Source organism: Rhizobium sp. KNZ14-9A, assembly GCF_056755015.1.
Genome location: NZ_JBPGXB010000001.1, coordinates 1,117,597 through 1,168,362 on the forward strand (window position 1 = coordinate 1,117,597; position 50,766 = coordinate 1,168,362).

General features: G+C 58.9%; 51 protein-coding genes and 3 pseudogenes (1 of these 54 only partly in view). 16 read left to right on the forward strand and 38 right to left on the reverse strand.

Annotation, left to right across the window (positions count from 1 at the left end; all coding sequences use genetic code 11):
* From ACR9ZQ_RS05820 to ACR9ZQ_RS05885, 14 genes and pseudogenes are all read right to left on the reverse strand, one after another.
* Positions 1 to 794, reverse strand: the beginning of a protein-coding gene (locus tag ACR9ZQ_RS05820) for an ABC transporter ATP-binding protein (protein ID WP_481427207.1). 973 nt of this gene lie to the left of the window's left edge; only the first 794 of its 1,767 coding nucleotides appear in the window; it begins with the start codon at positions 792 to 794; its stop codon lies beyond the left edge, outside the window.
* Positions 791 to 1,651, reverse strand: a complete 861-nt coding sequence (locus tag ACR9ZQ_RS05825; RefSeq protein WP_481427208.1) for an ABC transporter permease — start codon at positions 1,649 to 1,651, stop codon at positions 791 to 793. Before ACR9ZQ_RS05825 ends, ACR9ZQ_RS05820 begins: the two co-directional genes overlap by 4 nt.
* On the reverse strand, positions 1,648 to 2,646 hold the full coding sequence (locus ACR9ZQ_RS05830; RefSeq protein WP_481427209.1) for an ABC transporter permease: 999 nt from the start codon (positions 2,644 to 2,646) through the stop codon (positions 1,648 to 1,650). The genes ACR9ZQ_RS05825 and ACR9ZQ_RS05830 overlap by 4 nt, the downstream gene beginning before the upstream one ends.
* Entirely contained in the window at positions 2,643 to 4,181 is a 1,539-nt protein-coding gene (locus ACR9ZQ_RS05835; RefSeq protein WP_481427210.1) for an ABC transporter substrate-binding protein, read from the reverse strand. Before ACR9ZQ_RS05835 ends, ACR9ZQ_RS05830 begins: the two co-directional genes overlap by 4 nt.
* A 35-nt stretch (positions 4,182 to 4,216) precedes the next feature.
* Entirely contained in the window at positions 4,217 to 5,308 is a 1,092-nt protein-coding gene (locus ACR9ZQ_RS05840) for an arginase family protein (protein ID WP_481427211.1), read from the reverse strand.
* 32 nt (positions 5,309 to 5,340) lie between these two features.
* Complete coding sequence (locus tag ACR9ZQ_RS05845) at positions 5,341 to 5,529, reverse strand: glutathione S-transferase N-terminal domain-containing protein (protein WP_481427212.1); 189 nt, start codon at positions 5,527 to 5,529, stop codon at positions 5,341 to 5,343.
* Positions 5,526 to 5,792: a hypothetical protein gene (locus ACR9ZQ_RS05850; protein WP_481427213.1), complete on the reverse strand. Its 267-nt coding sequence runs from the start codon at positions 5,790 to 5,792 to the stop codon at positions 5,526 to 5,528. The genes ACR9ZQ_RS05845 and ACR9ZQ_RS05850 overlap by 4 nt, the downstream gene beginning before the upstream one ends.
* 240 nt (positions 5,793 to 6,032) lie before the next feature.
* Complete coding sequence (locus ACR9ZQ_RS05855; protein WP_481427214.1) at positions 6,033 to 6,746, reverse strand: IS6 family transposase; 714 nt, start codon at positions 6,744 to 6,746, stop codon at positions 6,033 to 6,035.
* Positions 6,747 to 7,090: 344 nt separating this feature from the next.
* Positions 7,091 to 8,098: a serine hydrolase domain-containing protein gene (locus ACR9ZQ_RS05860; RefSeq protein ID WP_481427215.1), complete on the reverse strand. Its 1,008-nt coding sequence runs from the start codon at positions 8,096 to 8,098 to the stop codon at positions 7,091 to 7,093.
* Between the two features lie 181 nt (positions 8,099 to 8,279).
* Positions 8,280 to 8,507 carry a hypothetical protein gene (locus ACR9ZQ_RS05865; RefSeq protein WP_481427216.1) on the reverse strand — a complete coding sequence of 76 codons (228 nt, stop codon included), beginning with the start codon at positions 8,505 to 8,507 and terminating at the stop codon, positions 8,280 to 8,282.
* 141 nt (positions 8,508 to 8,648) lie between these two features.
* Complete coding sequence (locus tag ACR9ZQ_RS05870; protein ID WP_481427217.1) at positions 8,649 to 10,181, reverse strand: SulP family inorganic anion transporter; 1,533 nt, start codon at positions 10,179 to 10,181, stop codon at positions 8,649 to 8,651.
* A 4-nt stretch (positions 10,182 to 10,185) separates the two neighbouring features.
* Positions 10,186 to 10,886, reverse strand: a pseudogene (locus ACR9ZQ_RS05875) (carbonic anhydrase).
* Positions 10,887 to 11,627: 741 nt separating this feature from the next.
* Positions 11,628 to 11,765, reverse strand: a complete 138-nt coding sequence (locus ACR9ZQ_RS05880) for a hypothetical protein (protein ID WP_481427218.1) — start codon at positions 11,763 to 11,765, stop codon at positions 11,628 to 11,630.
* 219 nt (positions 11,766 to 11,984) lie between these two features.
* On the reverse strand, positions 11,985 to 12,266 hold the full coding sequence (locus ACR9ZQ_RS05885) for a winged helix-turn-helix transcriptional regulator (RefSeq protein ID WP_481427219.1): 282 nt from the start codon (positions 12,264 to 12,266) through the stop codon (positions 11,985 to 11,987).
* A gap of 312 nt (positions 12,267 to 12,578) precedes the next feature.
* Between ACR9ZQ_RS05885 and ACR9ZQ_RS05890 the strand changes: the two genes are divergently transcribed.
* The 6 genes from ACR9ZQ_RS05890 to ACR9ZQ_RS05915 all read left to right on the forward strand — a co-directional run bounded on the left by ACR9ZQ_RS05890 (position 12,579) and on the right by ACR9ZQ_RS05915 (position 21,011).
* Positions 12,579 to 12,785 carry a hypothetical protein gene (locus tag ACR9ZQ_RS05890; RefSeq protein WP_481427220.1) on the forward strand — a complete coding sequence of 69 codons (207 nt, stop codon included), beginning with the start codon at positions 12,579 to 12,581 and terminating at the stop codon, positions 12,783 to 12,785.
* Between the two features lie 286 nt (positions 12,786 to 13,071).
* The gene (locus ACR9ZQ_RS05895) at positions 13,072 to 14,205 is read left to right on the forward strand and encodes an efflux RND transporter periplasmic adaptor subunit (RefSeq protein ID WP_481427221.1); all 1,134 of its coding nucleotides are present in this window, start codon (positions 13,072 to 13,074) and stop codon (positions 14,203 to 14,205) included.
* 9 nt (positions 14,206 to 14,214) lie between these two features.
* Positions 14,215 to 17,361, forward strand: a complete 3,147-nt coding sequence (locus ACR9ZQ_RS05900; RefSeq protein ID WP_481427222.1) for an efflux RND transporter permease subunit — start codon at positions 14,215 to 14,217, stop codon at positions 17,359 to 17,361.
* Between the two features lie 208 nt (positions 17,362 to 17,569).
* The gene (locus ACR9ZQ_RS05905; protein WP_481427223.1) at positions 17,570 to 18,232 is read left to right on the forward strand and encodes a nucleotidyltransferase family protein; all 663 of its coding nucleotides are present in this window, start codon (positions 17,570 to 17,572) and stop codon (positions 18,230 to 18,232) included.
* A 548-nt stretch (positions 18,233 to 18,780) separates the two neighbouring features.
* A complete protein-coding gene (locus tag ACR9ZQ_RS05910; protein ID WP_481427224.1) occupies positions 18,781 to 19,500 on the forward strand; it encodes a response regulator in 720 nt (239 codons plus the stop codon).
* A complete protein-coding gene (locus ACR9ZQ_RS05915) occupies positions 19,497 to 21,011 on the forward strand; it encodes an ATP-binding protein (RefSeq protein ID WP_481427225.1) in 1,515 nt (504 codons plus the stop codon). The genes ACR9ZQ_RS05910 and ACR9ZQ_RS05915 overlap by 4 nt, the downstream gene beginning before the upstream one ends.
* A 274-nt stretch (positions 21,012 to 21,285) precedes the next feature.
* Here ACR9ZQ_RS05915 and ACR9ZQ_RS05920 read toward each other — a convergent pair whose 3' ends face one another.
* The 3 genes from ACR9ZQ_RS05920 to ACR9ZQ_RS05930 all read right to left on the reverse strand — a co-directional run bounded on the left by ACR9ZQ_RS05920 (position 21,286) and on the right by ACR9ZQ_RS05930 (position 23,631).
* On the reverse strand, positions 21,286 to 22,095 hold the full coding sequence (locus tag ACR9ZQ_RS05920) for an NAD-dependent epimerase/dehydratase family protein (protein WP_481427226.1): 810 nt from the start codon (positions 22,093 to 22,095) through the stop codon (positions 21,286 to 21,288).
* A gap of 4 nt (positions 22,096 to 22,099) precedes the next feature.
* Positions 22,100 to 22,549 carry a MarR family winged helix-turn-helix transcriptional regulator gene (locus tag ACR9ZQ_RS05925; protein WP_481427227.1) on the reverse strand — a complete coding sequence of 150 codons (450 nt, stop codon included), beginning with the start codon at positions 22,547 to 22,549 and terminating at the stop codon, positions 22,100 to 22,102.
* Between the two features lie 191 nt (positions 22,550 to 22,740).
* Positions 22,741 to 23,631, reverse strand: coding sequence for a LysR family transcriptional regulator (locus ACR9ZQ_RS05930; RefSeq protein WP_481427228.1), 891 nt, complete (start codon positions 23,629 to 23,631; stop codon positions 22,741 to 22,743).
* A 95-nt stretch (positions 23,632 to 23,726) separates the two neighbouring features.
* Between ACR9ZQ_RS05930 and ACR9ZQ_RS05935 the strand changes: the two genes are divergently transcribed.
* The 3 genes from ACR9ZQ_RS05935 (at position 23,727) to ACR9ZQ_RS05945 (ending at position 25,869) form a co-directional block, all read left to right on the forward strand.
* Positions 23,727 to 24,785 (forward strand): aldo/keto reductase, encoded by a 1,059-nt coding sequence (locus ACR9ZQ_RS05935; RefSeq protein WP_481427229.1) that lies wholly within the window; start codon positions 23,727 to 23,729, stop codon positions 24,783 to 24,785.
* Positions 24,786 to 24,882: 97 nt separating this feature from the next.
* A complete protein-coding gene (locus ACR9ZQ_RS05940) occupies positions 24,883 to 25,437 on the forward strand; it encodes a nuclear transport factor 2 family protein (protein ID WP_131622108.1) in 555 nt (184 codons plus the stop codon).
* A gap of 102 nt (positions 25,438 to 25,539) precedes the next feature.
* Positions 25,540 to 25,869 carry an Atu4866 domain-containing protein gene (locus ACR9ZQ_RS05945; protein ID WP_113322633.1) on the forward strand — a complete coding sequence of 110 codons (330 nt, stop codon included), beginning with the start codon at positions 25,540 to 25,542 and terminating at the stop codon, positions 25,867 to 25,869.
* A gap of 102 nt (positions 25,870 to 25,971) precedes the next feature.
* On the opposite strand, the gene ACR9ZQ_RS05950 is transcribed toward ACR9ZQ_RS05945, so the two are convergent.
* The gene (locus ACR9ZQ_RS05950) at positions 25,972 to 26,871 is read right to left on the reverse strand and encodes a LysR family transcriptional regulator (protein WP_481426691.1); all 900 of its coding nucleotides are present in this window, start codon (positions 26,869 to 26,871) and stop codon (positions 25,972 to 25,974) included.
* 95 nt (positions 26,872 to 26,966) lie between these two features.
* Here ACR9ZQ_RS05950 and ACR9ZQ_RS05955 point away from each other — a divergent pair, with 95 nt between their 5' ends.
* Positions 26,967 to 27,764 carry an SDR family oxidoreductase gene (locus ACR9ZQ_RS05955; RefSeq protein WP_481426692.1) on the forward strand — a complete coding sequence of 266 codons (798 nt, stop codon included), beginning with the start codon at positions 26,967 to 26,969 and terminating at the stop codon, positions 27,762 to 27,764.
* 35 nt (positions 27,765 to 27,799) lie between these two features.
* A complete protein-coding gene (locus ACR9ZQ_RS05960) occupies positions 27,800 to 28,348 on the forward strand; it encodes a lipocalin-like domain-containing protein (RefSeq protein ID WP_481427230.1) in 549 nt (182 codons plus the stop codon).
* Positions 28,349 to 28,447: 99 nt separating this feature from the next.
* Here ACR9ZQ_RS05960 and ACR9ZQ_RS05965 read toward each other — a convergent pair whose 3' ends face one another.
* Positions 28,448 to 29,362, reverse strand: coding sequence for a LysR family transcriptional regulator (locus ACR9ZQ_RS05965; RefSeq protein ID WP_481427231.1), 915 nt, complete (start codon positions 29,360 to 29,362; stop codon positions 28,448 to 28,450).
* A 167-nt stretch (positions 29,363 to 29,529) separates the two neighbouring features.
* Between ACR9ZQ_RS05965 and ACR9ZQ_RS05970 the strand changes: the two genes are divergently transcribed.
* Genes ACR9ZQ_RS05970 through ACR9ZQ_RS05980 form a run of 3 tightly spaced genes read left to right on the forward strand, consistent with a single transcriptional unit; the run spans position 29,530 to position 32,268 of the window.
* Positions 29,530 to 30,522 (forward strand): MBL fold metallo-hydrolase, encoded by a 993-nt coding sequence (locus tag ACR9ZQ_RS05970; protein WP_481427232.1) that lies wholly within the window; start codon positions 29,530 to 29,532, stop codon positions 30,520 to 30,522.
* Positions 30,523 to 30,547: 25 nt separating this feature from the next.
* Positions 30,548 to 31,630 (forward strand): aldo/keto reductase, encoded by a 1,083-nt coding sequence (locus tag ACR9ZQ_RS05975; RefSeq protein WP_481427233.1) that lies wholly within the window; start codon positions 30,548 to 30,550, stop codon positions 31,628 to 31,630.
* 53 nt (positions 31,631 to 31,683) lie between these two features.
* The gene (locus ACR9ZQ_RS05980) at positions 31,684 to 32,268 is read left to right on the forward strand and encodes a dioxygenase family protein (protein ID WP_481427234.1); all 585 of its coding nucleotides are present in this window, start codon (positions 31,684 to 31,686) and stop codon (positions 32,266 to 32,268) included.
* A 149-nt stretch (positions 32,269 to 32,417) separates the two neighbouring features.
* Here ACR9ZQ_RS05980 and ACR9ZQ_RS05985 read toward each other — a convergent pair whose 3' ends face one another.
* The 9 genes and pseudogenes from ACR9ZQ_RS05985 to ACR9ZQ_RS06025 all read right to left on the reverse strand — a co-directional run bounded on the left by ACR9ZQ_RS05985 (position 32,418) and on the right by ACR9ZQ_RS06025 (position 38,700).
* Complete coding sequence (locus tag ACR9ZQ_RS05985; RefSeq protein WP_481427235.1) at positions 32,418 to 32,741, reverse strand: hypothetical protein; 324 nt, start codon at positions 32,739 to 32,741, stop codon at positions 32,418 to 32,420.
* Positions 32,742 to 33,055: 314 nt separating this feature from the next.
* The gene (locus ACR9ZQ_RS05990) at positions 33,056 to 33,523 is read right to left on the reverse strand and encodes a quinone oxidoreductase family protein (RefSeq protein WP_481427236.1); all 468 of its coding nucleotides are present in this window, start codon (positions 33,521 to 33,523) and stop codon (positions 33,056 to 33,058) included.
* A complete protein-coding gene (locus ACR9ZQ_RS05995) occupies positions 33,520 to 33,879 on the reverse strand; it encodes an alcohol dehydrogenase catalytic domain-containing protein (RefSeq protein ID WP_481427237.1) in 360 nt (119 codons plus the stop codon). Before ACR9ZQ_RS05995 ends, ACR9ZQ_RS05990 begins: the two co-directional genes overlap by 4 nt.
* 105 nt (positions 33,880 to 33,984) lie before the next feature.
* Positions 33,985 to 35,124 (reverse strand): epoxide hydrolase family protein, encoded by a 1,140-nt coding sequence (locus tag ACR9ZQ_RS06000; RefSeq protein WP_481427238.1) that lies wholly within the window; start codon positions 35,122 to 35,124, stop codon positions 33,985 to 33,987.
* Between the two features lie 227 nt (positions 35,125 to 35,351).
* A complete protein-coding gene (locus tag ACR9ZQ_RS06005; RefSeq protein ID WP_481427239.1) occupies positions 35,352 to 35,741 on the reverse strand; it encodes a limonene-1,2-epoxide hydrolase family protein in 390 nt (129 codons plus the stop codon).
* Between the two features lie 20 nt (positions 35,742 to 35,761).
* A pseudogene (locus ACR9ZQ_RS06010) lies at positions 35,762 to 35,848 on the reverse strand (NADP oxidoreductase); the annotation flags it as partial.
* Positions 35,849 to 35,888: 40 nt separating this feature from the next.
* Complete coding sequence (locus ACR9ZQ_RS06015; protein ID WP_481427240.1) at positions 35,889 to 36,854, reverse strand: AraC family transcriptional regulator; 966 nt, start codon at positions 36,852 to 36,854, stop codon at positions 35,889 to 35,891.
* A 41-nt stretch (positions 36,855 to 36,895) separates the two neighbouring features.
* Complete coding sequence (locus ACR9ZQ_RS06020) at positions 36,896 to 37,474, reverse strand: acyltransferase (protein ID WP_481427241.1); 579 nt, start codon at positions 37,472 to 37,474, stop codon at positions 36,896 to 36,898.
* A gap of 486 nt (positions 37,475 to 37,960) precedes the next feature.
* Positions 37,961 to 38,700: pseudogene (locus ACR9ZQ_RS06025) on the reverse strand (SDR family NAD(P)-dependent oxidoreductase).
* Positions 38,701 to 38,780: 80 nt separating this feature from the next.
* Here ACR9ZQ_RS06025 and ACR9ZQ_RS06030 point away from each other — a divergent pair.
* Positions 38,781 to 39,434, forward strand: coding sequence for a TetR/AcrR family transcriptional regulator (locus tag ACR9ZQ_RS06030; RefSeq protein WP_481427242.1), 654 nt, complete (start codon positions 38,781 to 38,783; stop codon positions 39,432 to 39,434).
* A gap of 76 nt (positions 39,435 to 39,510) precedes the next feature.
* On the opposite strand, the gene ACR9ZQ_RS06035 is transcribed toward ACR9ZQ_RS06030, so the two are convergent.
* Positions 39,511 to 40,446 carry a cupin domain-containing protein gene (locus tag ACR9ZQ_RS06035; protein ID WP_481427243.1) on the reverse strand — a complete coding sequence of 312 codons (936 nt, stop codon included), beginning with the start codon at positions 40,444 to 40,446 and terminating at the stop codon, positions 39,511 to 39,513.
* A 115-nt stretch (positions 40,447 to 40,561) separates the two neighbouring features.
* Between ACR9ZQ_RS06035 and ACR9ZQ_RS06040 the strand changes: the two genes are divergently transcribed.
* Complete coding sequence (locus ACR9ZQ_RS06040; RefSeq protein WP_481427244.1) at positions 40,562 to 40,927, forward strand: DUF1330 domain-containing protein; 366 nt, start codon at positions 40,562 to 40,564, stop codon at positions 40,925 to 40,927.
* Between the two features lie 126 nt (positions 40,928 to 41,053).
* Here ACR9ZQ_RS06040 and ACR9ZQ_RS06045 read toward each other — a convergent pair whose 3' ends face one another.
* The 9 genes from ACR9ZQ_RS06045 to ACR9ZQ_RS06085 form a co-directional block, all read right to left on the reverse strand.
* A complete protein-coding gene (locus ACR9ZQ_RS06045) occupies positions 41,054 to 43,234 on the reverse strand; it encodes a xanthine dehydrogenase family protein molybdopterin-binding subunit (RefSeq protein WP_481427245.1) in 2,181 nt (726 codons plus the stop codon).
* On the reverse strand, positions 43,231 to 44,232 hold the full coding sequence (locus tag ACR9ZQ_RS06050; protein WP_481427246.1) for an FAD binding domain-containing protein: 1,002 nt from the start codon (positions 44,230 to 44,232) through the stop codon (positions 43,231 to 43,233). Before ACR9ZQ_RS06050 ends, ACR9ZQ_RS06045 begins: the two co-directional genes overlap by 4 nt.
* Before the next feature lie 3 nt (positions 44,233 to 44,235).
* Positions 44,236 to 44,853, reverse strand: a complete 618-nt coding sequence (locus tag ACR9ZQ_RS06055) for a (2Fe-2S)-binding protein (protein WP_481427247.1) — start codon at positions 44,851 to 44,853, stop codon at positions 44,236 to 44,238.
* Positions 44,854 to 45,050: 197 nt separating this feature from the next.
* The gene (locus tag ACR9ZQ_RS06060; RefSeq protein WP_481427248.1) at positions 45,051 to 47,207 is read right to left on the reverse strand and encodes a xanthine dehydrogenase family protein molybdopterin-binding subunit; all 2,157 of its coding nucleotides are present in this window, start codon (positions 47,205 to 47,207) and stop codon (positions 45,051 to 45,053) included.
* Positions 47,208 to 47,285: 78 nt separating this feature from the next.
* Positions 47,286 to 47,978 (reverse strand): Isoquinoline 1-oxidoreductase subunit, encoded by a 693-nt coding sequence (locus ACR9ZQ_RS06065; protein ID WP_481427249.1) that lies wholly within the window; start codon positions 47,976 to 47,978, stop codon positions 47,286 to 47,288.
* On the reverse strand, positions 47,975 to 48,442 hold the full coding sequence (locus ACR9ZQ_RS06070; protein WP_481427250.1) for a (2Fe-2S)-binding protein: 468 nt from the start codon (positions 48,440 to 48,442) through the stop codon (positions 47,975 to 47,977). Before ACR9ZQ_RS06070 ends, ACR9ZQ_RS06065 begins: the two co-directional genes overlap by 4 nt.
* Positions 48,443 to 48,532: 90 nt before the next feature.
* Positions 48,533 to 49,291, reverse strand: coding sequence for a DUF2306 domain-containing protein (locus ACR9ZQ_RS06075; RefSeq protein ID WP_481427292.1), 759 nt, complete (start codon positions 49,289 to 49,291; stop codon positions 48,533 to 48,535).
* A gap of 65 nt (positions 49,292 to 49,356) precedes the next feature.
* Positions 49,357 to 49,830: a DUF2147 domain-containing protein gene (locus ACR9ZQ_RS06080; RefSeq protein WP_481427251.1), complete on the reverse strand. Its 474-nt coding sequence runs from the start codon at positions 49,828 to 49,830 to the stop codon at positions 49,357 to 49,359.
* A 196-nt stretch (positions 49,831 to 50,026) separates the two neighbouring features.
* A complete protein-coding gene (locus ACR9ZQ_RS06085; RefSeq protein ID WP_481427252.1) occupies positions 50,027 to 50,590 on the reverse strand; it encodes a methyltransferase domain-containing protein in 564 nt (187 codons plus the stop codon).
* Positions 50,591 to 50,766 lie beyond the last annotated feature (176 nt).

The following is a 50,766-nucleotide window of genomic DNA, read 5'->3' on the forward strand; positions in this document are numbered from 1 at the left end:
AGCTGCTTACGCTCGAGGGTCGTCGGCACGGCCCTGAGCAGTGCGCGGCTGTAGGGGTGCGCCGGAGCTCTTAGCACTCGGTCCGAGTTGCCATATTCCATTACCCGGCCCGCATAGAGCACCATGACCTGGTCCGCCACGGCGGAAATGACACCCAAGTCATGGGATACATAGACGCTGCACAGATGCATTTCCTTCGAAAGCTCGGACACGAGCTTCAGGACCTCGTTACGGGTGGCGACGTCGAGCGCGGTCGTCGGCTCGTCAAGGACGAGAAGTCGCGGCCTGCCGACGACGGCAATTGCAAGCCCGATGCGCTGTAATTGACCTCCTGAGAGTTCGCTCGGGTATCTCGCGAGGAAATCCCGGCTCGTGGGAAGTCGCACGGCATCCAGAACGCTCACGATCCGTCCAGCGGCCTCGGCACGGCTCTCTGCGTGACGACCGGAAATCAGGCGTTCGATGAGCTGCGTTCCGATAGAAAGTCCCGGATTGAGTGACATCCCGGCATCCTGGGGCACGTAGCTCACGACTCGTCCCCGTCGGTCCCGCCGTTCGACCTCACTCAGTGCCAGGATATCCTGGCCGTCGACGATAACCTTTCCCGAGGCGATCTTCGCTCCGGGCCCGGCATAGCCCAGCAAAGCCTTGGCGATCGTGCTCTTTCCCGAACCACTCTCGCCGACGAGACCGAGGACCTTGCCGGGTTCGATCTCGAAGGAGACTTCGTCAACGATCTTGATGCCATTCCGCAGCGAGACCCCGAGAGACTTGACCCTGACACCCTGCATCATTTCGAACCTTCTGTAAGACCGATGGCCCTGGACATCCCTTCGGCGAACATGTTGCCGCCGATCGATAGCGCGGCGATCGCTAAGATCGGTGCGAGGACAGCCCACGGCTGGACTGTGAGAGCGTTGCGGCTCTCGTTGACCATGAGACCCCAGTCGGCGTTGGGAGGCTGAATTCCGTATCCGAGGAAGCTCAGTCCGGCTAGCAGCGAAATGGACCACATAAGCCGCAGGCCCAGTTCCACGAGCAGCGGCGACGTAATGTTGGGAAGGATCTCCGACACCAGAATGTTGCGGCTCGGAAGGCCCACGGCCCGAGCCCATTGAATGTAGTCGCGTTCCACGACGGCCAAGGCGGCTCCTCGAGTAATGCGCGCGACGCTCGGTGCCTGCGATACTCCAACGAGGACGACGAGCAGTGCAGGGCTGGGACCGAGCATGGTCACGAAGAGGAGTGCGAACACGACGCTCGGGAAAGCGAGTTGAATATCGACCAGGCGCATGAGGATTTCGTCGGCCATCCCTTTGAAATAGGCCGACACCATTCCGGTAGCGGTGCCGATCGACAATCCGAGGAGCGTCGCCGCGATGGCCATCCACACGAGATTGCGGCCGCCATACAGAAATCTGCTCAGCACGTCACGCCCAAGGCTATCCGTGCCCAGCAGCGCGTCCGCGCCCGGAACATCGTAAGGGACGCCAATCAGCTCGGACGGTGTGTGCGGGGCGAATACCGGACCGAGTATCGCCACCGCGACAACGCCGCCGATCAAGCCAAGCCCGAGCAGCGATCTCGAACTCTTAAGTCCTCGGATCAGGGTCGATTGGGATCCGGTTGTTTTGGACACGGAAGAACTCAATTCCTTCCTCCTCTTCCCGGTGGTGTGAGCATGAAGGACAGCACATCGGTAATGATGTTGACGACAAAGAACGTGACGGAGATAGCGAGCACTGCCGCCTGGACGACCGGAATATCTCGCATTCCGACAGCATCGGCCAATGCAGTGCCCAGTCCAGGAAATCCGAACACGTACTCGATCACGACAACGCCCCCGACCGAGAACGCAAAGATGGTCCCCGCCGCCTGGATTGCCGGAACCAAGGCATTCGGCAGCACGTGGCGAAACAGTATCCGCGACCGCGACAGGCCCTTGAGAGCCGCGAACTGAACGTATTCAGTATGCAGCACGTCAATGACGGTCCCCCTTACCAGCCGGTATAGATAGGTGACTTGGAGGAGGACGAGGGTGATAATCGGCATTGCGAGGCGTTCGGTCTGTTCCCAAATTGGTTCGCTCGGCGACAGGAGCGACACTGCAGGAAAGAAGTGGAATACGCTGGTGCTCAAAAGTAGCACAAGGAATATTCCGAGGACGAACTCGGGAAGGGCATTCACCATGATCGAAACTGCCATGACGGATCTGTCGGTAATTCCGTCCTTGCGCGTAGCGGTCAATACGCCTAGCGCCAGCGAAATCGGGACGGCGATCAGCATCGAAACCGTCACGATGAAAAACGAGTTCACGACGCGCGGCAAGAGGAGCTCGGTCACCGAAACTCTCGAAACGATCGACGTTCCGAAATCTCCATGAAGCAATGCTGTAAGCCATCGGAGATATTGGACCGCAACAGGTTGATCGAGATTGAGCTGCTGGCGAACGATCTGCACTTGGTCGGCGGATGCTTCCTTGCCAAGGACGACAAGGGCCACATCACCCGGTAATGCCTGGGTGGCGCAGAAAATGAGCACCGACACGATGAGGAGCATGAGGATAGCCAGTGCGGATCGCCGCACCAGCCAACCGCCGAGCTTGCTCTTCCGGGCGGTCGAACTCGCGGACGACAAACCCGTCATGCGAGAGATACCTTACGGAGATGGTAGAACGGGGAATCGACAACATATGGCACGATCCCAGTGAGGCCCGCCTTGTGGGCGTTCAGGGTGTTGGCAAAGCCCCAAATGATATTGCCGCCACGTTCGTATTCGACCGCCTGCATTTCGTGAATCACGTCGCACCGGTCATTGGCGCTCGAGATGCCGACGGCTTTCTTATACAGATCGTTGAACTCGGCATCGTCCCAGTGCGACGTATTGAACGTACCGCCGGGCAGAAGGCTCCTTGTCACCACCGGGAGGTAGGCATCGCTCAGGAAATCGACACCGAACGTCCAGTTTCCATAGTTTGCCAGATAGGCCGCTTCTTCGGTGACCTTGACGTTGACAGTCACGCCGGCCGCCTTCGCCTGCTCGGCGAATACCTGGGCGCACTCGACCATGCCCGCAGTGCCGTTGACTGTCACGAGATCGACAGACAGGCCGGATTTCCCGGCTTCTTCTAAAAGCTTCTTGGCCGCATCGATGTCCTGCGTGCGTTGCTCGACAGGCGTCGGACCGCAAGGGGCGATTGATCTTCCCTGCATATCGTTGCCGACCGCGCCGTATCCAGCGAGCGCGACCTTCACCATCTGCTCGCGATTCGCTATCAGACGGAAGGCCTGGCGAATGCGAACGTCGTTGAAAGGCTCCACGTCGGTCCGCATGTACATCGGGATCGACATTGCAGAAGGATTGTTCAGCAACTTCATGCTGGCATCGGCTTGGACAATGCGCGCCTCTGCGAACGGAATCTTGTAGGCCATGTCCACCTGTCCGCCGCGCAACGCGTTGATGGATGCAGCGGCATCGGAGATGTTCACGATGAGAAGCTTCTTTAGCTTCGCCTTGTCACGGAAATATTCGTCGAACTTCTCGAAGACTGACTCCCGCCCCGGGGTGAACGAGACGTATTTGAAGGCACCTGTGCCAACAGGCTTGGCAGGATCGAAGCCCTTGGGCACCATCCGAAGATAGCGGTTGGCCCATAGGTCCTGGAAGGGACCGTAGGGGTCTTTCAATTTGAATAGGACAGTCGTGTCGTCGACCTTCAATACGTTGGCCGGATCGACGAAGCTGATGAGCGCCGAGCCCTTGGTCGGATTCGCGCTGTCGAGAATGCGCTTGATGGTGAAGATCACATCGTCGGCGCCGAAGTTCTTGCCGTCGTGCGTCTTCACGCCGCCTTTCAACTTCACGGTCCACTCGGTTGAGTCTGCATTGGGAGTAAAGCTCTCGGCCAGCGACAATCCGACGCTTGCGTCCGGATTGTATTCGCTTAGGCCGTCGTAGAGGTTCGTGAAGCGGATAATGTCTGTGATCTGGCCCTGCGTCCTGTGCGGATCGAGGGAATCGGCGTTGCTTCCGGGCGCGGCCACGCGCAACGTCCCTTCGTCGTCGGCAGCAAAGGCCAGTGAGCCGGGAAGAGCGCCCAGCGACAATGCGGCGCCCGTCGCTCCCATAAGAAAGCCGCGGCGGGACGTCTTCAGGCAATCGATTATTCCGTTATCAGACATATTGATCCCCATGTTCTCTTGTTTGGACTTTGGCTTCAGTTCCGTGCCCGCTTACTTCGAGCAGCCTCTGTTGCGGCCTTGGTCATCAGCGGAACCAGGACGGACGGTCCACGCTCATCTTCGTCCGGGTCGAAAGACGAGAAGCTGACGGCCAGAATATCGAAGCGATCCGCGATGAGTTCGAAGCCCCGCGAGACCTGAGTGTCGGTCAGGCCGCCTTCTGCGCAATGGCGATTGGCGCGAAGAACCGTGGGGTCGAGCACGTCGGTGTCGACGTGAACATAGACCTGGTCGCATTTGGCGCTGAGCAGGTCCAACGCCGCGCCAAGCGCACGCTCGAAGCCAAGCTTGGCAATGACCGGAGTATTTACGACGGTGCCGATGGCGATGCTGGCATGCGCGCGTGCATTCTTGGAAAAGGCTTCGTGAATGCTGACAGAAATGATGCGTTCGTCGGGGATGACACGGAACCCGGGAATTTGCTCGCGGTATTTTGGCCAGCAATGACCGGCGATCGTCGTTGTCAGCATGCCTTCGATGAAGCCGTTTGCCGAGGTCTCAGGGGTGAGAGCGTCGCCGTGGGCGTCGAACCAGATCAGACCTATGTCGCCCTGAGCATCTCCGATGCCGCCGACCATGCCAAGCGAGGACGAGCAAGTGCCAGCCGAGACGATTGGGATTCTTCCAGCCGCACGGGCTTCCCGCACTGCGGCAGCAAGATGGATGTTCTGAACGAGAATCCGCCCCATCTGGTCACCCGCGGGGATTAGCCTGAAATCTCCGCCCGTTTCCTTGTCGGTCGCGCGGTCGGCCTGATCGAGAAAAACCACTTCGACATCGCTGAACACCTCTCCAAATGCGGTAGGCGCGTTTTGCCCGGCCAGCAGGACCTCGGGTCCTATTGCCATTGCGTTCCCGACGACACGTCCGCGTGTCCCGCAATGGTATGGCAGCCCAATGAGGGTCACGGGTGCAGCATTCTTAGCTTCTGGCATTCTCTCGTTCCCATCGGTTTGTTGAAGACCAACAATAACAGTTAGTTTCCGACGGGATATCCACAGCATTGCTGAGGTCAGCACCGGGGGGAATAGCGTAATCGTGCTGCGCGAAGTTGGTGCATCGTGCAATGACAATCATCATTCGGTCTTTGACAAACCGATTACTGCTCTATGATCGCCGGAATGCGGCCATTGGGGCAGATCTTGAGGTAGGCAGCTTCTGTTTGCTGCTTGGCCGCAAGGTCGATCGCGACAACTTCGTACGGAACTGAGAGCTCTTCAAGCATCACTGATGCCTTCCACCCATTCGGCGTGGACACGGTATAAAGCAGAATATCGGGCTTGCTCATCTCATCGCTCCCGTTTTTCCGACTATCGGGCCGCCGCATTTACTGTGCACCGAGGTCACCTGTTTCTCTGCTCCATCAACTTCGTCGCGGTCGACTCCGACGCTGACATCAGCAGGCTGGTCCAGCCAGTGCGAGGGAGATGACACCGATGGAGCGGACGATGTCCCGGATGTTCTCTTGACGATGACCGAGGCGCTCGCGCGGCCGATGCCGGCCGTAGATCCCGTCACGATGGCCTTGCGGTCGGTCAAGTTGATTTTCATTGGTTCATCCTTTCCAAATCGTGTTCCGAGCTCACATCCGCTGGTTCGAAGATCAATCAGGCCGGAACGCCGGTACGCAGCCGGCGCAACACCGGCAACAGAGCCGATCAGGTTCGGGTCGCGGACTGCATGAGTTCGATGCCTGGGCCTCCTGCTTCGGCGATACGACCACCGAATTCGAAATCCGGTGGCGTCGCCTTAACGGTTTCGAGCGCGCGGTGAGGACGTGTTTCGCGTACTTCAGGCAGCGATTGAGCCAGCGATTTCACGCCACATGGAGATGGCGTGAGTGCGAAGCTGGCGATGGTCCGCGGCGGACAACCATTTCCGGTGAAGAAGAAAAAGATTGGCGATCGGGCCGTGAGTTGAGACGAAACGCTGACATTGTCGCGCGGACTTGAAGCGCATCATGCGTCGCTCTTGCCGTCGCACAACAAGATGAGAGTTCTCAGCTCGGTTGTTCAATCCCTTATGCGAGCGATGTTCGACGCGCGGCATCAACTGGGATTTTGCGGCCGAATAGGAAGGCAGCTTGTCGGTCACCATCACGCGCGGGGCGGTCCCCTGGTGCTTGAGCAGCTTTCTCATCAGCTTTAAGGCGGCCGCCTTGTTCCGTCGGCTTTGCAGCAGGGCGTCGAGCACGTAACCGTTCGCGTCGACGGCGCGCCACAACCAATATTTCTTTCCCTTGATCGTCACCACCATCTCGTCGAGCTGCCACTTGTCGGAAAAGTGGCCTCGTGAACGGTGCCGGAGCAGATGAGCAAATTTCAAGCCGAATTTCGCCGCCCATTCCGAGACGGTCTGGAATGAGACGTTGATGCCGCGCTCAGCGAGCAGATCTTCGATGTCACGGAAGCTGAGCGGGAACCGATAATAGAGCCATACGGCATGGGCAATGATCTCAGCGGGAAATCGGTGGCGTCTGAAGTGGGCGAGAGGGGCTTCGGTCACGAAAACCCGATATCAAGTCATTTCGAACAGGCAGTTAAGGCGACGCCACCGTCAGGATTTCCCAGTGTGGACGGCCACAAATCGGTTCCCTAATGTCGGTTGGACCCCGTTCTGCGTCTGGAGCTTTCAACGCGGGAGGAAGCAATTCGCCCAAGATCAAAGCCCTGCTGCTTCGAGAGATTCACAATCTCCAACTGAATGCTTTCCTCTTGGGGTGGGGGCAAATGCACTGGAACCAGCAAGAGCCATACAAGGGCGCAAAGGCCGAGGTGCAGAAAGGCGGATGCAGCAAAGCTCCGTCTATCAAACTGATCCTCCGCCCCTGCCTACTGCATCAGCACGTGTCATGGCGCGGCGGCGGAGAGCTGCTGCAACAGCTTGACGAAATGGCTCGTCCTGACACCCTTCGCGTTTTGGGCCGGGTCTACGGTCTGCACGACAACCAGGCGCTTTGAGGGGACGATGGCAATCGCCTGACCGCCATAACCTGATGCCAGCGCTGCACCGGGACCGAATACATCGGGATTCAACGTCCACCAGAGATAGCCGTATCCCATGCTGCCGCGATCGGTCGCGGAATAGGCGGTGGTGGATGCCTTCACCCATGACGCCGGAATGACCTGCAGGCCGCTCCACCGTCCTCCGTCAAGGTAGAGCTGGCCGAACCGGGCCGCATCTCTGGCGCTGAGGCGAAACGGATAGGCGGGGTGAAGGGAATGCTGCTCGGATACATACGTGCCATCCCGCGCTGAGAAATCCTGCATGCCGATTGGCTGAGCGATCCGCTTCGCGAAGCTCTGGAATATATCCTCGCCGGTCTGCTGCCGATAGATCGTGCCCAGCGTGTTGAAATCCCAATTGTTGTAGAACCACAACGTGCCCGGGGCATGGCTTCCCCGCTCCGGCCTGTTTCGCTGCATGTCGCTGGTTTCGTAGGCGGCTGGGTGATAGATGCCGGATCTCGCCATGAGCAGATCGCGCACCTTCGCCCGTTTTTCCGCTCCTGTCAGCGGCGGAGGCTTATCGTCAATGCCGAGATCGGCGAGAGTGGTGCCGAGATCGATGCGACCTTCTGAAACCGAGATGCCATAAAGCGCGCTGGGCAGGCTTTTGCGGACAGAAGCGACATTCACCTTGCGAGATACGTCGCCCCAACTGGCGATCACCTTCCCGTTATGCACCACCATGACCGCCGTGGGCTTCAGGCTGGCAGCATAGTCCTGAATTGCCTTCAACTCCTCGACGGCCCAGCCGGCCGACGCAGGATCGAATCTTTGCGAAGGCTGCGCGCTCGCGCTGACCGCAAAAGCCATCATGAAAATGGAGAAGAAAGCAAAACCGATTGGGCGCATAAATGACCTTAGGCAGAACAATGAGAGCTTTTACCTATCATCACGGCACAAGGAAGGCCTCAGCGTCATCGCGACACTCCAATTACTGCGCCGCAACCACGGCGTCACCAGTGCCGACCAACGCCCCCTCTACTTTGAAATCGAGGATGTCCTGTCTAAGGCTTCCCGCCAGATATAGTGATTACCTCATCGCCAAGTTCATGCGCTTCGTATTATGGGCGGCGATAATCGGGCTGGCCGGTTCGTGGTTCGCAACCTTGTGCTCAAGCAGGCAATCAGGATTTACAGGGCCATTGCTGATAGCTATCTCGGCCATGCCCAATAGCGACTTCCCGCGGCCCCGGGCGATCGCGATCCTCGTGTCGGACCATTTGGAGACCTTCGTGAGTACCTGAACGTTCAGGATCATGGGCGTCTCAATCCCGGCAACGCCGCGCGACTTATTAGGAAGTAGCGGCTCGATCAGCCGCCACTCCTTTCACTCAATCATATAGACCCGTCCCAAAGCTCCTGTTGAGAGTTTCAGCGGATCAACGTTTCATGAGGACGACTAGGCCGCGTCACGCGCTTCATCTTGATAGCGTCGGAACATTGAGATGATCCGCGGATGCGTCCCATCGCGCACACTTCCGACGATCTCAACGAGGCGCCCTGTCCGACTTTCACGCTTTACCCAGTCGCTGATTGTTTCAGCGCAGGTATGGTCGAGATAGCCCAAATCTCGGCCAGCAAGCCGGATGTTGCGGTTTGCCGGTAGGCCTTCTAAAGTAGAAAGGAGGGCGGGGACATCCTTGCACGTGGCCGAACCGCTAAGCTTAACGGAAATAGTCTCGCCTTCGTCAGCTCTCTCGATCCGGAGCCGTTCGCGCAGATAGGGCAACACTTCCACCAAGGAGAGCACAAAGCCGAGCCCGACACCAATTAGCAGGTCCTGAGTCACAACCATGGCTACGGTTACTAGCCAGATTCCTACAGGAACCCAACCGTGATGGTCGAAGAGATGTCGCACGTGGTGCAAGCTGACCAGACGCCAGCCGGTGACCAGCAACACCGCTGCAAGCGCGGTTAACGGCACCAGACCCAAAAGCTGGGGCAACAGCGCAACAAGCGCCAGCACCCAGACGCCATGCATGATCGCCGACGTCCGGGTCTTTGCTCCCGCCTGGATATTGGCCGAGGAACGGACGATGACGCCGGTGATTGGCAAAGCACCGAGCATTCCGCAAATGCCGTTGCCCACGCCCTGCGCGAACAATTCCTTGTTGAAGCGCGTTCGCGGCCCGTCATGCATCCGGTCAACTGCGGCAGCAGACAAAAGCGTCTCAGCGCTGGCGATAATTGCGATGACCAACACGGTTGCCAAAATGCCCGGCTCCGCCAACCGCTGAAAATCATCGACAGCTGGCATGGAAATTCCTTCAGCAAGCGATGCCGGAAGTACGACGCGAGCAATCGGCAAATCCAGTGCAACAGTGACAATCGTTCCGAAGGCGACGCCAATCAGAGCTGCGGGAAGAAGTCGGAGCGAAGCTGGCCGAAACCTTTCCCAACTGATCATCGCTACGAGCGATGCAAGTCCAACCATCAAGGCCAGCGCCTCATTGGTGATGCCGTTGCTCCAAAGGTTACCAACACTGTCGGTGATCGCTACGACATTTTCGATCCCTCCCGCAGCTGGTCTGGCATCCATAAGCACGTGCGTCTGACCAAGGATGATCAAGATGCCGATGCCTGCCAGCATGCCGTGAACCACGGCGGGAGAGATTGCGCGGAACCATGAGCCGATCTTGAGGAAGCCCGCAAGAACTTGCAAAGTTCCGGCAGCGACAAGAACAGGCCCCAGCGCTGACACGCCATATTGTTCCACAAAGCCAAAGACGATCACGGCCAAGCCCGCGGCGGGTCCGGAAACCTGCAACGGGGAGCCGGCTAGAGAGCCGACGACGATCCCACCAACGATGCCTGAGACAAGACCCATAGCAACCGGGACGCCGGAGGCAATCGCGATGCCAAGGCAGAGCGGGATGGCGACGAGAAACACGACGATAGAAGCAGCGATGTCATTAAAAGATATCGGTTTCATTGGTCTACTCCGCTGCGATTGTGCTGAAGGCTGGAATAACCTGAGTCACTCCGCGACCAGAGACAGCAACGGGCAGCGGTTGCCCATCTTCGATTTCGGTAAAGCGGCTTGCGGCACCGTCATAGACGAGGACACTTCCGGTCTCGATGTCAAAGAACCAGCCGTGCAGGCTGACCTCATTGGTGGCAAGCTTTGCTGCGACCGAGGGATGGGTGCGCAGGTGATCGAGCTGCACCACGACATTTTCCATTGCAACAGCGCGGATGCGATCTTTCTCGCCGAGGTCCGTTGGATAGGCTTCGCAGACGATGGAATATGCCGCGTGGCTATGTTTGAGCCAGGCCGCGACGTTCGGCATTGGTCCAAGCAGCTCCGGATGGCAAAGTCCCTTCATTGCCCCGCAGTCTGAATGGCCGCAAACGATGACATCGCTGATGCCCAGCGCCACAACGGCATATTCAATGGCAGAGGAAACGCCTCCATTGGCTGTCTGGAATGGCGGCACAATGTTGCCGGCATTCCGGCAAACGAAGAGTTCCCCGGACCCGACTGCGTGATTGTCTCGGGCATAACGCGGCTGTCGGCACAGGAAATCATAAGGGCCTGTGGCTGCTGCCCCTCACGTGCCAGTTTGCGATAGAGTGCGGAGTGCTCCGGGAAAACCGAGCCTCGAAAATGCGAGATTCCTTTAGATAGATCACCCATTTTGAATCCTCATTTGTGCCGGCTGTTGACGACGTCACACCGGCTCACTGGTGGATGCGAGTATTTCGCACATGCGAGATGACCAACGATGGATGAGGAAAATAAGGCGCTGAAACATGTTTCTTCGAATTGGTTATCACAATCTTGAGAGGTATCTGTCCGATCGTGATGGCTCAGCTTGGCCTTCTGGAGTCTATCGCTCCGATAGCCTCATTTATCCGTATAACTAGTTGACATAAATATATTATGTGGATCCGATCAAACCGGTTTTTGACGCGGAAAATCCCGCGCGGTGAAGGACCCCGGCGCAGGACACAGTAAATACAGATCTATAGAATACAATTGTGACACGTATTGCTGCGCCGCAGCATCATGAGGCTCTTGTGCCTGTTCACTTTGAAGGGGCCATCCGAGCTTCCCGGTATCGGCCGCCCAATCTGAGGACGAAATCCTCCCGACTTAATCTACTTAGTCATCCATGTCCTCTTCAATCAGTAGAGCTTGAAAAGTCAGTCGGGTGCTTGCCAGATACCCTTTGGCGAACACGAGCATGTCTCTTGTGCAGGTGAAGCGACATGCCTGAAAATGGAAAGAACTTGCTTAATCCTGCGAGAAATGAATGCGGGATCCTTGCAGACCGGCTTCGGCCAAATGTCTTCAATAAAGCCATGACAAGCGGTACGGCTGATGAAGTTTCCACGCCTGCTTCGGAATGCCAGTGTATGAGTGTTCGTGTTAGGATCAGGCCACCATGGAGTTCAGCGTCAGGCCGACGCCAACGACCACCACCACGAGCAAGACGTCGACGAGCAAAGCCCGGGCAAAGCCGTGAGGTGGGGAATGCAGACGGTTTACATAATCGTCTTTGAAATTTTCCATAACTGATTTCTCCTTTTCACGAGCCATGGCGATCTGCCGCTGGCTTCATTTCGGTCAGGAGAAACTACAGTGAGGGTGTCGCGAGAATTTCGCAGCGCGGGTCTAAATTGTAATCAAATGTAACGAGACGGTTCGGTTAGACGAAGCTTCAATTCTGCACCAGTGTCCAACCCTTACCGTCGCCAGGAGAGTTTCAGCTATCGGGCGACTCGCTCCGCGCTAGCGAGGACCCGCGTCGTCATCAAATGAAAGGCGTGCGAGCTCCACGGCCGACTGGTTCTCGGTCGCCCACTCGGCGAGGGTACTAACCGGCTTGAGCAAGAAGCGGCCGAGCTCGGTGAGGGCATAGTCGACCGGCGGCCGGATGCTGGGGGTCACTGCCCTCTCGATCAGGCCGTCCCGTTCCAACCCGCGAACCGTAAGCGTCAACATTCGCTGGATGCCCCGCACGTCGCGCTTCGTTGAAGCGGCGCGGCCCTTGGCCGAGCGCGCCGATGACAAGGATGCTCCACTTGCTGCCCACACGGGCAAGTACGCCGCTAACGAGCATGCAATTTCCGGGATCATGTTCGAAGTGGAACAGCAAACTGGCTGATAGGCCCACAAGCGCGGGCAATTACTTTATAGCTGGAACTGATGCTGGCAGCTTTATCCGGTGCTCGTAACCGACGCCTCGCGCCGCATGAACCGAAGCGGCAGCAGATCCGACACGATCGGGTGCCGGCGTTGCGACATCAATTGTTACATCTTTGGCAAAACCAGGCGACATCGGGCTGCCACCATGGCGTCAGTTCAGAAATTCGGAGAACGAACATGACCCTTGGGCTTTGGGATATCCGCGAGATCAAACAAGCGCTCATCATTTTCTGCGAGGAGAACGACCTGGAGTTCAATGATCAGAGCGCGCTTACGGCCGCGCAGCAGTTGATGCGTTTTGCACAACAACAGTCGGCCACCTCTGAGCAGCTGCTTCGTCAACTACGCTCTCATAATGTCGATCTATCTCAACGGGCTTCTTAGGACCCGCTGGTGGGCAGCTGGAGGCGTGAGCCCCGATGACGCAGCGACAATTTGATACAATTTCAGGAACCCGCGGCACATCCCGGCGACAAGGTCCGGTTACGCTGCGAGGCGTCTCGCAGAATGCGCCACCGCCAACAATTTTCAATAAGGGGTTTCAAAAATGATCCGACGTTCCGCGGCGACCTTCGTCCAAACGGCTTTTCTCGTGTGCTGCAGCTTGGCCTTGCACGGTTGCAATGGAGAGGTCGCGGCACAACAGCCGGCCGCGGCCCAGGATCCGGAAGTGAGCGTTCAGGAATTGCAACAAAGAACCGTTGCGCTCACGCGCGAGCTTCCGGGGCGGACGAGTGCCCATCTGGTCTCTGAAGTTCGCCCCCGGGTGACCGGCACCATCCAGAGGCGAGTCTTCGAAGAAGGAAGTCAGGTCGAAGCCGGCGACGTCCTTTACGAGTTGGACCCGACGCCCTTTGAGGCTGCATACCGAAATGCCCAAGCTACCTTGCAGCGGGCCGAGAGTGCCGTTCCAAGCGCCCGGGCCAGGTTCGAGCGCTACGAGCGACTGAGCGTCAACAATGCTGTTAGTCAGCAGGAACTGGACATTGCCCGGACTCAGTTGCTCCAGGCAGAAGCAGATGTTGCAGCGGCGACGGCGGCACTGGAAACGACCCGCATCGAACTTGACTACACGAAAATAGTCGCTCCGATCGGCGGGCGGGTGGATGGCTCAAACGTCACTCAGGGGGCTTTGGTTACGCGGGATCAGCCGCAGCCGCTGACCGTCATCCGTCAACACGATATCATCAATGTGGATCTTGTCAGGTCGAGCTCTAGCCTCTTGGCCCTCAACAAGGCACTGACTTCCAACAGCATCCGATCAAACGGAGAATATGTCACAATCGAGCTGAAGCTTGAGGACGGCTCGCGCTACCCTCATCCTGGTAAGCTTCAATTCCTTGGATCAGCAGTCTCGCAGTCGACAGGAATGGTGTCGTTGCGTGCCGTCTTCCCCAACCCAGATGGAATGCTGATGCCTGGCATGTATGTGCGTGCCCTTATCGAAGAGGGATTTATCGAAAACAGCTTCCTTATCCCGCAGCGGGCTATATCTCGCAATCCCCGCGGACAAGCCGTCGCCCGGTTTGTGACCGATGAAGCGAAAGTAGAAGAGCGCGTGCTGACCGTCGATCGGTCTATCGGGAACAGCTGGCTCGTTACCGATGGTGTGGCCGAGGGCGATCGCGTCGTGGTGGAGGGATCCCAGCGAGCACGGGCGGGACAGAACGTCCGGATCAAGATGGTCGTCGTCGAGGATGAGACAGGGGAGGTGCGAGGCGTGGAGGAAGCCTCTGCGTCGTCGCACCGGCCCGGTCGGGACACCAGAACTCTTGTGGGCTCGCGCGCCTTATCGCTTCAATAGGATAATATCATGTCCCGTTTTTTCATCGAACGACCCATCTTCGCCATCGTCCTTGCCGTAGCGATCATGATGGCAGGGGCTCTGTCGATCCCCGCGTTGTCTATCTCCCAATATCCACAAATCGCGCCGACTGCTGTTCGGATCACTGCGAATTATCCGGGAGCCGATGCGAAGACCGTCGAAGACTCGGTCACAAAGGTGATTGAGCAAGGCATGACCGGGATCGACAATGTCGACTACATTTCATCGAACTCTACGGCGACCGGAGAGTCGTCAATAACACTGACGTTCACCAGCGGGGCGGATCCCGACGTGGCGCAGATGCAGGTTCAAAACAACCTTCAACTTGTTGAAGCACGCTTGCCGCAGGCAGTGCTCGATAGTGGGTTGACCGTTTCAAAATCGACGGCAAGCTTTTTCTTGATTGCCGCTCTCGCATCGTCCGATGGAAGCCTCAACGGGAACGATATCGCCGACTTCATCGACACCTCGCTTATGGATACGTTACGACGCGTACCCGGCGTCGGGGAAGCGCGTCTTCTTGGATCGGATCGCTATGCGATGCGTATCTGGATCGATCCGGATAAGCTTGCTCAGCATGGGTTGATGGTGAGCGATATCACGCAGGCCGTGCGGGCGCAAAATACGCAGGTCTCCGCCGGCCAGCTCGGCGCCGTACCGCAGCGGCGGGGACAGCAACTCAATGCCACAGTCACGGCAGGGAGTCGTCTGCAAACTGTACAGCAGTTCGAGGCGATCATTCTCGACAGCCATGCAGATGGATCCGTCGTCCGCCTGAACGACGTTGCGAAGGTGGAGCTGGGTGCGGAGAGCTACACCCTCTCAAGTACCTACAGTGGTGCGCCAGCGGCTGGGGTCGGTTTTCGATTGGCGTCCGGAGCCAATGCACTGGACACAGCTGAAGCCATCCAGACCGAGATTGAGCGGCAGAGGCCGAATTTTCCGGCCAGCGTCGATGTACATTATCCGTTCGACACCTCGCCTTTCGTCCGATTGTCGATTGAGGGAGTGGTGGTGACGCTGATCGAGGCCGTCGTTCTTGTCTTCATCGTCATGTACGTGTTCCTGCAAAATATCCGAGCTACAATTATCCCGACGATGGCCATTCCAGTCGTGCTCCTGGGGACGTTTGCCGTTCTGGAGCTATTCGGCTACTCCATCAACACGCTCACGATGTTCGGAATGGTGCTGGCGATCGGCCTCTTGGTCGACGATGCCATCGTCGTCGTCGAGAATGTCGAACGGGTCATGGAGGAAGAAGATCTCGGGGCCCGCGAGGCGACAATCAAGTCGATGGGTGAAATCAGCAGCGCTCTCATCGGCATCACAACTGTCCTGGCCGCGGTGTTTATTCCGATGGCATTCTTCTCCGGCTCCGTCGGCATAATCTATCGGCAGTTTTCTGTTACCATTGTCACGGCCATGGTCCTGTCTGTCCTTGTCGCGCTGGTGCTGACGCCCGCTCTTTGCGCATGGCTTCTAAAGAGACCGGTCCACGGAGCGGCAAAGGCTGCGCCGTTTCGATGGTTCAATGCAGGATTCGCGCGCTTCACAAACGGGTATCAAAAAGCCACTCAGGTTCTGCTTCGCCGCATCGCCATTGGCGTCCTCATATGCGTAGCAATCGCTGTTGGAGTAGGTTTCCTGTTTGCCAGGCTACCTTCTGCCTTTCTTCCCGAAGAGGATCAGGGACGCCTTGTGACCGCTGTCCAGTTGCCGCCAGGCGCGACGGCTGACCGGACGCGGAGAGTTCTGGATCAGGTTATAGAACACTACCTGACGAACGAGCGTGATTACGTCGAGGGTATATTCGGATCTGTCGGCTTCAGTTTTGGCGGGCAGGGGCAGAATGTTGCTACCGTATTCGTCGCGCTGAAGGATTTCGAGGAAAGGCGGACTCCTGAGGCGTCGGCCGCCGCGATTGTCCAGCGGGCAATGGCGGCTTTCACGAAGATATCCGACGGACGTGTCGTCGCGCTAAATCCTCCTGCGATCCCAGGCTTTGGTAACAACAGCGGGTTCGATTTCTTCCTTCGCGACACCGGCAACGCCGGACACGAGGCTCTCATGGCTGCCCGCAACCAGCTGCTGGGCGCGGCAGCGCAAAACGACCGGCTGACAGGTACACGCCCCAACGGACAAGACGACACGCCGCAATACTCAATTGCCATAGATCGCGATCGCGCGAGTGCGTTGGGCATCGACTTATCAGATATTGACGCGACTCTGTCCACGGCCTGGGGAGGCACATACGTGAACGATTTCCTCGACCGTGGCCGCGTGAAGCGGGTGTATGTCCAGTCCGACGCCGAGTTTCGTATGCAACCCGAGGACTTCGAGCGCTGGCATGTCCGCAATAATCTCGGTGAAATGGTCCCTCTGTCATCCTTCTCGACCGGGAACTGGAGCTATGGATCACCGAGACTGGAGCGATATAACGGCGTCTCTGCGGTGCAACTGCAGGGATCGCCCGCGGCTGGAGTAAGTTCTGGACAGGCGATGGAGGAAATCGATCGCATGGTCGACGACCTTCCAGAGGGCTTTTCCCACCAATGGACCGGCCTGTCCGCGGAGGAGCGACTTGCAGGCGATCAGGCACTCCGACTGTACGTCATCTCCGTCATTGTTGTCTTTCTGGCGCTGGCTGCACTTTACGAAAGCTGGACGGTGCCCTTTTCTGTCATGCTCTCGGTACCGGTGGGTATTCTAGGAGCACTGATCGCGGCAAGCCAATTCGGACAGCTAAATGATGTTTACTTCAAGGTCGGGCTGCTGACGACCATTGGACTAACGGCAAAGAACGCAATTCTGATTGTCGAGTTCGCAACAGCGGAGGAATTGAAGGGCAAGGGCCTTATCGAGGCGACGATTGAGGCGTCGCGTCAACGCCTTCGACCTATCCTCATGACCTCCTTCGCCTTTATCTTGGGCGTCTTGCCCCTCGCAACCGCCTCAGGTGCGGGAGCTGGAAGTCAAAATTCCATCGGTATCGGCGTGATGGGTGGAATGATCGCCGCGACAGTCTTTGGAATATTCCTAATCCCGGTCCTGTACGTTGTGACCCGTAAATTGGCTGGCATCAGAAGGTCGAGCTCGTCTCGTGTCCAGTCGATTGCGAACGCACCGGCAGAATAGGATCTAATCCTGAGATAAGTTCAGTGCAAACTGCGGTCTCGAACCTCCCGTAGCAAAGGGGAAGATGGTATCGATGGCGAACTGAAGTCCCGTGGCCGCCGGCTTTGCGCCCGATGGAAATGTTCTTGATAGGGTTCTGGACAGCGTCCTGGCCAGCGAGAAGCCGAATGAGTATGATCTGACCAGCGTGGCTTTCGGGGGGCTGCTGATGGAAATCGAGACACGGCCGAGTCCACGAGACAGCGGTAAACATCGACACCGACGAGAGAGGGTTGCGGCGGTCATCCTGGCTGCGGGGAAAGCTAGCCGGATGGGCGAGGGTGGCGCACACAAGCTGCTGGCGCAATTCGACGGCAAAGCGCTGGTTCGCCGCGTTGCTGAAACCGCACTCGCTGCCGATGCAACATCCGTCGTCGTCGTGACAGGTCACCGGCGCAGCGAGATCGAGGCCGCACTCTCAGGGCTGGGCGTGACCGCCATGGAGAACCCGGATTATGCGTCCGGTATGGCGAGCTCGCTTATCATGGGATTTTCAGCCCTAGCGGTGCGTGATGCGGATGGCGTTCTTGTCATGCTTGCGGATATGCCCGGCGTGAACGCTGTCCACCTCGATGCCCTGATCGAGGCCTTCCGCAGAGCTTCCGGGCGAGCCATCGTCCGTGCCGTCTCTCGCGGCAAGCGTGGCAACCCGGTCATCCTCCCGCGATCGCTCGGTGATGCAGTCGTGAAGCTTGAAGGAGACGTGGGAGCGCGGCATATCATTGAGCGATCGGGTCTGCCGGTCATCGACGTCGATATCGGCGACGCGGCGCATCTGGACGTAGACACGCCCGAGACCGTTTTGGCGGCCGGTGGCATCTTGAGGGGATAGGATGCAAATGATGACTGGAATCAGACCAGCAGCTGATTGCGTTCGCCGCTGATGCCGGCCGCGCGGATAAGTCTTCTACGGATAATACGCACGGGATCGGCTAATTCGGCTTCAGAATGCGCGAGGCTACTCCGGAGGTCTAAAAAGAGCGGGTAACGTTTGCGCCTGCCGGATCGTCCGGGTCCAGGAATGAACTGGCGTAGTTGAGGGGGCACCGATGGCCGCCAAGGCCATCGGTGCAGTCGCCGCTTCGAGACTTGGGGTCCGGGTCGATCGCGACCCATCGACAGTAGCGTTCAATTGTCGGCAATTTGTGCCAAGATTGTCGCAAACGTCACAGATTGGCTCTACACATTCGTGGCAGACGCCGCCTGTTCCACTTCGATGTCCGAAGATGCGCAAGCCCTAAAAAGTGCCATTTTAGAGGCTCACGAATTCGCGGTGCCTTGCCACCCTGCCACCCCGCCGCTGTGAAACTTTGATACACTTTTTCGGCTGCGAAGACCCGACGGTTTGTTGTATTCTCCACGGTAAACAAGGACATGACAATGGATACGGCCGCACATATAGTTGTCGTTGATGATCACGGCGATATCCGGGATCTCGTTCAACGATATCTTGAACAACAGGGTTACAGGGTTACAGCCGTTGATAGCGGTATGGCGCTCCGACGCCTATTGGAGAAACAAGCGGCCGACCTGATCGTTCTCGATGTGATGATGCCAGGCGAGGACGGACTTTCAGTATGCCGTCAGTTGCGTGCATCCACCGGGATCCCGGTGATTTTCCTCACCGCTATGGCCGATGAGACCGATCGGATTATCGGCTTGGAACTTGGTGCCGACGACTACCTGGTCAAGCCGTTCAATCCGAGAGAGCTTCTGGCTCGCATTCGAGCAGTACTGCGCAGATCCGCCAACCCCGGTATGTCCATCGCCGCAGCGAACCCAAAAAATGTCCGCGTTGGACCTTGGCGTGTCAATATCGGTCGCCAGGAGATTTCGGGCGATGACGGGGTTGGAATTCCCTTAAGTTCAGCGGAGTTCCGCCTTTTGAAAGTCTTCATCGATCGACCTGGGCATGTTTTGAGCCGAGAGCAGCTTCTCGATCTAACCGTCGGACGAACTGCAGACGTTTTTGATCGTACTATTGATAATCAGGTCAGCCGGCTGAGGAAGAAAATCGAAGACAATCCAAAAAACCCATCGATTATCAAAACGCACTGGGGCGGCGGCTATAGCCTCTCGGTGGAAGTGGCTCCGGAATGATAAAAAACTGGACAAGAACTCTCGCGGCGCAATTCATCGGCTTTACCCTCGCGGCCTTGCTCATCGCGCAAGCCATTACATTCGTGATATCCTGGAACGAGCATTCGAAGGCGTTGGATGCGGCCGCCAAGAGCGAGTTCTTCAGCCGCACGCGAACGATAACCCGCCTTGTCAACGACGCCGTGCCGAGCTCCAGGCAACAGGTCCTTACCGCCAGTGAAACGGGAGACTCGCGTTTCTGGATAAGCGATCGTGATCCGGCGAGCGCGGAGAAGTGGAGGTTGCAGGCGGTTGACCAATTCAGCCGACCGCTGGAAAATTACGTTGACCTCGTGCGCTTTTTTGAAGGGGGAACGGCCACGCCGCAGATACCAACGGCAAAGAACGTGGCGTCCTCAAACCGTGGCGAGGACTGGAAGGCACCATTCCAGGAGCTGTGGGCGCTTCCGCAACCGGTCAAGTATCTCTATTTTGATGGAGCTCGCGGATATGGCATGGCCGTCATGCTGGACGACGGCAATTATCTAAACGCTGCCTTCTACACGAGACAAGGTAGCTGGTGGACCTCTACCTCATTGAGGTCTCTTGTTCTGACTGCTGTTGTGCTCGCCTTCATCGGTGTTCTCGTCGGCAATCGCATCGCCAGACCACTTAAAAGTCTAGCCGTTGCCGCCGAGGCGCTTGGCCGTGGCGAGAATTTGCCTCCATTGGAGGAAAGCGGGCCAGAGGAAGTTCGGCGAACTGCGTCCGCGTTTAACAGAATGCAAGCGCGCCTGCATCGGTTCATAGACGACAGAACGAAGATGCTCGCGGCGATCGGTCATGATCTGCGCACACCACTCACCTCTCTTCGCTTGAGGGCCGAGTTCGTGCAGGATGAGGAGATCCAGCGAAAAATGCTCGCGACAATCGAGGAACTGCAGAGCATGACAGAAGCGGCAATCGCGTTCGCGCGCGGCGAATCGACAGAGGAAGAGACCCGGCCTATCCAACTTGAGGCTTTGATCGGCAGCATCTGTGATGATCAGGAAGATCTGGGCCGTCCGGTGACCTTGGTTAGCGCTGACAAGATAACATATCGCTGTCGGCCGGACGGGCTTAGACGAGCGGTTCGCAATATTGTCGAAAACGCGGTTCGATATGGAGGGGAGGCAAAGGTACTCATTCTTCAAACAGTCGGAACGGTCGATATCGTTGTCGAGGACCGCGGACCAGGCATCCCAGAGGAAATGAGGGAAAAGGTCTTCGCTCCATTTTTTAGGCTGGAAGGATCTCGTAATAAGCAAACCGGTGGTATCGGGCTCGGTTTGGCGATTGCGCGAGCAGTTGCCCGTCAGCATGGCGGCGATATTATATTCGTCACCAAAGAGAATGGAATGCGGACAATTATTTCCTTGCCACGTCACGACGACGGTGAAGCGGGCCGAACCGCCAACCCAAAACGATGGAAGGTTGGTGCAGCGATAATATCCTCGCGCCGGAGACGACAGGTCAGCCCGGCTTCGTCTTGATCGATTTTTTAGGTTGTCTCTTACGATGTCTGCGACACAACTTGCGCCGAGAGGGGGACACGGCGGGCCTCAGCGTGGAATTTTCTTGGGCAAGGGTTGCACTGAGCCGGCGCGGCGATATTCCAATCGCGTCTCGCTCAGCGAGCGTCGCTCCATTGTATAGTCCCCGAATGTGACATCGCCGGCATTGATACCCGCTGTTTGCGGTTTGGTCGGTTTTTGCCTGGCTAAATGCTAGGCCAGCGAGCCGCCCGGGCTTGCCCACGGTACGACTTTACAAAAGTCCCTCATGCCAAGCTTGGTGCACCGTACGTATACTCGGGCGAAAACCCAGGCTGCGGGCGAGGGACGTATCGACATGCAGGTACCAGGGATTTGAGAGAGGCTCGCAACTTGAGTCCAACCGCTTCCCCACCATGCCCGCGAGTTCGTAGATCGAGGAGGGCGCCTCGTCGGCCAAGTTCACGATGCGCCGATCGAAATCACCTTTGAGCGCCAGCGTTATTGCTTGTGCGATGTCACGATGGTGGATCGTGCTCATGCGTTGCGCCGGATGCCAGGCGCTGACGTGCTTGGGAAGAGATTGGAGATGTCCGTCACCGTCGCCGTAGACGAAGGGAAAGCGAAGGATGGACCAGTTCAACCCGCTTTCGCGCAGTTCTTTCTCCGCGGCAACCTTGCTTGCGGGATAGGCGTGCTCGGGATCGACCGGGTCGTCTTCCCTTCCTGGATGCGGATTATCCTTGTTGTAGACGTGGCTGGTGCTCGACATGATGAACCGCGCGTCGGGAGCGTGGCTCTTCACCGCAGCGATCAAGTTGCGTGTCCCATCGAGGTTACTTTTCCAGATGAAATCGGTGTCTTGTGTGCGAAACACAGCGGCAAGATGCACGATTGCGGAAACCCCTTGGACGGCGTTCGCCAGGGTTGAAGGGTCGAGAATATCGCCCGTCACGGCATCAATTTCTTCAGGGCAGCTCTTGCCCGGCCGGAGCAGGGCTCGGCAAGCGTAGCCGGTGTCCACCAACCGCGGCAGAAGTCGCTCGCCAACGAGCCCGGTGGCTCCGGTGATCAATACGGACATTTGCTCAATCCTTTCTCAACAGGGTCTGCAGTCGTTCGGTCGCTGATTTGAGGACACGGATGGTCGTGGCCAGATCGGCCTCGTCGATCCCGCCGAAGGCAGCATCGTGAATGAAAGAAAGATCAGGGATCCGGCGCCACAGCGCCTCGCCGCCAGCTGTCAATGTCAGCAGACGTTGACGCTGATCGCCTCCGTCCGCCGTCTGCGCAATCAGATCCTTGCGGACGAGCGTGGCGATGATTCCGCTTAAGGTGGCGCGTTCCAATTCGAGTGCGTGACCAAGATCACGCTGGACGGACGGGCCGTTGTTGACGAGATACCAGAGGACATACCATTGCGTGGATCCGAGATCGAATGGCCGCAGGCGCTCGTCCATGAGGGCCCGGCCCGCGAAGTAACATCGCTTCGTCCATGCTCCCACGGAAAGGTCTTTGGTGTCCGCCTGATCATGCATGAAACGGCCTGTTTATTCGTTCGCTACCATACGATAATCGCAAGGTAGCGAACGAATGTCAAGGCTCGATGCTGTCGGATCGGATGAAGCGATCTCAAGGGGACGGGCCAGAAAGCTGGACAGCCGTCTTAGACGTAAGCGACGCGATCAGGTCGGCAATGACTGTGATGACGACGACGTCGCTGGTGGCGTTATCGCCACCGCTTCACATGATCGACGAGCGCCCGAAGCTTGGGAGCGAGATTGCGCCGGCTGGGGTAATAAAGAAAGAAGCCGGCAAACGGCGGGCAATAGTCCTGAAGCAGAGGGACCAGTTGACAGGATTCGACATAGGGTTTGAACGTGTCTTCCATACCGAAGGTAATGCCGCCGCCGGCACAGGCCGTGCGGATCATAAGCCACATGTCGTTGGTGGTTATCTGCGGGTCGACAGCCACGTCGAATTCGCGCCCGTTTTCGCCGAATTCCCAGCGATAGGGTGCGCTATGTGGCGCTGGTCGCCAGCCGATGCACCGATGCGCGGCGAGCTCCGAAGGATGCTCAGGCTTGCCGAAGCGTTCGATGTAGGATGGGGCGGCGAAGGCGCCCTGACGCTGATCGCCCGATACGGGCACGGCAATCATATCCTGATCAATGACTTCGCCCAGGCGCACCCCCGCGTCAAAGCCTTCCGCGACAATGTCGAATTCCTCGTCCGTGACAGTCACGTCGACCTGAACAGCGGGAAAGGTGTCCGCAAATCGCGCCAGAAGCGGCCCGGAGATGAACTGCTCGGCGATGGATGACACCGCCAGCCTCAACAGTCCGCTCGGTGCGCTGTCGCGGTCCGCCGTCGCGTCGAGCGCCAGTCCGACTTCGGAAATGGCCGGCGCCACTCGCTGATACAGTTGTTCGCCGGCCTCCGTGAGACTGACGCTGCGTGTCGTGCGCTGCACGAGCGCCACACCTAGCCGATCTTCGAGACGCCGGATCGTCTGGCTGACCGCTGGCCGTGTGACGCCCAGATTCTCCGCGGCCACGCGAAAGCTCCGCGCTTCGGCGACTGCCAGGAAAACAGAGATGCCATTCAGATCGATCGCCATTGGTTAGAATTAGTTACCATAGTGGTCATCATTGGGCAAATTGTTCGCTCTCCTTGGCGCGTCTATCTTGGATCTCGCAACCAGGAGACAGCGATATGACGCTTGATCAATATAAACTTCTTGGACGCTCGGGCTTGCGCGTTTCGCCGTTGAGCCTTGGAACGATGACCTTCGGTTCGGACTGGGGATGGGGCGCGGACGGCAATGAGGCCCGCCGCATCTTCGATCTTTATGTCGAGCGGGGCGGCAACTTCATCGACACGGCGGTCAACTACACCGACGGCGGCGCCGAGCGCCTGCTCGGGACATTCATCGGCGACAAGCGCGAGCGGGTCGTCCTTGCAACGAAGTTCACAATGGCTCGGGAACCGGGTAATCCGAACTCAGGCGGCAATCACCGCCTGAACTTGGTGCGCTCCCTCGAGCAGAGCCTCACGCAGCTCGGCACGGATCGCATCGACCTCCTTTATCTGCATGCGTGGGACATGACGACCCGTCCTGACGAGGTCATGCGAGCGCTCGACGACCTCGTCAGGACGGGAAAAATCCTCTATCTCGGCATCTGCAATACGCCTGCATGGCGCGTTGCACAGATGCAGACGCTCGCCGACATCAGAGACTGGTCTCCGTTCGTGGCGCTGCAGATCGAATACAGCCTGGTAGAGAGGACCGTCGAGCATGAGCTTCTGCCGGCAGCTACGGCTTTGGGGCTCGGGGTGCTTCCGTGGTCGCCGCTCGGCGGTGGCGTGCTCACCGGCAAATACTCCCTCGCCGACGTTGAAGATTTACAAGAAGCGACCGTGTCCGCCAGCCGCAAGGGCGTCATCGCCTCGTCGGGGCATCTGAACCAACGTGCGATCGAGATTGCGGACGAGGTTCGAGCCGTCGCCGAAGAGGCCAACTCCACGCCATCGCGGGTGGCGCTTGCCTGGACGCTGACCAATCCGACCGTCGTCTCCCCCATCATCGGCGCCCGGACGCTCGCCCAGGCCGAGGACAATCTTGGAGCGCTGGATCTGGTACTTGCACCGGAACAACTGGATCGCCTGAACCGGATCAGCGCACCGAGCCCCGTCTTTCCCGGTCGCTTCACGCAACGTCCCCTCGTCCAACAACTGATTTTCGGCGGTGCCGCCGTCGAACGCCGCGACTGACCGCGGAAACGACGTGAGGCCTGTCGACGGTGCACTCAGCTTCAGTGTCGGTCGACAGGTCCCATCAAGCCCTCAGCAACAGGAAAGGACCGATACCATGACCATTCTCCCGACATACAACCGGATTGCCGGCGCAAGCCGAACGGCTCTGATCACACTGGCATTGCTGTCGCCCGCCCTGCCGGGCCCAGCCATTGCCAACACCGCAGCAACGCAGATGCAGGCTCCGCACAGTGCCGCAATGGAGCAACGGAACAAGGCTATCGTCGAAGCCGCCTTCGAAAAATGGCGCGGGGGTACCTATGTCTTCGCGGAACTTCTCGCTCCCGACGTCGTCTGGACGATCCACGGCTCCGGACCGGTTGCCGGCACCTATCGCAACCAGAAGGATTTTATCGAACAGGCATCGCGCCCTCTGACCAGTCGCCTTGCGTCGCCGGTCGTGCCCGAGGTGCACGACATCTTTGCCGACGGCGACACCATCATTATCCGCTTCGACGGGACGGCGACCACGACGTCGGGCGCACCTTATCGCAACCAGTTTGTCTGGATCTTCAAGATGAAGGATGGCCTCGTCGTCAATGCGGAAGCCTTCCTGGACCTCGTTGCCTATCAGCAGGTCGTCGACAACAACGCCCCACGTTCCCAATGACCGACGCCTGCGGTTTCGGCAGAACTGAGTGTCTGCCGAACCGACACCGCGCACCCACGCGCGATCCAAACTGAGAACGGTAACGCTTAACGGAGCCCGACCATGCGACAGCCATTTGCAGCACTCATCACAGCGGCCACACTTTCGTTTCAACCCGCAGAAGCACAGGAGACAAATTTGCAGCCGAACCACCCCTACGTTGGCATGTGGGTCACCGACGACAACCGTGTTCGCCATGAACTTCTGCCAAGCGGACGCTATGTCGAGGCCCGCGGTCAGCGTGAGCGAGCCTATGAGGGCCGCTATGAAGTCGAGGGAACGCATATCGAGTACTGGGATGACACGGGCTTCACTGCCGACGGCGATTTCGTCGATGCCAACACGTTGCACCATGGCGGCATGATCTTGCGGCGCAAGCCATCGACGCCCTGACATACCAGGCGAGCATCCGCAATGCGAAAGGGCTAAAAGCGATGGGTGCCGCGGGTCTACCACATCCATCTGAGGGGGCGGATGCCATTCACCGTCGTCCCCTCATCGTGTTCTGTCCACCTCTCGCAAGAGGTCGATGAAGGCCCGAAGCGGGAATGGGACGTGCCGGCTGCGCGGGTAATAGAGGGCCAGACCAGGCGTCGGCGGGCACCAGTCATCAAGTACCGTCACCAGCTGACCGGACCCCAGAAACGGCTGGGCGAAGTATTCCGGGACATAGGCAATACCGCGCCCGTCCGCCGCCGCCTGCACGAGAAGATCATTGTCATCGAGTGTGAGGTTGCCCGGCACATCGATCGCGACTTCGGCGCCGCGTTTGGAAAACTCCCAGCGATAGCGCTTTCCGCTCGGCAAACGTTGGCGGACGCAGCAATGCGCATAAAGATCGTCGGGCGTGTGCGGTCCTGCTTTCCCGTCCAGATAGGAAGGTGCTGCCACGGCGATGAAACGCACGTCGCCACCGAACTTCACCGCGACCATGTCTTTCGGGACAGTTTCCAGCAGGCGTATTCCGGCATCGAAACCCTGTTCCACGATATCGACGAGCCGACCTTCCGAAACAAGATCAAGCTCGACGTCGGGATAAAGATCCAGGAAGCGCGGCACGACCTCTGCGAGGAGAATGCGCGCGCCGCTCTTGTTTGCATTAATCCGCAGTGTGCCGCTCGGGGTGCCGCGTTCCTCCGACAAGGTATCGAGCGCCTGATCGAGTTCCTGGAGGACCGGATCGAGGCGCGCGAGCAGGCGAGCGCCCGCCTGGGTCAGCGACACGCTCCGTGTCGTCCGGTTGAAGAGCCGCACGTCCAGTTTTGCCTCCAGTCCGATGATTGCATGGCTGAGAGCCGAGCGCGAAACGCCCATGACGTCTGCCGCTCTGCGGAAGCTCCGGTGGCTGGCCACCGCCGCGAAGGCGGCAAGATCGTTCAGGCTGGGGCGCACCATTCGTGATTTATCCTCACCATCTCATCTCACATTGCCAATCTTATATCACCAATCGTCCACGTCTACATTCGGAGACGAACAGACGAGGAGATCACATGCCAAAGACATGGTTCATCACCGGCGCTTCGTCCGGGCTAGGTTTCGAGATGACGCAGCAGTTGCTCGCGCAGGGGCAGACGGTGGTTGCAACCATCCGCCGTCCAGGGGCGCTGATAACGCAACTCGAGCAGGAATACCGTGAACGCCTGGATATCGTGCCGCTCGATCTGGTCGAGCCGCAGAGCCTCGCCTCGGCCGTGAAAGATGCATTCCAACGGCATGACCGCATAGACGTGATCGTCAGCAACGCGGGCTATGGCCTATTCGGTGCTGCAGAAGAACTCACAAACGAAGAGATCGACCGGCACATAGCCACCAACCTTGCTGGATCCATCCATCTGATCCGCGCAGCACTTCCCTTTCTTCGAAGGCAAGGCGGCGGGCGTATCGTCCAGGTCTCGTCCGAAGGAGGGCAGATCGCCTATCCGGGCTTCAGCCTCTATCATGCAACCAAGTGGGGCATCGAGGACTTTGTCGAGGCCGTGGCACAGGAAGTGGCGCCTTTCGGTATCGACTTCATTATCGCAGAGCCGGGACCGACCGGCACGAATTTCGGAGCCAATCTCGTCAGCGCAACACCGATGGATGCCTACAATGAGACCCCTGCCGGCGCCGTTCGCCGGGCGATCGCTGAGGGCAGCTTCGAGATCAGGGGAGATGCGGCGCGCACCGTAGCCGCAATCCTGTCGGCCGCCGAGAGCGAAACACCGCCACTGCGGCTGGCGCTGGGTAGCACGGCTTATTCCTCTATTTCACAGGCGCTTTCCGCGCGCTTGCATGCTCTTGAGGCATAGCGAGAAGCGGCGAATTCCGCCGACCGACAGAACCTGTGAACCGCAGCAGCGGCACGGGGACACCGACCTCGAACACGAAAGGAAACAAAATGTCCGTTCGATCAGCTATATTGGTTCTCGCCTTAATCATTTCGTCCTCTGCCTTCGCGCAGACCGCTACAGAAAACCAGGTCGTAGGCACCTGGCGCATGATGTCGGCGACGATCGATCCCGGCGGGCAAAATATCGCCGCCTATGGAGAAAACCCCAACGGTCTTCTCGTCTTCACTCCCGACATGCACTTCGTCGAAGTCCTTACCGACGCTGACGTCCCGCGGTTTGTTTCCAATGCTCGCGGTGAGGGGACAGATGATGAAAATCGCACGGCCATGTCACGCAGTATCGGGTTCTTCGGCACCTACACGGTCGATGAGAAGGGCGAGTTCAGCGGCAACCGCGTCGAAGGCGCAACATTTCCGAACTGGGTCGGCAGCGTACGAACACGTGATGATCTTACGCTTATCGTTGACGGCGACCGCATGACCGAACAATTCCGCAGGCCCGAAGGCACTGAAATCAGAATCGAATGGCAGCGTGTCAAATGATGCACAGTTGGCGCTCCTCTGCAGTTGAGCAGCAGGGGTCTCACAAGACTTGATATACCGCGCTCTCCGTTCGGCTAACTGGATGCTTGTCAAATCGAATTAGGTTGGAGACTTCGTCTTCCCCCAATCATAGTTCCTCATATAGTCCAGAAACGCCCGCATGGCTGCACTGGGAAGACGGCGGCTGGGGTAGTATAAGAACCAGTGTGGCAAGGTGGGACTCCAGTCGGACAGAAGCTCCACCAGCCGGCCGCTCTGGATATACGGTTTGGCGTAGTCGTCGAAGACATGGGCGATGCCTCTGCCCGCAAGTGCCGCTTGCAGTTCATTGTGCGCAGAGCTGACCGTCAGGCGGCCCGTCGGCGTAACTTCGATATCTTCGCCGCCCTCGTTGAACCGCCAGGTGACGAGCGTGCCACCCGGGAAACGACGCCGTACACAATCGTGGTCGCCGAGTTCATGCGGCGTCTGCGGCCGTCCGCACCTCGCGATATAGTCAGGTGAAGCGACGATTGCATAACGAAGCGCGGGTCCAAGCGGCAGCGCAATCATGTCCTGCGCCAGCTGCTTACCGAACCTGACACCGGCGTCGAACCCCTGTTCCACGATATCGATGACGGCCGCATCGCTAATGATCTCGATCCTCACCTCGCGATAGGCATCCATGAAGTCCAATACGAGCGGGCATAGAAAATGATCGACGGCCGGTGCGGGAGCGTTGATCCTGAGAGTCCCGGACGGACTGTCCCGTAAATCGTCGACCTCCGCTATGGCGAGCCGGATGTCGCTCAACGCAGGCGCCAGACGCTCAAGAAGGCGCTGTCCTGCCTCCGTCGGGAACACGCTCCTCGTCGTTCGATTGAGGAGCCGGATACCAAGAGCCTCTTCCAGGGCGTTCATCGTTTGGCTCAAGGCCGATGACGAGACCCCTCGCTCGAGTGCTGCGGCGCGGAAACCGCCACAGCGCACGATGGCCACGAATACATCGAAGCTGTCCAGACGAATAGGGTCCATTGAGAAGTATTTCTAATCAAGCTGATAAACTTAACGCAGGTTATCAGATCAATCGCCCCATGTCATGGTTGTGCGGATTAAGTTCGCGTCCTGGCAAATTCCTTTTGCCGGCCATGTCCGATCCAGGAAAACGAAGCGGAGCGCACCCAATGAAGAAGGAGAAACCGATGAATGCCTTCACTCTCAACCGACGAGCCATCATGCTGTCCGCCGTCGTAGGCGCATCAAGCGTGCTCATCCCAAGCCTGGGTGGCTCTGGCAGGGCCAACGCGCAGGCCGCGTCTTCGGTGAGCAGCAATGCTGGTCACTACCGTTTCCGCGTTGGCGACATCAGCGCGACTGTCTTGAGCGATGGTGTGATTGGTGGCCCGCCCCGCGTCTATGCAAGCAACGCGCCGGAAGCCGAGCTTCAGGAGGTCCTGCGGCAAGCATTTCTGCCGACCGACCACATGACGCTCAATCTCAACACGCTGCTGATCGAGACCGGCGGCCGGCGGATTCTGATCGAGGCTGGCGCGGGCAAGACCATGGGCCCGAATGGCGGGCGCATCTTCGATAACCTCGCGGCGATCGGCCTCAGTCCTTCGCACGTTGACGCGATCGTCATCTCCCACACCCATCCCGACCATGTCGGCAATCTGAGAACCGCAGACGGCAGCAAGGCCTTTCCCCGCGCCACTGTATTCGTTCCGAAGGCAGACTGGGACTTCTTCGTCCGAACCGATCCGGACCTCTCCTACATGCCGGTCCCGGAAGAATTCCGCCTGCGCTTCGCAGCGAACATCAAGAACAGCCTCCAGCCGTTCATGAACGATGTCGAGCTCTATGAAGCCGGCGCCGAGATCGTGCCGGGTCTGACGACGATCGCCGCCTTCGGGCATACGCCGGGCATGGCGACCTTCCTCGTCCATTCAGGGAGCGACCAGTTGCTGCTGACGGCAGACCTTGCCTATCACCCTGTCGTCAATGTCGACAATCCCTGGCTTCCCGGCCCGGACCGCGACAAGGAGACGGCTCTTTCCTCCCGTCGGCGCATCTTCGACAGGGCGGCTGCCGAGCGCATGCCCGTGCTTGGCTTCCACTATCCATTCCCTGGTCTTGGCCGGATGCTGAAGACCGATGGCGGCTACGCCTGGGTTCCCGCCAACTGGCAGTTCTGACGGTTAACGAAACAGGAGAGATCCCATGGACCAGTCGAATATCAATAGGCGCGGCTTCCTCGGCACGATGGGTGCGGCTGCAACAGGGCTGGCACTCGCCGCTCACGCCACGGCGCAAGCCCAGGAAACGAATGTTGCGTCGCCGACCACGGGATCAAACCCGGACGTGCTGACCCGCACCTTGCCGCGTACCGGCGAGCGTGTCACGGCCCTCGGCCTCGGCACCTTCCTGACCTTCGACCTCAAGCCCGGCGATCGCCGCGACGCTCTTCGGCAGGTCTTCGAACGGTACGTCGCCGCGGGCGGTCGCGTGGTCGACACATCGCCGCTCTACGGCTCGGCCGAAGTCAGCGTCGGCCAGTTTATGGGCGAATTTGAAGGATCCGACGAGATGTTCCTCGCCAACAAGGTCTGGTCGACAGGAGAATATCTCGGAGACGAAAGCCACGCCGTCGAAAACTTTCGGCAATCGCGCATGCGGACCTGGCGCGCCGCGATCAATCTCATGCAATGCCATAGCATCACCAATGCGCCAGTCGTCATCCCGCTGATGAAGGCCTGGAAGAAGGAGGGCCTCATCCGCCATGTCGGCGTGACCCATCACGAGTCGGTGGCACAGGACCAGTTATTGGCGATTGTCCAGCGCGACGAGGTCGACTTCATTCAGACGAACTACTCGATCTTCAACCGCGATGCCGAGCGCCGCCTGCTCCCGGCCGCCGCCGACAAGGGCGTTGGCGTCCTGATCAATCTGCCGCTCGAAAAGGCCCGCCTGATGAAGGTGGTCGAGGGGCAGCCGCTCCCCGGCTTTGCGCAGGAGTTCGGGGCGACCAGCTGGGCGCAGTTCTTCCTGAAGTGGGTCATGGCGCATCCCGCGGTCAGCACCGTGCTGTGCGGCACGTCCAACCCCGATCACATGAGCGACAATGTCCAGGCGATGACAGGCCCGCTTCCCGACGAGCGCATGCGTGCCCGTATGGTCGCACATATGGAAACCATTCCTGGCTTCGGCTCCATCGCCACGATGCCGTGGTACCCGGGCAAAGAAAAGATGTATTCCGGCCTGATCCGGGAAGCACAGGCGAATGCCGCACAGCGCCTGCAGTAACGACCCGTCAGTTAACCCGCCATCACGTTGGAACATTCACTGGGAGATCCGCCTTGCCTTCCACCAGACGTTCGCTTCTGACGGCCTTTCTGACGTTGCCCCTCATCGACGTGGCGAGAAACAGGGCGTTTGCGCAGGCCGCTCCCGAACTGCCGTTGACGCCAGCATGTGACGATGAAGACGAACTGACGCTCGAACGGGAAGCCGGTCCCTTCTTCAGGCCGAACTCGCCGCTCGAGCGGGATCTTTATCCCGCCGCGCTCAATGGCGAGCGGGTCACCGTCGCGGGTTTCGTGCTCGACAATCGCTGCCGGCCGCTCGGCGGCAGTCTCGTCGAAATCTGGCACGCGGACGAGAACGGCGACTACGACAGCGTGGGTTTCCGTCTGCGCGGCCACCAGTTCACCGACGCCCAAGGGCGCTGGTGGTTCAACACCATCGTGCCTGCGCTTTATCCTGGCCGCACGCGGCATTTCCATTTAAAGGTCCAGCGTCCCGGTGGGCGGGTCCTCACCACCCAGCTCTATTTTCCAGGCGAGCCCAGAAATGCCGGAGACCGGCTTTTTGACGAGGCACTCCTCCTGGAGATCAAGCAAACCTATGACGGAAAGTTTGGACGGTTCGATTTCGTGATCTGAAGAAGGTACCGCTCTCGAACGAGCCCGGACGAAGAGCCTACTTCGGCCGGTCACGATAGCTCGGGCTTACTATCGACCGCTCATGTCTCGCTGCGTTCAGCCGTCATCATTCAGGCGATCGCGCTACTAAAACACAACTTGACCAAGCCTTACCGTGTCGCCTCGACGGATACCGGATCGCCCTCTGGCGCGGGCTGGGGAGCATCGGCAGGCTTGCCGTCCTCGTCTTCCAACCCGAGTTGTTGAAGAATTATCTCTTTGATTCGTTGTTCGATTTCCTCTCGATCCTTCTGGCTCATCGCAGCCAGTTTGTCTTCACTAAGCTCGCGGTCTTTCAGAAAGAAGTAACGGATGCGTTCCGCCGGCGTCATATTAGACACCTTCAGGAACTCGTCACCTGCATCGGGCTTCTCATCCTTGTTAAGCGCGATGCGTTGCGGCTTTTGGTCCAATACAACACCGTTGCTCTCCATCGACCAGAGGGCGTCCGCGAGCTTCGAACTGTGCCGCGAATCAAGAGAGACAGTGGGGACGTTCCCACTCGCTTTTCCTTCTTGCGCTTCCCGGACTGTGTCTTGTTCCGGAGAGCGGGAGGATGACTGTAACAGCAGAGGGACCCTTGAGTTACCTGAAACAAGCATTTGATTGATTCCTTTGGATGTTCTGCTCTCTGGCTATCGCACTGGTGGCTTGCTCTGGGCTGATCGGGCCTTCAAATAACGTCAGGGAATGTGCATGCCCGTTGGTTACAACAGCCGCGCAGCGTGGTTTCGCTGTGTCGTCCTCTTCAAGGGCGAAGGATCACCCGCCCGAGTACCGAGTTGTTCTCGGCATAGGCATGTGCGTCCGCCACATTTGCAAGAGAGAACGTACGATCGATAAGCACCTCAAGTTCACCTGCTGCGGCCCTCTTCAACATGTGGGCGACGGATGCGTGAACGTCTGGCTTGTCGAGCTCCGTTCCCATGAAAACACCAACCAGAGTCTGGTTTGCTTGCAAAGCTGGCCACAGATCGACTTCAAGAGATGAACGTCCAGCATTTCCGACAAACACGAGGCGCCCCCCCGGCCGCAATACTGAGAGCGAGGTCCGTAAAGTCGAGCCTATAGGATCAATGACGAGGTCAACACCCCGACTATCGGTAAGGTGCATAAGCGTATCGTGGACGTTCGTCTGACGATGGTCAACCGCATGGGTCAGACCGAGATTTTTCAATTTTGCGACCCGCTCTGCTCCGGAAACGGTTGCGATCACCTCTGCCCCGTTCCTGCTGGCCAGTTGGATAGCGGCCGCACCCACGCCGTTCTGTTTGATGCGACCGCGAGCAGCGCTGCATGCGACCCGTGCATGTCGAACGACGTAACTTTCTGTCCGATGAAGCGATCACGCACATCAGGGCCGACAGCGATGACCTCGCCTGCGGCTGCGTATCCGACGATCCCGCCTGGATCAGGCGGAGGCGAGGAGGCCCTGTTGATGAGATCTCCCCCCTCGACAGAGATTGCCTCGACCTTGATCAAGACACCGTCTGTCGGGCAGGTTGGATCTGCAACGTTGATGTAGCGCAGGACTTCAGGAGCGCCGGGTGATTGATAAACTGCGGCCTTCATTGGCTTTCCTTGTTAACTGTACTGTGTGGGGACGCCTAACGTCCTGGCCGGGACCAAGAGCAGGCCGAGTACCGCGCGATTGAGGGCCGAAAGCTACTTTTACCTTCAGGAGCTCGCTGCCGACACCGTCGCGATAAAGGCGCGCAGGTCGGCCAGCATCAGTTCCGGCTCTTCCAGCGCCGCGAAATGCCCGCCCCGCGGCATCTCGGTCCAATGCACGATATTGTAGGTCTTCTCCGCGAACGAGCGCGGCGGCGGCGAGAACACCGGATCGGGGAAGGCCGCAAAGCCGGTCGGTACCTGGATGCGGGTGCCGGCCGGAAGCATCCGCGACTCTTCAAGCCGGCTGCCGTAGTAGATCCAGGTTGCAGTTACGAACGATGCCGGCGCGATGTAGAGCATGATGTTGGTGAGAAGTACCTCCTCGGAAAACTTGCTCCAGATGTCCGGGTCGCCATCGGCAGTTGTCGGAAGATCGGCCCACTTGCCGAACTTTTCGAGTATCCAGCCCGCCGCTCCGACCGGGCTGTCGGCCATCGCGACGCCGAGCGTCTGCGGACGGGTTGCCTGCTCGTGAAAGTAGGCGCTCTCCCGATCGGCGATCGCGGCCCGCTTGGCGGCGAAGGACTTCTCCTCGCCGGTCGTCGGAGCGGCATCCTTCGCACACACGGTCATCATGTTGATATGGATGCCGAGCAGAGCGTCCGGTCGATCATGCGCTGCCCAGATCGCGATGCCGTGGCCCCAATCGCCCCCTTGAATGAAATACCGCGCGTCGCCGAACAGTTGGATCATCAGCCCATGCAGGAGCGCAGCAGCCCGCCGCGGGCCGATCGGGCCCGTGATCGGGTTGGAGAACGCGAAGCCAGGAAGCGAGGGGACGACAACATCGTGCCCGTCCGCTGCGAGCGGCTCCAAGAGCCGCTCGAACTCGAGATACGAGCCCGGCCAGCCGTGGAGAAGCAGGACGGGCGGCTTGGAGCCGTCGCCCTTTACATGAACGAAGTGGAGGTGCTCGCCTTCCACGTCGGCCGTGAAGTTGGGGAGTGCGTTGAGGCGCCGTTCGACCGCACGCCAGTCATAGCTGTGCCGCCAATAAGCGGCGAGCCGCTTGAGGTCATCAACCCCGACCCCCGCCGACCAGCCTCCCGCATCCGGCAGCTGGCTCCAGTCATAAGCCTCGACCTTGGCTCTGATCGTGGCGAGCCGTTCGTCAGGGATGTTGATCGTGTAGGGTAAAATCATGATGTTCTCCGCTTAGACTGAAACGAAACCGCTCTATTGCGGCGAATTCCTAGAAACACCGCGTCATTTCTATCGATATCCGTGTTACGGGAGCCACGGACCTGCCCGGGCGATCGCCGGGAAGACAGGTACGGCTTCGTCAGTCACCAAAGCACCTTGCCTTCGAGCGCGGCATGCCGGCAGGAACAATGCCGCCGCGGCTCCACGGCAGCGGGTTTGAGATCTGGCTATCTCTTGAGAAGTGAGACCTGCCTCTCGAAGTCGGCCAGATCGAAATAGTCGCGCCAGACAGTGATTTCCCCGTTCTCGACGGTGACGGTACCCATAACCGGCAATGTGATCGTCGCGCCACTTTCATGGGTGAACACATCGATCCGCTCGTTGAGAACAAGATTCCCCGATGCCGCGATGTTGGTCACAGCCCAGTCTACCCTGAACGCCGTTCCAACCCCGAAGTCCTCATGGAATTTGCGAACGTTGTCTCTCCCTACGATATTGGGCAGCGGCACGTTGTCATAAAGGACGTCATCCGACAGCATCGCAAGGGCGTCCTCAATGCGATTTGCCGTCCAGTGGCCGAAGAAAGTGGTGGCGATATCGATAGGGTTGGTGGACATGGTTGCTCTCCAGAGAGGGTTTAGGAAAACTTGACGAAATTGTTTGCCGGTAATGGTCCGCCTGGGAACTGCGCGAGCCGGCCACCGATTGAGATGGGTCCAATATTCCACGCCGAAACACACAGAGCGTCCTAAAGGCAGAGCAGCTCAGGCTGAGTTGCGCAGTCGGCTGGTGTGACGCGCCGGTGGAAGCCCAAAGATGCGCACGTAGTCGCGACTGAATTGCGATGGGCTGCCATAACCGACTTGGAAGCCCGCGTTGGCCACGTCCATCTTGTTGCTGACCATCAGGCGCTGTGCCTCCTGCATCCTGAGCTGAGTGCGGAATTCAAGCGGGCTCATGGCCGTGACCGCTTTGAAATGCGCGTGGAAAGTCGACCGGCTTATTCCGGCGATCTCCGCCGCCGCCTGCTCAATTGAGAAATTCTCACGAAAATGCGTCCGAATCCACGAGATCACTCGAGCAATCTGATTCAGGCGACTGTCCGCGCGGGCCATCTGCCGAAGAATTGCTCCGCTCTCACCGCCCAATAGCCGATAGAGGATTTCGCGCACGGTAGAAGGCGCGAGCGCGTCGATGTCTTCCGGCGTATCGAGCAGACCCACAAGGCGAAGTGCGGCATCGACTACCGCTGGAGTAGTCCGGCAAAGTGCAAGCCCGGTGGATGGTCTCGCAGGCTCTACGCTCGAAGCCGGAAAGCGCATCGCGAGTTCAGCTATGGCAAAAGTGTCCAAATGCAACTGTAAGCAAAGATAAGGCCGGTCCGGAACTGCATCGATAACTGATCCCATCACCGGCAGCTCGACCGATGCAATCAGGTAGGTCGATGGATCGTATGTAAAGGCCGCATCGCCGAGTACTGCACGCTTTTGGCCTTGAGCAACGAGGCTGAGCGTGGGCTCGTAAAGTGCTGGCATTGGAATGGTCGGCATTGAAGACCGGATTAGCGTCACGCCGGGAATATCAGATGCATGAACGCCATCTTCCGGGCAGTGGCGCGCAATGGTTTCGGTCAAGAAGGCGAGCTGATCCATTGTAGCCTTTGCTGCCGCAACGTCGATGTAGCGCAGGACTTCAGGAGCGCCGGGTGATTGGTAAACTGCGGCCTTCATTGGCTTTCCTTGTTAACTGTACTGTGTGGGGAACCACGTGATCAGGCAACCCACTGAACGCCATCTTTAACGACTTTGGCCGGGTTGCCGGCGACCACAGCGCCGGGCGGCACATCCTTCGTGACAATGGCACCAGCCGCAACAACGGCTCCGTCGCCAATCGTCACACCCTTGAGAATAACGGGTGGCATTCCGATCCAAACATGATTGCCGATCCTGGTGGGCGCTTTGTCCGGCCGACCAACGATAGTATGACCATCCCAGTCGCGAATGATCACCTGGTCGGCGATGAAAACCTCGTCACCCATGGTGATTTCAGAGCCGCATGAGATCCACGAATGGCGATTGGCGAACCCGCTCCCGAGGGTAAGTTTGGCGCCACTTTGTATACCGATCGTGCCGCCCGAATGAAGGGTAAACTGGCCATTTAGAATGAGTTGACCGTTCTCCTTGATCACAAGTTGTGTGGGCTCCGCGATGAGGCCCTTCCACCCTTCGCCTAGGACGATGGTTCCGGCTCCCGTTACGCTTCCCTTTATCTCAACACGACCCTTTCCTCTCAACTTGACACACTTGTGTGATCGAATGCTCGATAGACGCTGCAGAATCTTACTGATCATAGAACGTTCCAATAGCCTGTGGCCACATCACGTCATAAGGGTCAGTGACTTGCCGAATACTCGAACAGCGCCGCATCATTACTTACCTCCTGATGAGAAGCCTTCGTCTGAGAAGGCGATATAAATCAAGGGCTTCGACGGGAGCGGCTCCGGACACGACCAAGTTTTTTACATGACGTTGCCACGGGATCGGCCTAAAAAACCATGCCTAATCTCCCAAAAAATTTGCCTAATGCTCTGCCGAAGCCGGCCCCCGCCCGTCCGCTCCAAACCGCCTGGAAACTTACCCGCGAAAGAAAGGAGCAGAAGCCTGCGATGTCCTTAGCTCGCTCTGTTGACGATGCCGGATCGAAGTAGGATCACTGCGGTAGAAGCATTGATAGACAGCGCGTACCTTCCTAAGCAATCAAGAGCCGCGCCGGTCCCTTCGATTGAGGGGCCAGAAGCTACTTTCTCCTCCGACCCTATGTCTTTTTGTCAACCGGATCAGGCGTTGAACCCGGCGTCCACGTTGAGAACCGCGCCCGTTATCAAACTTGCGGCGGGACCAGCCAGGAAAGCGACTGCGCTCGCAACTTCCGCGGGCTCGCCAAATCGTCCAAGCGATGTGAGGCTCCGCTGATAGTCAGCATTCTCGCCATTGGCAGGGTTCATTTCAGTGTCGGTGGAACCAGGAAGAACAAGATTGACGGTAATACCTCGAGGCCCCAGTTCGCGCGAAAGTCCACGCGTAAACGACAGAAGCGCCGATTTCGACATAGCGTATGCTGTCACGCCCGGAAAAGGCACACGCTCTGCCAGCGAAGAGCCGATAGAGATGATCCGGCCCCCCGATGAGAGATGTGGAATTGCTGCCTTAGCAAAGAGGAAGGGCGCACGAACGTTCACATCAAGCATGGCCTGCAAGTCGGCGAGTGCGAGATCTGCGCTCATACCGGCGGTTCCAATACCTGCGCTGTTGACGAGAATATCGAGTCCCCAAGCGCGTCAACCGTCTGGTTGACGGCGCGACTGATTGCGTCCGGGTCAGCACTGTCGGCCTGAATGGCTAGCCCGCGCCGGCCTTTCTGCTCGATCGTCTGAACCACCGATGCAGCCCGTTCCGCCGAGCGCTGGTAGGTGAATGCAACATCGGCCCCATTTTCGGCAAGGGCGGTCGCAATCGCAGCCCCTATTCCTCTCGAACCGCCATTCACAAGTGCGCGTTTCCCATGCAGATCCACGATCTTTTCCTTTTATGCAGTGATCGATGCACAAATGGGTAGAGCCATTGCAAACTGCCGTCAACTGATTTATGCAGTGGTCGATGCAAAATGATGTTTCGATACCGCCAGCCAGCTCACCTTCGACGCGTCCTCCACGCGGGCGGCCGCGGGAGTTTGATCGCCAGGCTGCGCTTGCCGCGGCGACACGGCTTTTCTGGATCAGGGGATACGAGGCGACCTCGATCGCCGACCTGACGGAGGCAATGGGGATCGGAACCAAGAGCCTTTATGCGGCCTTCGGTTCGAAGGAAGCGCTCTATGCCGAGGCCCTCCGATACTATTACACGACCTACGAGGGGTTGGTGTGGACCCGCTTCAGGGCTGCTTCGACAGCGAGGCAGGCCGCGCTGCTCTTTCTCCAGGATTCCGCGACCGCCATGACCGGTGGAGATCTCGATCTCCCGCATGGCTGCATGGCAACGCTTGCCACTGTTGGCAGTGAAGGACACTCCGAACTGGGCGAACTCATGCGAGCGACGCGTGCAGGCGGTTTCGATATTCTGAAAGCGCGCTTTGAGAGAGCCAAGAGTGATGGCGATCTCAGGACGACGGCAGACACGACCAAACTGGCGAGGTTCGTGCAAACGGTTCAAAGCGGCATGGCGATCCGTGCCCGGGATGGAGCGGACCGCGCCGAACTGCACGATGTGGCGGAAATTGCGCTTTCCGGCTGGGATAATATCACCGGCAACTGATTAAACATAAAGGGCAAGGCCTGATCCTATTGCAGTGAAGGCCGATCAGAACGGTAGCGGGCTTCAAACCTGCATCCTATGCGGAGCGGGACGCGCTTTCTGCGAAGCGGCTCGGTGAGCAGCCGACGGCGCGTGTGAAGGCGGTGCTGAACGCGCTCGCCGACTTGTAGCCGATTGAGAAGGCAATTTCCTCTACCCTGGCCGTTCCCGACTTGAGCGCCTCCTTCGCAAGCGCCATGCGCCATCGCAGCATGTAAGCGATCGGACCTACCCCAACGACGGCACGAAAGCGCGTGGCGAAGGTGGACCGCGAGACACCGCAATGCCTTGCCAGAGCGTCGACCGTCCATTCCCGGCCGACATTCTCGTGAACGGCACGGATTGCTTTGGCCACGACGGGGTCTCGAAGGCCGGCAAGCAGGCCGCGGGTAGCGGGGGTGACGGTTTCCGGAAAATCCAAATTGGGCGTCCTGAGAATTTCGACAAGCGCCAGTTCGACGAGACGGACGATGATGAACTCGCTGGCCGGCCCGGGATCACGGCCTTCGGATTCCATCAGCGTCAGCAGGTTGTGAAGCCGGTGGAGTTTGGGCGAACGGGAGTGGATCTGAACGATCGGCGGGAGAAGATCCGTCAGCAGATCCTCGTTGGCTGTCGAGAACAGAAATTTGCCCATGTGGAGCGAAATCGGTCTTTCCTGACCAGAGCCCAGCCTCAACCGTCCCTCCTGTTTGGCGGCTACCGCCGTGACGCTGTCCAACGGTTCTACTTCCCGGTTTGAGGCCAGCGTAAAGGGAAGCACTGTCCGCAGCAGCACGAAGTCGCCTTTTTCCAGCGACAGCGGATCGCAACCAGGCCGTATCAACTGGCAAGTGCCGTCTTCTATCCAGAAAAACAACAGGTCTCCCAGCGCTGGAAAGCTCAGGCCCCAGTCACCGGCGGCGTCAATGCCGCGACCCAGAAGAGCAGCGCGCGGCCGCAGCAGTCGGATAAGATCGAGGAAGGGATCCATTTTAGGGCTTCAGATAAAGTATTCTGGGGTTTCCATTATGGAGCGTGCAGGGGCCATAGCATAATTTTCCGGACGATTGAACGAGGCTGATGCCCCCTATCACTGGAGAATTATCATGATCAAAGTCACCGCCGCTGACATTGACCGCTTTCTTGCCGAAGATGATGAGAAACCCGTCGTGATGCTCAACTTGCTTCGGTTCAAGAAAGACGGAGGGCGCCAGCGTTATCTCGACTACCTCGCCATGGCCGGCCCGATCGTCGCCCGATACGGCGCGGAAATCGTGTTCGCCGGCGATGGCGTAATCGCGCTCTGCGCCGAACCCGGTCAATCCTGGGACGCGGTGGCGCTGGTACGCTACCCAAAACGGACAGCCTTCGTCGAGATGATCGCTGACCCAGCCTACGCCGTTGCCGATCCAATCCGGATGTCGGCCCTGGAAGAGGCGGTACTGCAGCCTATCCGCACAATGACTCGATGAACAGCTAAACCGTCGCGCATTCCAAAAGGCTGCGAGATCGCGCCACTCTTGCGCCGCGTAACTGTGCCCAGGAATGGGCATCTTGTGCCCTTCCTTCGTCTCCCATGCTTGCCGTTGAGACCTGCTTTACAGCAGGTCTTCAATCCTGATGGGTAGATGTCGTACACGTCTGCCGGTCGCATTGTAGACGGCATTGACGACGGCTGCGGCCGCTCCGACCATGGCGACCTCGCCAAGACCCTTGACGCCGGACATGTTGAGCTTGAAGTCCGGTTGGTCGATGAAATCGACATCGATCACGCCGATGTCGGCGTTGACCGGCACGACATATTCGGCAAGGTCATTATTGAGGACACCGCCGAAGCGGGGGTCTGTTTCACCCGCCTCGCGCAGAGCCGCGCCAATACCCCAGACCACACCGCCTCTGACCTGGCTTTCGGCCGTGCGCCGGTTCATGACCCGCCCGCAGTCGGCAACGCTGACGACGCGTTTGACACGTACACGCCCGGTCGACGTCTCAACGTGAACTTCGGCAAAATGGGCGATCCAGCTGAAGGCCATGAAGTCTGGATATTCAGGCCCGGTGGTTGAGGGGATACCTCTGCGCAATTGCTCGATCACTTGTCCGTCTTTGCCAAGCGGGATCGTATTGACAGTGACCTCCAATGAGGGGCGGCGGGTCCGGGCAATCTGGACATGGACCGGTTCTTCGGACAATGGGGCGCCGGTTAGAACGCTAAGCTCTTCCCGCAGTTTCAAGGCGGCGCTTCGCGCTGCCGGCGCAACGCTGCCGGTTCCCCATGAGCCGGCGGTTATATGCTGCGGCGCATGTCCAGTATCTCCGATGCGGATATCGAGCTTGGACGGGTCCACGCCGAGAATTTCGATCAGCTCAGCGGCAATGACGCTACGGATGCCCTGTCCCATCTCGTGGCCGGATGTCGAGATCTCACATCGTCCGCTTGCCGACAGACGAAGTGTCGTAACCGCTGCCGTCATCGATCCTTTGTAGCTCCCACAGGCAACCCCGAGGCCGATGCGGTCTCCGTTCTCTGCTACCAATGAGCCAGGTTCACGGGCTCGTCGGCTCCAGTCGATCAGCTCCGCCCCCCGTCTTAGACAGTCCACAAGATGGCGGGAAGAGAAGGGCTTGCCAGTAATCGGGTCATTTTGAGCGTCGTTGTGGATGCGGAGCTCGACGGGATCCATTCCGACAGCCTCAGCCAACTCATCAAATGCGCATTCGGTGGCGTAACTTGAGGGATGCTCATGCGGGGCACGCTGGTGGCCGGGCGTCTGGGTGTCGACCCGGATGATCCGGTCGCTTCCTGCCCAGGCACCATATTCGTACATGCGAGGGGGATTGGCGCCGTGATCACACGCAAACCCATCATACCGACTATTTTGCTGGACCGTTTCATAAAGGCCTGCCAGGAGGCGACCTTGTTCGTCCGCCCCGAGCCGAACCCGGTGACGGCTTCTTGGGCGATAGGACGCCGTATGAAACAGCTGACCGCGCGGCATCACCAGTTTCACGGGACGGCGCAGTAGAGTGGCGGCGCTCGCAACAAGCACGCTCTGCTCTTGAATGCCATTCTTCTGGCCGAAGCCACCGCCGGTGTAGGGGCTTACGCCGCGCAGCCGGGTCGGCTCCATCCCCATCATCCCTGCAAGGCCGCCGGCAAAAGCTGACGCCGCCTGGGTGCCCTCATAGATCCGGAGTTCACCATCCTCGAATGCGGCGGTCGTCGAGATCAGCTCGATCGGATTGTGATGCTGTTGGGGATGCAGATACTCGACATCGATACGATGACGAGCGGCGGCGAAGGCTGCCTGCACGTCACCGGAGGACAGCTGTCGATCGGGCTCCGGCTCCGGACTGGCAAGATCGTCCTCCATGCGGGTGCTGAATGCCTCTTCGGCGTAGCGGACCTTGATGGCTTCGGCGCCCTCGATGGCGGCCTCCAACGTTTCCGCGACCACCATCGCGACCGGTTCGCCCCGGTGGCGCACGACCGGGCTCGTCATCGGCTGATGGCCTTTGCCTGGCTGCCCATAGGCACCGCGAGCGGCAGGTGTCGTCTTGATCTGCGAGAAATCTTCATGCGTGAAGATGCGCACGACGCCTGGCAGATTTTCAGCGGCAGTTGCGTCGATCGCTTCGATCCGTCCCCTGGCGATTGTTGCGGGAACCGTCATCGCATGCAGCAGGCCGGTGATTGGCTGATCTGCCGCGTACAGTGGCCGACCCAGTACTTTTTCATAAGCATCGACCCGAGGGCGGTCAGTAGTCCGTTCCTGCGTCATTGCATCTTCCTTCCAGCTGTCATGATGGCATCGGCAAGGGTGCGAGCACCGAGTTCAATCTTGAATGCATTGTGCACGCCTGGTCGGGCATCGGCGAATGCTGCTCTGCCGGCAGCCAGCGCAATGTCCGGTTCGATCGTTCGACCGTTTAAAAGCGCCTCCGCCTCGCGTGCCCGCCAAGGCCGGGTGGCAACGCCGCCAAGTGCAATATGCGCCTGCCGCACGTGATCACCATCGATCGCCAGCGCCACAGCTGCCGAGGCGAGGGCAAACGCATAGGACTCGCGATCACGCACCTTGAGGTAGGTCGAGTTTCGCCCGGCCACTGTCTTGGGGACTGAGATCCCCGTCACGATCTCGCCGCGACCAATCCCAAACTCCAAATGGGGCGTTTTGCCGGGCAACAGATAGAATTCAGAGATAGGGATTGAACGCGTTCCTGCGGGCCCCTGAAGCTCTATCGTTGCGTCCATCGCGGTCAACGCGACGGGCCAGTCACCCGGCGACACGGCTGTACAAGCGTCACTGATGCCGAGCACGGCTTGCCCACGATCAAGGCCGCCGATCGCCGCGCATCCGGAGCCGGGCTCTCGCTTGTTGCACGGGTAGGCACCGATTGCGCCGTTCCTGAAATAGGAACAACGGGTCCGCTGTAGGAGGTTGCCGCCGACGGTCGCCATGTTGCGAAGCTGCTGAGAGGCGGCTTTCGAGAGGCTCTCGGCCAGAACCGGATAGTCACGGCGGACGACGCCATCTTCGGCAACATCGGCCATCCGGGCTCCGGCACCAAAGAACAGAACGTCGCCGCTGGTCTCGATGCGATCGGCTCCCGCAAGAGAAGCGATATCGATCAGGTGAGCGGGGCGCTCAACACCCAGCTTCATCAGGTCGTAGAGAGTGGTTCCGCCAGCGATATAGCGCGCACCTTCGCCGGCGGCCGCAAAGGCCTCGGTCGCTTCGCTGACATTTTTGGCGCGGACATAGGATAAGGATCTCATGGTTCAGCTCCGCTCAATCAGGGGCGCTGCCTGCTCAATCGCGGCAACGATGCCAACATAAGCTCCGCATCGACAGATGTTGCCGCTCATATATTCCCGGATCGCCTCGGGTGTAGACGCATGACCTTCCTTGACGCAGGCGATTGCCGCCATGATCTGGCCGGGCGTGCAGTAGCCGCATTGCAGGGCGTCATGGTCAATGAAGGCCTGCTGCATGGGATGTAGAGCGTCCGCGCTGCCGATACCTTCGATGGTCGTGACGTCACGGCCATCGACTTTGGCGGCAAGTGTCAGACAGGAGGCGACCCTGCGCCCGTCTATGTGGACAGTGCAGGCGCCGCATTGACCGTGGTCGCATCCCTTTTTGGCGCCGACCAATCCTAGTCGCTCGCGCAGCATATCCAGCAAGGATGCCCGCGCATCAATTTCCAGTGCGCTCGGCCGGCCGTTGACATGGAAACTCACCTGAACTGTTGCGCCGTTTTCCGGTGCCGGCTGCGGGCTCAGCGCTTGGGCCTGCGCTGCCAGTGGCAGCAACCCCGACACCGAGACAATCGTTCCGGCCTCTAAAACCTGTCGCCGGGTGATCTCAAGAAACTGCCTATCGCGCGTGTCTGACATTTGGATTTCGTCTCCTGTTGGGTTGCAACAATGCTGGCGTCATCCGTTCCGGCCTAAACCGAAACCGCATATTCCTTTCAAACTAAGTCAGGCCGGCCGGAAGGATTAGCCCGCAAATATCGCGCGGACTGATTAGCTGCACTTAGCAATGGAATTATCTGCAGCGGCCGTGGCTGGGCGCAGAGGTCGCGTTTGCCTTAAGAGATCGAAAAGCCGGCATTCATTGCGCCATTGAGGAACGGGAGGCGCTGTGTCGGCGTGCCAGACAAGGCAAGCATGGCATTCGCTACCGCCGGCGCGATCGGCGCCACTCCTGGCTCACCCATCCCAGTCGGCTTGTTGTCAGACGCGACGATATAGGTTTCGACAGTGGGCATTTCGTTCATTCGCAAGACTGGATATCGATCAAAGTTTGATTGTTGCACAAGTCCATCCACGAGCGTGATCGCGCCGTAAAAGGCAGCGGACAGGCCAAAACCGATGCCTCCTTCCATCTGAGCAGCGATCTGGTCCGGCGCAACCGCGATTCCGCAATCGACGACGGCTACGACGCGACGCACGATCGGCCGGCCATCAAGCAGCCGAACTTCAGCAACCTGGCCAACGACCGTGCCGAACGCCTGGTGGATCGCCATGCCGCGCGCCCACCCCGCTTCGAGCGGGGTATCCCAGCCCGCTCTGGCGCAAAGCTCATCGAGTACTGCCAGCCGACGCGTATCGCCAGCCTTCTGATATAGAAAACGACGGTAAGAGGCCGGGTCCTTACCCGCCCGGCGCGCCAACTGATCCACGATGTGTTCCATCACCATGGCGGTATGCGAATTGCCGACCGATCGCCAGAACCCGACAGTGACCGGAAACGATGGCGTGAAAATTTTGCCGTCGACGGTTGTCGCGGTGGATAGATTAGGTGAGTCCGCGATACCCTCGGTCGCCGTGAAGTTCGGAGCGATGGGAAGCAAGTTCTGGCAGACCGAATGGAAGCGCCAACGCTCCGGATATCCATCCGAGGCAACCTGGACCCATACCCGATGATGCGACATTGGCCGGAAGTAGCCCAACCTCATGTCGTCCTCGCGGCTCCAGATCAGCTTGACTGAGCGACCCTCGACTCGCTTTGCGATCCGCACGCACTCGACGACATAGTCGGAGCTCATGCCACCGCGGCGGCCGAACGAACCGCCGGCAGGGATCACCTCGATGTCGACCCGGCCCGGAACGGTCCGAGCGGTCAGCGCTGCCTGAACCTGATCGACCGTTACGAGATGAGCACCCGATGTGATGGCAACATCCCAGCCATCGACCTTGGCGACGCAATTGAGCGTCTCCATCGGCGCATGTGCAAGATAAGGGAAATCAAAGGCGAACTCGACAACATCGCCGTCGAAAGGCGCTTCCGGCGTGTCGCCCGTCGTCTGAAAACTGCCGGGCTCCACCTCGGTACGACCGGCTGCGATGTCATGGAAATAGGCCACGAGATCGGGAGAAGATCGCATCTCGGCTTCGCTGTCGTCCCATTCAATACGCAGTGCTTCGCGCGCTCGCTTGGCGGCAAACGTCGTCCCGGCAAGGACGGCGACACCCGTCTCGATGGCGAACACATGCGTGACGCCCTTTACTTTCAGGGCGTCGGACGCATCGAAGCGCAGCAGCTTTCCGCCGAAGCGCGGACTATGAGCGACCATTGCGACCAGTAAGTCCGGACGCTGGATATCCTGCGTATAGACCTGGGCACCTGTGCTCTTCGGCAGGCTGTCCTTGCGCCGAACGCGCTCCGTGCCGATCAACCGATAATCTTCTCGGCGTTTCAGGATCGGCGTCTCAGGTGGGGTTTGCCGGGCGGCCTCGGCCAGAAGCTCGACGAAGGTCGCGGTTTGGTTAGAGCCAGAATGGGATAGGATACCGTCGCGGACGACGATGTCACCACTTCGCACGCCCCAGCGAGCGGCTGCCGCCTGGATAAACATCGCGCGCGCCGCGGCACCCGCATTGCGCATGAGATCCCAGTTCGAAGCGATCGAATTTGAACCTGCTGTCATCTGCACGCCGTAGGCGCGGACGTTGCTGCGCGCGTCAACGACGCGCACCTTGTCCCAATCCGCATCGAGTTCCTCTGCGACGATCGCGGCGAGCCCTGCGTGAATCCCTTGGCCCAATTCCTGCTGTTTGTTGACGATTGTCACCCAGCCGTCATCGGAGATGCGAATGAATGGTCCGAAAGCGCTCGGCTCCGGGTCGTCGCCTCCCCCTTGCAGGATGGCGCCGACAGCCTGCATCGGGTTGGTTGCGGCGTAGCCTACCACGAGAGCGCCGCCGATCATGGAGCCACCCAAAATCAAGCGTCGACGGGTCATCCGAAATCGTGGCTTCCTGTCTGGGGCGTCGCTCACGGACATTCTCCTATTGTCATCCTTGCTCTCACTTGAGCCTACTCACTGGGGGCACGCTGCGCCCGTATCAAGCCAAGCCTTGATCAATGAGCCGAAAGCTTCCTGAGTGCCGGGGGCGGGTTTGCGGTTCGCACCCGGATGCCAGGCCCAGCCCACCAGTTCGTCCTGCGCCATGTGATGAAGCAGTTCATCACGCGTCATATGCGAACGTGCCGGATCCAGGAGCTGCCTGCAGATGTTCCCGAGCGTCTGGCCTTGCCAGGCCATCTCGATCGGCGCGAGCCTCCACTTGGGGTTCCCGGGCACACCCGACGCCTCGAAATTTTCGGACTGATGGCAGGTTGAGCAACGAAGCGTCGAGGCTCCGCCGCCATCGGCGCCACGTGTAACCCAGGGCGTATGCGGACGCATCGCTTCCGTCTGGGTGGGACGATCCGTGCGCGGATGACAGTTCATGCAACGTGGATGCTCGATCACACGGGCAGCTTCTTCAAACAGCGCGACAGACCGCGCAGTCGTGTCTGTAATCTCATCGAAGTCCGCCACCTGACGCAAGCGATCAAGCTCAGCGGGCTGCAGTCTGGCCTCGATCGATTGCGTCTGCGGCATAGTGCGGGGATAAAGGGCGTAGACGAGGCCCGCGGCGGCCGTAACGACGATCACCGCGAATACCGTAGAAAACGCGAGCTTTAGCCGGCGACGCCATCTTCCCTTTTTGGACGGGGGGCGGGTCATGTCGGCGCACCGAGCCTTGCCGCCGCATCGTGGATGGCTGCGCGAATTCGAGTGTAGGTGGCGCAGCGACAGAGGTTACCGCTCATCGCAATGTCAATGTCCTGATCCGTAGGCTGTTTATTCGCTCGCAGCAGTGCGATCGCGCTCATGATCTGACCGGATTGACAAAACCCACATTGCGGTACATCGCGCGCTACCCAGGCATCCCGAAGAGCTACTGCTTCAGCGCCGTCGATGCCTTCGATTGTGGAAATCTGCGCCGACACGGCCGTTCGTAACGGGACCGAACAGGATCGAGCTGGCCTCCCATCAAGATGGACGGTGCAGGCGCCGCACTGAGCTGCGCCACACCCGTATTTTGTGCCCGTCAGCGACAGGTGATCGCGAAGCACCCACAGAAGCGGAGTTTCGCCATCTTCGTCAACATCGTGGGTCCGGCCATTGACCGAAAGCGTGTAAGACATGGACTAAATCCCTTTGGCAAAGGTAGTTTGGATCGTGCGCACTTGCTCGGACATACCCGATCCGACAAAAAACATGCCTAATCCTCGGCGCTACAGTGTGATGCCACTTGCGATTTTCGGACCCCACGTGTGAGCGGTGAACATCAGCGTGACGAAGGCAATGAAACCGCTTGCGGCCACGAACAAGGCCGATGCGGATAGGTTCATACTCGCGGTGCGATTTTGCTGGCCGGTACGGATGACGACTTCGGCGACAATCAAGTTTGGGACGTAGAAAAAGAAAACCATGATGGCGTCGAACCAGTCCCCGAATTCCGCCAAGGCGCCGAAGAGACGTGATAGCAAAAACCAGGCACCATATTCTATACGATAGAGCCAGGAGCCGATGGTGAGTGCAAACAGCCGGATCGCCCAGGCACGGTGCGAAGAGTAACGGCTCGACCGCGCGTGGAGATAGGACATGGTTGCACTCAGCACCATGAGAGCGCCGTAGAGGCCGAACCCGACATCCATTAGAGGGCCGCCGATGGTGCCTTGTCCAACGATGAAAGCCAAACCTCCCACGCCGGCTGCGGCGGCCGAAACCACGTAAATCCGCCCGAGCCACCTGTGAAGCCAGGGGATGCTTTGGCGCAGCCTGCCGATCAGTTGGACAGGACCCAGAAGAACGAGGATACTTCCGGCCACGAAATGGGCACCGATGGCACTCGTCGACAGGGGCGATGACCGATCGTACAAACCGGGCAGCGCCTCGTTCCATCGATAGGCCTCACCGCCAACGAGCGTACCGCCAAAAAACGCAATGATGTAGGCGGCGAATATGACGCCGCTTAGCCAACTCACCGCCACAAGCAATACCGCACTCCAGCGCGCAGCCAGACTGTGAAAACTGCGGCTGTTTCCCGGGAAAGCCGTCATTGCGAGCGATACAAAACCATAGTCCGTCCGAGGAGCGGCGTCCCCGCATAACCTCGCAGTTCGAGGGCACCGTCTCGCATCGATGCCCGCCCTGAATAGGTGCGCCCCGACGACCCGTCGTAGAATTTGCCGTCTTCCCAACGGCGATCCTGTGGATCCCATCTCAGATCGGTGAGAAAAGTGATACCCTCAAGCGACCGGCTTCTTAGCTTTGGGTCGGGATTGTGGACGTCCTTCTTGAAGGTCTTACCGTCCGCTTCCATGAGCCGATCGCCATAAATGACACGGGCAGCAAAGCTGCCACCGGCGTCGTATACTTCGAACTTGAAGTTGCGCTCCTCTGTTTCCCAAACCCCCTCGATCTCGTTTGGCGACGAAGCTTGAGCGGCAGCCGCGGTGATCTGTAAACCCACCATTCCGACCGTTAGCGTGACTGCCAGGGAGAACTTCCTGATTTTCGAGTTCAGCATATCAACGTCCTTTTCCGTTTAGGGAGAAAAACTACGGCGAGAGCGCCCACTGTAGAATGTCGAAGACCTCAAATTATGTGCCTGATCCTCCGAGGCTGATACTTTGGTAGCTTCTCCGCCTCGCCGCGGATCGTTGGCCTCTTGCGTATCGAGGGCTGCCCGCCCCTGATGTCGCGGAGCCTGAGCATAGGCAAGTTTACCCAGTGTGGCGTGGCGCAGAAATCGCTGGCCAGACGTACAGTGCCACAGCACCGCGCAGACCAGGGCCCTCCTTTGTTGTCCTAGGCGACCGGCCCCGGAACCAGAACGTGACTGTGACGACGGCGGTGCCGGGGCGCACGGTCCTGTCCAGGAATTCCGATAATCGGGACATCGCGCTCGGCATGAGATAGCACGCCACCGCATCGGCATCCGCCACGTCGCAATAATAGAAATTCTTTCTCATAATCGAAACGTTGCGGAGATGTTTCGTCCGGATCCAGGCCACCAAGCAAGGGAAAGGCGAGATCTCCACCCCTTTCACCTGCGCCTCGGGGAAAGCCTTGTTGAGTGCGATCAGAAGCGAACCCCATCCACACCCAAGATCATAAATCACGGCCGTGTCAGAAAGATTCGCCTCTCGTAACAGGGCAATGACGTCGGATGCTTCCGCTTCTCCAAGCGGCCATGACGGTACCCTCGTCAATGCGTGGAAAAACAGCAACGAAAGGCAGACCGTCGAGACAGCGGCGAGCAGAAGGAGGGAAAATGCTTGATGCATTTGCACTTCTCAAAATTTAAGTTCGCCATCCCCGTTGAAGCGTCGGAGCATGGTCGAATGACCGAGAACCGACTGCCTTAACCAGACTACAAAGAGCGATCCAGATCGGGTTGATGCTCACTAAGATGGTTTTGCTGCCCATCAAACATCAGATTCCGATGGGTTCCTTCGAGCGC

What these genes read in the sequence shown, in the direction of transcription:
- ACR9ZQ_RS05830 (WP_481427209.1), bottom strand. Translation starts at nt 2,646, where the DNA reads ATGACGGGTTTGTCGTCCGCGAGTTCGACCGCCCGGAAGAGCAAGCTC.
- ACR9ZQ_RS05835 (WP_481427210.1), bottom strand. Translation starts at nt 4,181, where the DNA reads ATGTCTGATAACGGAATAATCGATTGCCTGAAGACGTCCCGCCGCGGC.
- ACR9ZQ_RS05845 (WP_481427212.1), bottom strand. Translation starts at nt 5,529, where the DNA reads ATGAGCAAGCCCGATATTCTGCTTTATACCGTGTCCACGCCGAATGGG.
- ACR9ZQ_RS05850 (WP_481427213.1), bottom strand. Translation starts at nt 5,792, where the DNA reads ATGAAAATCAACTTGACCGACCGCAAGGCCATCGTGACGGGATCTACG.
- ACR9ZQ_RS05860 (WP_481427215.1), bottom strand. Translation starts at nt 8,098, where the DNA reads ATGCGCCCAATCGGTTTTGCTTTCTTCTCCATTTTCATGATGGCTTTT.
- ACR9ZQ_RS05865 (WP_481427216.1), bottom strand. Translation starts at nt 8,507, where the DNA reads ATGATCCTGAACGTTCAGGTACTCACGAAGGTCTCCAAATGGTCCGAC.
- ACR9ZQ_RS05870 (WP_481427217.1), bottom strand. Translation starts at nt 10,181, where the DNA reads ATGAAACCGATATCTTTTAATGACATCGCTGCTTCTATCGTCGTGTTT.
- ACR9ZQ_RS05880 (WP_481427218.1), bottom strand. Translation starts at nt 11,765, where the DNA reads ATGGAAAATTTCAAAGACGATTATGTAAACCGTCTGCATTCCCCACCT.
- ACR9ZQ_RS05890 (WP_481427220.1), top strand. Translation starts at nt 12,579, where the DNA reads ATGACCCTTGGGCTTTGGGATATCCGCGAGATCAAACAAGCGCTCATC.
- ACR9ZQ_RS05900 (WP_481427222.1), top strand. Translation starts at nt 14,215, where the DNA reads ATGTCCCGTTTTTTCATCGAACGACCCATCTTCGCCATCGTCCTTGCC.
- ACR9ZQ_RS05905 (WP_481427223.1), top strand. Translation starts at nt 17,570, where the DNA reads ATGGAAATCGAGACACGGCCGAGTCCACGAGACAGCGGTAAACATCGA.
- ACR9ZQ_RS05910 (WP_481427224.1), top strand. Translation starts at nt 18,781, where the DNA reads ATGGATACGGCCGCACATATAGTTGTCGTTGATGATCACGGCGATATC.
- ACR9ZQ_RS05915 (WP_481427225.1), top strand. Translation starts at nt 19,497, where the DNA reads ATGATAAAAAACTGGACAAGAACTCTCGCGGCGCAATTCATCGGCTTT.
- ACR9ZQ_RS05920 (WP_481427226.1), bottom strand. Translation starts at nt 22,095, where the DNA reads ATGTCCGTATTGATCACCGGAGCCACCGGGCTCGTTGGCGAGCGACTT.
- ACR9ZQ_RS05925 (WP_481427227.1), bottom strand. Translation starts at nt 22,549, where the DNA reads ATGCATGATCAGGCGGACACCAAAGACCTTTCCGTGGGAGCATGGACG.
- ACR9ZQ_RS05930 (WP_481427228.1), bottom strand. Translation starts at nt 23,631, where the DNA reads ATGGCGATCGATCTGAATGGCATCTCTGTTTTCCTGGCAGTCGCCGAA.
- ACR9ZQ_RS05935 (WP_481427229.1), top strand. Translation starts at nt 23,727, where the DNA reads ATGACGCTTGATCAATATAAACTTCTTGGACGCTCGGGCTTGCGCGTT.
- ACR9ZQ_RS05940 (WP_131622108.1), top strand. Translation starts at nt 24,883, where the DNA reads ATGACCATTCTCCCGACATACAACCGGATTGCCGGCGCAAGCCGAACG.
- ACR9ZQ_RS05945 (WP_113322633.1), top strand. Translation starts at nt 25,540, where the DNA reads ATGCGACAGCCATTTGCAGCACTCATCACAGCGGCCACACTTTCGTTT.
- ACR9ZQ_RS05950 (WP_481426691.1), bottom strand. Translation starts at nt 26,871, where the DNA reads ATGGTGCGCCCCAGCCTGAACGATCTTGCCGCCTTCGCGGCGGTGGCC.
- ACR9ZQ_RS05955 (WP_481426692.1), top strand. Translation starts at nt 26,967, where the DNA reads ATGCCAAAGACATGGTTCATCACCGGCGCTTCGTCCGGGCTAGGTTTC.
- ACR9ZQ_RS05965 (WP_481427231.1), bottom strand. Translation starts at nt 29,362, where the DNA reads ATGGACCCTATTCGTCTGGACAGCTTCGATGTATTCGTGGCCATCGTG.
- ACR9ZQ_RS05970 (WP_481427232.1), top strand. Translation starts at nt 29,530, where the DNA reads ATGAATGCCTTCACTCTCAACCGACGAGCCATCATGCTGTCCGCCGTC.
- ACR9ZQ_RS05975 (WP_481427233.1), top strand. Translation starts at nt 30,548, where the DNA reads ATGGACCAGTCGAATATCAATAGGCGCGGCTTCCTCGGCACGATGGGT.
- ACR9ZQ_RS05985 (WP_481427235.1), bottom strand. Translation starts at nt 32,741, where the DNA reads ATGGAGAGCAACGGTGTTGTATTGGACCAAAAGCCGCAACGCATCGCG.
- ACR9ZQ_RS05995 (WP_481427237.1), bottom strand. Translation starts at nt 33,879, where the DNA reads ATGAAGGCCGCAGTTTATCAATCACCCGGCGCTCCTGAAGTCCTGCGC.
- ACR9ZQ_RS06000 (WP_481427238.1), bottom strand. Translation starts at nt 35,124, where the DNA reads ATGATTTTACCCTACACGATCAACATCCCTGACGAACGGCTCGCCACG.
- ACR9ZQ_RS06005 (WP_481427239.1), bottom strand. Translation starts at nt 35,741, where the DNA reads ATGTCCACCAACCCTATCGATATCGCCACCACTTTCTTCGGCCACTGG.
- ACR9ZQ_RS06015 (WP_481427240.1), bottom strand. Translation starts at nt 36,854, where the DNA reads ATGAAGGCCGCAGTTTACCAATCACCCGGCGCTCCTGAAGTCCTGCGC.
- ACR9ZQ_RS06020 (WP_481427241.1), bottom strand. Translation starts at nt 37,474, where the DNA reads ATGATCAGTAAGATTCTGCAGCGTCTATCGAGCATTCGATCACACAAG.
- ACR9ZQ_RS06030 (WP_481427242.1), top strand. Translation starts at nt 38,781, where the DNA reads ATGCAAAATGATGTTTCGATACCGCCAGCCAGCTCACCTTCGACGCGT.
- ACR9ZQ_RS06035 (WP_481427243.1), bottom strand. Translation starts at nt 40,446, where the DNA reads ATGGATCCCTTCCTCGATCTTATCCGACTGCTGCGGCCGCGCGCTGCT.
- ACR9ZQ_RS06040 (WP_481427244.1), top strand. Translation starts at nt 40,562, where the DNA reads ATGATCAAAGTCACCGCCGCTGACATTGACCGCTTTCTTGCCGAAGAT.
- ACR9ZQ_RS06045 (WP_481427245.1), bottom strand. Translation starts at nt 43,234, where the DNA reads ATGACGCAGGAACGGACTACTGACCGCCCTCGGGTCGATGCTTATGAA.
- ACR9ZQ_RS06050 (WP_481427246.1), bottom strand. Translation starts at nt 44,232, where the DNA reads ATGAGATCCTTATCCTATGTCCGCGCCAAAAATGTCAGCGAAGCGACC.
- ACR9ZQ_RS06055 (WP_481427247.1), bottom strand. Translation starts at nt 44,853, where the DNA reads ATGTCAGACACGCGCGATAGGCAGTTTCTTGAGATCACCCGGCGACAG.
- ACR9ZQ_RS06060 (WP_481427248.1), bottom strand. Translation starts at nt 47,207, where the DNA reads ATGACCCGTCGACGCTTGATTTTGGGTGGCTCCATGATCGGCGGCGCT.
- ACR9ZQ_RS06065 (WP_481427249.1), bottom strand. Translation starts at nt 47,978, where the DNA reads ATGACCCGCCCCCCGTCCAAAAAGGGAAGATGGCGTCGCCGGCTAAAG.
- ACR9ZQ_RS06070 (WP_481427250.1), bottom strand. Translation starts at nt 48,442, where the DNA reads ATGTCTTACACGCTTTCGGTCAATGGCCGGACCCACGATGTTGACGAA.
- ACR9ZQ_RS06080 (WP_481427251.1), bottom strand. Translation starts at nt 49,830, where the DNA reads ATGCTGAACTCGAAAATCAGGAAGTTCTCCCTGGCAGTCACGCTAACG.
- ACR9ZQ_RS06085 (WP_481427252.1), bottom strand. Translation starts at nt 50,590, where the DNA reads ATGCATCAAGCATTTTCCCTCCTTCTGCTCGCCGCTGTCTCGACGGTC.